The following is a 57,671-nucleotide window of genomic DNA, read 5'->3' on the forward strand; positions in this document are numbered from 1 at the left end:
AGTTATAAGCGCTGCAGCCGAAGTATGAGCGGTCCTCAATAGTTATAAGCGCTGCAGCCGAAGTATGAGCGGTCCTCAATAGTTATAAGCGCTGCAGCCGAAGTATGAGCGGTCCTCCAGAGTTATAAGCGCCGCAGCAGAAGTATGGGCGGTTCTCAATAGTTATGAGCGCTTCAGCAGAAGTATGAGCGGTCCTCAATAGTTATAAGCGCTTGAGCAAAAGTATGAGCGATTACCCGAAATTATGGTCGTTGCAGCAAAATGTGGGGGGTTCTAAGGAAAACAAAAACCGTTCCCTATTGTACAGCAACGGTAACGGTTTCAGTTTCTTCTAGTTTTCATTTTCAACAAGGGCGACGAGGGCATCTAGTGCCTGTTCCTCATCGACCCCTTCGGCAATCAAAGTAATCGTCGTATTACGGGCAATCGCAAGACTCATAATGCCCATGATACTTTTCGCATTTACCTGACGTTCCTCTTTCTTCAGGAAGATATCTGATGTATACCGGTTCGCCTCTTGGACGAATTGGGCCGCTTGCCGTGCCTGCAGCCCTGTTTTCATTTTCACTTCAACTGTCCGTTCCGCCATGACTGACCAACTCCTCTCATTTTCGGCAACTGGTTTAAACGCTGCCAATTCCCCCGCTACGGAGATTTTCCGCAATTTCTTCGATTTTTCGTAGTCGGTGATTGACACCGGATTTACTCACTTTACCACCCGAAACCAATTCACCCAATTCTTTCAGAGTAATATCTTGGTTTTCTACTCGCAACCGGGCGATCTCTTGCAAACGGTCAGGCAATTGATCCAACCCGATCGTATTTTGGATGAATTTAATATTCTCCACTTGCCGTTGCGCAGCCCCGATTGTCTTATTCAAATTGGCCGTTTCGCAATTGACCAAGCGATTGACGCTATTGCGCATATCCCTGACGATACGGACGTCTTCGAATTTCATCAAAGAGACGTGTGCGCCTACAATACTTAGGAAATCCGAGATTTTCTCGGCTTCCTTCAAATAGGCGATATATCCCTTTTTGCGTTCTATCGACTTAGCATTCAAATGGAATTTATTCATCAATTCCACGAGCGATTCACTATGCTCTTTATAAATGGATGATATTTCAAGATGGTATGATGACGTCTCAGGGTTATTGATTGAGCCACCCGCCAAAAATGCGCCACGCAGATACGCCCGCTGGCAACATTTCTTTTTGATCAACGGCTTTGGAATTTCGTTTTCAAATTGAAACGTCCCTTTGACGATTTGCAAATCTTCCAGCAGGGGTTTGGCCCCATCTCTTACTCGGCAAATATACACGTTATTTTTCTTCAACCGCATTTTTTTCCTGACGAGCAACTCTACTTTATAAGGATATAACCTTCTTAAATTCGTGTAAAGACGTCTGGCAATGGCAGCATTTTCCGTCTGCACATCCAGGCTCAGCTGTTTATTGGAAAAGGACAAGACCCCGTTCATGCGAATAAAAGCGGCCACTTCGGATTTCACACAGCAATCATCCGATTCGATTTGTGTCAATTCTTTTTTTGTTTCTGAAGCAAAAGACATGATGCTCCCCCCTTCCCGGCGATAATCACGTCTAACCCGACTCTATCCCGTTTTCTCTATATATTCCATCAGCCAGTCGGCCACTTTCTGTGCATCATGAAAGACACTTTCCCCCACGACAATTGCAATATCCTTGACCACGATTTCCGGGACTAGCTTTTGCAAAGCTTCCAGATCATTTTCAACAGGCCATGACGCTTTTCCTTTCACTTGCCTTGAAAAATCCGAGCCATTTAACAATACGGTGTCGATGAACGCTTGCCCTGTATGATCATATAATGCTTGCACATGTTCCGAAGCAGTGTAGCGGTACGTTTCGCCCGCTTGGGTGCTTAGATTGCTAATATACACCTTTTTAGCCCTAGATGACAAGACTGCATCCCGTATATCCCGGACGAGCAAGGTCGGCAAGATGCTCGTATAGAGACTGCCGGGCCCCACGACGATCAAGTCCGCCGCTTGGATCATTTCCAATGTCTTGGCCAAGGGAGCCACTTCTTGGGGTGAAACATACACTCTCCTTATTTTACGGCCATACACCGGGATTTTAGACTCTCCCGTAACAATTGTGCCATCCTCCAGCTCCGCATGCAAGGTGATCCTTTGATTGGCCGCGGGTAATACTCTTCCTTTAATGTTGAGAACCCGGCTCATTTTCTCGACAGCACTTGCAAAATCTCCCGTGATGTCGGTCAGCGCGGCTATCATCAAGTTTCCAAGCGAATGCCCCTTTAAGCCCTCCGCGGTCTGGAATCGGTACTGGAACATTTGCTCAATAAGGGGCTCTACATCTGAAAGCGCTGCCAAGACATTACGGATATCCCCGGGTGGCGGGATATCATACTGATCTAATAATCTGCCGGAGCTGCCTCCGTCATCCGCTACTGTGACAACCGCTGTCAAATCGACAGGGTGGCGTTTCAAGCCGCGGAGCAATGTCGATAATCCGGTCCCGCCTCCGAATACGACAATCCTTTTCCCGATACCGGATGGGAACATGGCGTCAATCCTTTCTCTTCTCTATATCGCGATGCGTGATAATGCTCCGGTATTCATCCTTGAAACGCTCTCCAAAATATTCAGCGAGTGTTACGGACCGATGTTGGCCACCTGTACAGCCGAACGCAATAACCACTTGCGATTTTCCTTCATTTTTATATTGCGGAATTAAAAACTTGAATAAGTCAGTTAGTTTTTCAATGAGCATCTGGGTGTCCCCCCACTTTAACACGTAGTCGGAGACCTCTTTTTGAAGGCCGGTTTTCGGCTTCAATTCTTGGATATAAAAAGGGTTTGGCAAAAAGCGTACATCAAAGACGACGTCCGCATCAATCGGCATTCCATGTTTGAACCCGAAGGAGATGAAGTTTACTGTAAATCCGGTTTCGCCTTTCTTGGAGAATTCCGCAATGATTTTTTCACGCAGCTCCCTTGGTTTCAACGTGGACGTATTGTAAATCGATCGGGCACGGCCTTTCATTTCGGACAATAATAGCCGTTCTTTCCGAATGCCTTCCAGTGGCAGACCGCCTTCGGATAGTGGATGGGATCTTCTTGTTTCCTTATAGCGTCGCACAAGCGTTTCGTCATCTGCATCCAAGAACAGAATTTGAGTAGAAACGTCTTCCATATGTAGTAGGCCATCCAATGCCCCAAGCAGCGAATCGAATAGATCCCCGCCACGTGTATCCATGACAGCGGCAATCCGGCGCATCCGATTCTCCGATTTCATCATCAAATCCAAAAATGTCACGAGTAGTTCGGGAGGCAAATTATCGATACAATAAAACCCGAGATCTTCGAAGCTTTGCATCGCTACTGTTTTACCCGCCCCTGACATTCCGGTGATGATCACCAATTCCATTTCATGCTTCGGCATTTCATTTTCCGTCATTGCTCGATACCCTCCACAGATTTCTGAATACTTTCTTTCAACAATTCAAATTGTTCGGTGTAATGGAAAGTTCCATATTGCATACCACATTCGGAAACCGCAAATAGAAGATTCGTCCGATCGCCCTCGGCCATCGGCAAAGTCTGCAGACTCTCCACCGGATGCCACTCGAGCACGCCTTCCCGATTTGTTTCATATGGAGTCCCAACCAGGTCATGTGCGATAAATGTAAAAAGCATCCATTCATCAATCGGATGGCCCGACTCATCATGTATCACCATCGTGTAGGCACCTTTCAAGTGAGGGTCGACAGGCACTGTACCCGTCTCTTCCGAAAACTCCCGTATTGCCGCCTCATAAACGGACTCGCCCGCATCCAATTTCCCGCCAGGTGCCACATACCAGTCACGGCGTGGTTTTTTCAATAATAAAACTTGATCATCTTTTAGGACAAGTAAATTGGCAATCCTCTGCATGTATACATCCCCACTTTTCTCGCGCTTAGTAATATTATACAACGGAATGAATAAAAAAGATAAAAAGAAGGCCACCTCCCGGAGAAGCCGGAAGGTAGCCTTAAAATAATTTCTATATCAAAAGGGGGGTCAATTGATACTTTTAGTATAACCTTTCCGTGTTGCATTACTGTTACAACAACATTAAGGATATATTAAATACTTCCATCGCCCGAGAAATGGTTACTTGACCTTCGAAGCGGTTTTCTCTTTCACTTCTTCAACATATTTCTGGACAGCTTGAGCAGCAATACTGCCGTCACCTGTCGCTGTCACGATTTGACGAAGCAATTTTTCTCGGACATCGCCTGCCGCGTAGATTCCCGGGACGGCTGTTTCCATAATTTCATTCGTCTCGATATACCCGTTTTCATCCAGAATTCCTAAAGCCGAGAATGGAGCTGTTAATGGGTCCATTCCAATGTAGACGAACATTCCGTCTGTTTCGAATTCCCGCTCCGACCCGTCTACTGTGGAAACGAGTGTGACGGAACCGACCTTCCCATCTTTTTCGTTCACTTTCTTGACAGTCGTATTCCAGATGAAATCGATTTTTTCATTGGCGAATGCACGGTCTTGCAGGATTTTTTGGGCACGCAATTCATCACGTCGGTGAATGATGGTCACTTTGTTTGCAAATCGAGTTAAGTAAGCGCCCTCTTCCACTGCAGAGTCACCTCCGCCGACGACGATAATATCTTTGTTCCGGAAGAAAGCCCCATCACAAACCGCACAGTAGCTTACCCCACGTCCCGTGAGTTCAGCTTCCCCTGGAATGCCCATTTTCCGATATTCCGCGCCTGTTGTAATAATAATCGCGTGGGCTTTGTATTCCGTATCCCCCACTTTGACGGTTTTGTATTCTCCTCCGTCAATGACTTCCGTCACATCGCCGTAAGCATATTCTGCTCCGAATTTCTTGGCATGTTCGAACATTTTAGTCGAAAGATCGGGTCCTAGAATATGATCAAACCCCGGATAGTTTTCAATATCTTCCGTGTTCGCCATTTGGCCGCCCGGCATGCCCCGTTCCAACATCAATGTCGAAAGGTTTGCTCGGGATGTATATACAGCTGCCGTCATTCCCGCCGGACCAGCTCCAATAATAATGACATCATACGTTTTTTCGGTTGCCATGTGAATTCCTCCCCCACATCATCTACACAAATCGTAAAGTATTCTGTCTACCTCTTCAACATTTATGCCTGATAGAAGTAGTCCGATCGGTCGACTTACGAGTCATAAATGGGGAGGAATTCCATGAGTTGGCCAACGTATTTCGTCAAGGTCGGTACGGAGATCCCGTACTTTTGCGCAAGCGCCTTCTTCGTCACGGCGGTGTACCGGGAAGATTGGAACATATAATCCGCTGCCGCTGCCAAAGCGGTCGGATTGGCAAATGGATAGGATTTAATTAAAGCCGATTCACACAAAGCGAACCACATTTGGAACAGATGCGTCCCTTGTTTATTCAAAGGCCTGTATTCTTCGTAGAGCAGGTCGGTCGTTTGAAGCGCCCGAAGAAATGACTCATCCAATTGATCTAACGGAACCAATTCATAATCGAGGCTGGTCGCCAAGAAGAGCCGTTCTATTTCGCTTAACTCAGAAACATTGATATAAGAGGGATGAGAGATGATTTCTTGCTTATGCCCCGACTTGCCAAGCAAATAAAAACCGAACATCCGCTCACTTCGATAGTTGTTCTGGATTTTGTTCAATAAAAAACCGCGGTCTTGTTCGTAGGAATCCGCCGGAATGTCACTTTGTACATCCCGCCAAGGTTCATACCCCGCTTTCGTCGGGTCGATCTCCACCAGTTTGGCATATGCTTCTTTCGCGACCGTCTCTTGACCGGAGAAATAAGCTGCATGGGAGAGCCAGAAATAATAACCGGCATCCCCGTCGAAGCCGCGTTTTTGTAAGCTTCGTAACCAGTGATAGGCCTCTTTATGCCTGCCAATCAAGGCAAAGGTGGCGCCCAATTTATATCGATGTTCTATTTGATACGGTTTGATTTTCAAGAGGAGTTCCAGCAAAGATTCCAACTCTTCCTCTTTTTTCTCATAATAGTAGAACACAGCTAAATTACAAAGTGCGTGGATATTCCCTTTATTACGCTCCAACACCTCATGCAGGAGGCTTCGGGCCATCTCCGTCTCGCCGATATAGAAATAAGCGAGCGCCAAGTTATTATAAGCCGCCCAAAACTCAGGATAATCCACAATAATGGATTCCAAGTAATGGACGGCCCCCTTGAAGTCACCGGACTCCATTAGCCGCCGCGCCTTCTCCTGAAGAAAATACACTTCCCCATCCGGCATTTCCTCGTCATCGTAAAACGCTTCCTCTTGCTCCGCGAAATCAATGATCTCCATCGCTTCATCTGCAAAAGCACCATCCGGAATGAGAGAGATATACTGTTCTGCGTATTTTTTGGCATCCCGCAACAAGCCTAAATGCGCATGGACTTCAGCCAAGTAAAAGACGACCTCTTCTTCAGATGGATCTAGGGTATGGGCTTTGATCAGCAACTCATGCGCTTCCTCAAACTGCCCTTCTTCCATCAAGAGGACGCCGTACTGCATTAAAATCAAGGGATCATTAGGGCTCAGTTCTGTCGCCCGCATTAAGTATTTGCGTGCATCGTCAAAACGGTCACGCTGCATCGCTTGAATCGCCTTATGATAATAAAATTCACCGTCTGGTATGAATGAAATGACTTTCTTGTCCTGTATCTTGCGTTTTTTATCCAATCAAGGAACCCCCGAAAAAATAAGAAGGAACGTGCAATGCGTTCCTTCTCGTACTTCTCCCCATTATATCATATCTTCCACTTGTCCATGACAAATTACTGTGCATCAGGAAAACTATCTTTTTGACGAAGCTGCATTTCTTCTTTCGTAAAAATGATTTTCACCGGATTCCCTCCAGCAAACACTCCTGGTGGAATGTCGCTGTTCACCAAGGAGGCGGCCGATACAATGGCCCCGTCGCCGATTTTAACTCCGGGAAGTATGGTTGTATTCGCCCCGATGAGGACATTATCGCCAATGATGACATCGCCAATCCGATACTCATCGATCAAATATTCATGAGCCAGAATAGTTGTATTAAAACCGATGATCGAATTATCCCCGACTTGGATGCGCTCCGGGAACATGATATCCGGCATGACCATAAGAGCAAACGACGTTTTCTGCCCGACTTTCATTTTCAAGAAGGTACGATACAAGAAATTCTTGACCGGCAAGAATGGAGTATATCTCGCCAGCTGGATGACGATAAAGTTCTTTGCCACTTTCAGGAAGGAAACCGTTTTATAAATATGCCAGAGTGAGTTTGCCCCATGTTTCGCCGGATGTCTTTCCGTTCGTCTCACGCGCCTTCTCCTTTTATGATCTCCAGCAGATCGGAGAGGTGATGCAACATATAATCAGGTTGCAATGATGCCAAAAACGGTTCCCCTTTGATGGACCAGGCGACGCCGGCAGTCCGGACCCGGGCATTTTTACCACCTTCGATATCATGGCTATTATCGCCAATCATTAGAGCTTCCTCTTTTGTCGACCCCACATTGGAGAGAGCCAATATTATGGGCTCGGGATCCGGTTTCGGATTAGTCACATCATCCAAGCCGACAACTGTATCGAAAATCTCTTCTGCCTCCAGGAGCTTGAGCCCTCTCCAAATCGTTTCATTTCGCTTCGTTGATACGATGGCCATCTTAATACCAGCAGCTTTCAGTCGTTTCAACGTCTCCGACACCCCGTCATATTCTCTGGCCAATTCGTCGTGCATTACATGATTCCACTCCCGATACTCTCGCACCATCTCTTCCGCGCTGTCCGGATCGATACTGTTAAACGAATCAATCAACGGAGGGCCAATAAACATGAGGATATCCTCTCTTGTAAATCTGCCTGGATAACGAGCATTCAACACGTGCTGGAATGACGCGATGATCAGTTCATTTGTATCCAAAAGCGTTCCGTCAAAATCAAATAATAACGTCGTAATCGGTTTAGCCATCTGTCACCGGTACCTCCTTCTTCTGTTGTTCACTCCGTCGCCAGACGGTTGCGACAATGATCGTCAGAACAAATGCCGTAATGAGCCGGATGATCAAAAGTGGCAAAACCGGAATGCCGAGCGGAACGAACAGCAGCGTATCCTCAATGACAGCATGGCACGCGACAAGGAAAATGAACACAAGCGTTGCATCTTTCTTGCTGACTCCATCTTCCTGCACCGCTTGGATCATAATGCCCGCCCCATAAGCAAGGCCGATGACCAAGCCTGCAACAAGTGTCATCGAAGCGTTCGGCTGTACGCCGATCACTCTTGTAAATGGCGCAAGCTTATCAGAGAACTTCTGCAAGTAGTTCAGATCTTTCAAATATTGGACGACAATCATTAGTGGAATGACGATCAACGCAAGTTGCAAAACTCCAAAAGATGCTTTCTGCACCCCTACCATAACTATCTCCATCCAACCGTCGGGGATCGTCTCCACTTTCGGTGCCATGCCATATTTCGCCGTTTCATTTCCACCTTGCCAGAGTAAGTTGATAATAATTCCGGATAGAGCGGCCAAGCCGTAACGCACGACCAGCACAATCCATAGCTTGACGCCAACTTTCAGGGCGACACCCGTTTCGATGAAAATATTATGGGCAAAGGAAAGCATGACCGCTATGATGAAGACTTCCTTCACAGTTAAATCCAATGACAGGATGCCCGCAATCCCCGCGTATAGATTCAGCGCATTCCCGAGTACCAGTGGAATGGCCGCTTCGCCGCTCAACCCGAAGATTCCCATCAACGGCGAAATCAAGTCAATAATCCACGGCAAGATAGGCGTATGTTGCAAAATGACGACGAGAATGGTGATCGGGAAAATAATCTTTCCTAGCGTCCACGTCGTTTTCAAACCGACTTTCAAACCATTTTTAAACGTTTCCATCCTCGATCCCCCTTATCGATCTCGATAACGAACATCGATTTTCTGAATATATCTTCTTGTGATGAATAAAATGATGGCGATCACAATGGCAATTACGGACACCAGCTGGGCAGCCCGTAGTTCACCTATCACATATAAACTATCCGTGCGCATACCCTCGATGAAAAACCGGCCGAAGGAATACCAGACGAGATAAAAGAGGAACATTTCCCCGCGCTTCAAGTTCACCCTGCGCAATAAAATTAATATGATTAGCCCGACCACATTCCACATCGATTCATACAGAAATGTCGGATGATGTGTGACTCCTTCCACGGTCATCTGCTTCATTATCCAGTCGGGGATAATTGTCGTCTCTAAGAACCTCTCCGACACGGGACCCCCATAGGCCTCCTGGTTGATAAAATTCCCCCAACGGCCGATAATCTGGCCGATGAGCAGACCGGGTGCCGCGATATCCACCACTTTCCAAAAAGAAACGCCCCGTTTTTTCGTATAGAAGTACGTCGTGAGAAAGGCACCAATCAATGCGCCATGAATGGCAATGCCGCCTTCCCAAATTTGGATGATTTGGCCGGGATGATCCTTATAGTAATCCCATGAAAAGACGACATAATAAATCCTTGCACAAAGGATGGAAATCGGAACGGCCCAAATGAGTAGATCCGTCAAAAAATCTTTATGCATACCCCGCTTCACCATTTCACGCTGCACGACAAGATAGGCAAGAACGATACCGGACACGATCAGGATGCCATACCAACGAACAGGAAAAGGGCCGAGAGAGAAAGCGACTGGATTGATTTCAAGTAAATTGAACATGAATTAATCGTTCCCCTCTTCCAAATCCGATTGATGGCCGATCGCTGCATCGAGTCGCTCCGAAAACTGCTCAGCGGCGTTGACACCGAGCCGCTTCATCCGGTGATTCATGGCAGCCACCTCAATAATGACCGATAAATTCCGACCAGGACGGACTGGCACTGTCATTTTAATCACTTCGGAATCCATGATTTTGATCTTCTCATCTTCAATGCCCAGTCGGTCGTATTTTTTCTCAGGATCCCAAATTTCCAGATCAATGACAATGAGAATCCGTTTATCGATCCGTACCGACCCCGCACCGAACAAAGTCATCATATCGATAATGCCGACACCCCGGATTTCCAGCATATGTTCCAGTAACTTAGGGGCATTGCCGATCAATACGTTTTTAGACACTTCCCGGATTTCCACTAGGTCGTCCGCTACGAGACGGTGGCCCCGCTTGACCAACTCAAGGGCGGTCTCACTTTTTCCGACTCCGCTTTTTCCGGTAATCAAAATACCGACGCCATACACATCAACGAGCACCCCGTGGACAGCAATCATCGGAGCCAATCGGCCTTCCAAATAATTCGTCAGCATGCCCGCAAATTTAGTAGTCGGCGTTTCCGTCTGTAAGACTGGAATCTTCGCCCGGCCCGCGGCAACCCTCAATTCGTCGGGCACTTCCACTCCATGTGCCACGACGAAGGCCGGCGTTTCTGGAGAACAGAGTCGATCCATCCGATCGATCCGCTCCGCTTCCGACAATTCTGCAAAAAAATACAACTCGGTTTTCCCGAGAACTTGGATCCGCTTCGCATTATAAAAATCGAAAAAACCGGCCATCTCCAAGCCCGGCCGAGAAATATCGCTAGTTGTGACCCGCTTTTGAATGTTCTCCTCCCCGACGCTTAGCGTCAAGCCAAATCGGTCTTGAACATCCTTCACTGTTATAGAAGACATGGAATCCCATTCCTCCCCCTTTTCCCTAATTTCAGATAACACCTAAAAACCATTTTACCACGTATAGATTTCGAATGAAAAGATTCGCCCGCTAATCGCTTCGCGTCAACGTTTACACAGAATGCTCCTTTCTCCGGAGAAACGATCATAACTTTCTACTACCGCTCATATTTCCGCGCAAGCGATCAAAACTCCAGAGAACCGATCATACTCCCACGCAACCGATCATAACTCTAGATAACCGCTCATACTCCCACGCAAGCGATCATAACTCCAGAGAACCGCTCATACTCCCACGCAACCGATCATAACTTCCTACAACCGCTCATACTCTCACGCAAGCGATCATAACTTTCCACAATCGCTCATACTCCCGCGCAACCGCCCATATCCCCCGAAAAGCATTCGCCACGCATGCCACCATTTCCCTTTCAACAAAAAAAAGAGCGGAATTTTGCAATTCCGCCCCCGTTATCATAAACTGACTCATTCATGCTTGGCATTGTAGCAGACGAGGACTGAACCCGTCTTCGCTTCACCCGAAATATGAAGCGGAGCCGAAGTACCAGTCCCTTCCTTCTTAAATCGAATGGATTTATGGAAAAGCTGCTCCTGTTCCACTGTCCGATCAATATCTTTCAGTTGTAAGTCCAACCGCCCCATGCTGGAACTAACTTCGCCAGTCAAACCGATATCGGAAGGAATGTAGATTTCGATCGAGCCGCTCATCGATTTCGCTTCAATTCTTTGCGCCTCGCTATCAGTTGTCGTTACTACAACGTGCCCATTGAGCGATTGGGCTTCCACCTCTTTTATCGCTCCGTCGATATAAACGCGACCGTTCAATGTTTCTGCCTCTAATTTGGTTCCGGAAACCCCATTCAAATGAATGGAGCCATTGGCGGTTTCCAAGTCGGCTTCCTGGAATGCGATACCGGACATTTCCACTTTCCCATTCCCTGTCTTAATACGGAGCGTTTTGGCATGAAGATCCTGTAATGTGAAGGATCCATTTAGTAACTTTGCGGCTATGACATCATACTCATTTGCCGGAATTTGTAAGTCGACATTTACCTGTGTCATTTTCAGATCACTCATGATCCGTAGTTTGCCATGGTCATTCAGGAATATTAACTTGTCAAGGAAATCTTGTTTTGCCGTTTCCTCGGATTCACTGTTATATGTTTTCACATGAAATTCCGCTTGAACCTCATCGGTAGTGCTACGAGTCACCGCCACTTTTCCATTGTCGATATCTAAGACAATTTCCTTAATTCCCGTAGATGGCATACTCATCGAATGGGTGAACATTACAGCATTGCCAAACGGCGTATCAAAATCAAATGATTTCACTTTGTGGACAGCGGTTTGCATGAACTGCATGAAACGGTCGCTGACATTCGTAAAATCTCGTCTTAAATCTTCCAAGAAATCGTCGACCGTATGCCCTTTGCGATACGGCCCACCCTTCTCTTCTTCAAACGGAGATGGTTCTTCAACATGTTCCGCCGATGTATAATCATCGCGAGCCGGTTTCGTCTCATTTTGAGATTGGCCTAATTTTTCTAGAAGTGTCAGTGCTTCGTCCGTTGTGATCGTTCCGTTTTCCAGCATGGCCAAAATACGTTTCCGTTCATTTTGCATGATTACGCCTCCTATTGTTCAATGCTTGGAAATAGTCCATTTCCATTATTTATATATACGAATCGATGCAAGAAAGGTTTCACTTCGCGGCTTTTTCTGCTTCTTCCATAAGGACGTTCATTCGCTCCCGTTCCCGTTCAAGAATTGGTTTCAAATAACGGCCTGTATAGGAACGTTCCACCTCTGCGACCATTTCGGGAGTGCCTGTCGCAATAATTTGACCGCCTTTGTCCCCACCTTCCGGGCCAAGGTCGATAATATGATCGACGGTTTTGATGACATCCAGATTGTGTTCGATGACGAGGACCGTGTTTCCTGAATCGACCAATCGTTGCAAGACGGTCAGAAGCTTGGCGATATCATGGACGTGGAGCCCCGTTGTCGGTTCATCCAGAATATAGAAGGATTTTCCATTGGAGCGCTTATGCAGTTCGGATGCCAATTTCACCCGCTGCGCTTCCCCTCCGGATAAAGTCGTGGCCGGCTGACCCAATTGGACATAACCAAGTCCTACATCGACAATCGTTTGGAGTTTCCGGCTGATCTTCGGAATATTTTCAAAGAATTGCAAAGCATCTTCTACTGTCATGGCTAGGACATCCGCAATATTTTTCCCTTTATACGTGACTTCCAATGTCTCGCGGTTATACCGTTTCCCATGGCATACTTCACATGGAACGTAGACGTCTGGCAGGAAGTGCATTTCAATCTTGATAATGCCGTCCCCCCGGCAAGCTTCACAGCGTCCGCCTTTCACATTGAAGCTGAACCGGCCTTTTTTATAGCCACGTACTTTTGCTTCATTGGTCGCCGCATACACATCACGGATGTCGTCAAAAACCCCTGTATACGTCGCCGGATTCGATCGCGGCGTCCTGCCGATCGGCGATTGGTCGATGTCGATAACTTTTTCCAGTTCCTCAAGGCCCGAGACCGACTTGTATTGACCGGGCTTCTGTTTGGAACGGTTCAGCTTTTGCGCCAGCACTTTATGCAGGACTTCATTGACCAATGTACTTTTACCGGAACCGGATACTCCCGTCACGGCAATGAATTGCCCGAGTGGGAACTCAGCATCTACCTCTTTCAAGTTGTTTTCGGAGGCCCCTGTTATCGTAACTTTCCGGCCATCCTTCTCTCTTCGTTCCATTGGCAGTGGAATGAACAGCTTGCCGCTCAAATATTGGCCTGTCAAGGAAGCCGGATCTTCCATGACTTCTGCAGGCGTACCGGCAGAGACGATTTGTCCTCCGGCAACGCCGGCTCCTGGTCCGATATCAATTAAATAATCGGCCGCCATCATCGTATCATCATCATGCTCCACGACAATCAATGTATTGCCGATATCGCGCATATTTTTCAAGGTGCCGATGAGCCTGTCGTTATCACGTTGATGAAGGCCGATGGATGGTTCATCCAAAATGTAGAGGACGCCGGTCAATCGGGAGCCGATCTGCGTAGCCAGACGGATCCGCTGTGCTTCTCCGCCTGATAATGTGCCGGCAGCCCGTGATAAAGTCAAATAGTCGAGTCCGACATTGATCAAGAACCCAAGTCTTTCATCAATCTCCCGTAAGATTAATTTTGCAATTTGCGCATCTTTTTCAGATAGTTGAAGACCTTTGAAAAACCGATCCGCTTCCACAATGGATAACTCCGTCACTTGCCCGATATGGACATCGTTCACCTTCACCGCCAACGTTTCTTCTTTCAGACGATAGCCATGGCACGTCGGACAAGGCCGCTGCGCCATGTACTTCTCCATCTGCTCCCGAATATAATCAGAGGATGTCTCTTTATAGCGCCGGGCGACATTGGCCAGCACTCCTTCAAAGTAAATATTATTATCCCGGGTACCCCCGAACTCATTCGTATAGCGGAATCGGATTTTTTCATCTTTTGATCCGTATAATATTTTATTGAGCTCATCTTCCGGTAACTCGCTTACCGGGTCATCCATGGAAATCCCGAAATGGTTCGCCACCGTTTTCAGCAATTCGGGATAATACTGCGAACTGGTCGGTTCCCATGGTGCAACGGCATGATCTTTCAACGAGCGGGACGGATCAGGGATGACCAGCTCCGCATCGACCTCTAGCTTCGTTCCCAATCCGTCACACTCCGGACAAGCGCCGAACGGACTGTTGAATGAAAACATCCTTGGTTCCAACTCGCCGATGGAGAACCCACAAAGAGGGCAGGCATGGTGTTCGCTGAACAAAATTTCTTCGCCATCGATCACATCTATTAGTACATTCCCTTCCGCCAGTCGGAGTGCGGACTCGAGCGAATCGCTGAGTCGGGCTTCGATATCCGCTTTGATGACGATCCGGTCAATGACGACTTCAATCGTATGCTTCTTATTTTTATTCAGCTCGATATTATCATCCAAGTCCATTGTTTCCCCATTGACCCGGATACGGACATATCCTTGCTTCTTAATGTCTTCGATCAGTTTGGCATGCGTCCCTTTACGGCCGGAGACAATGGGAGCCAACACTTGGATGCGTGTGCGCTCGGGCAATTCCATCAGGCGATCCACCATTTGCTCCACAGTTTGGGATGAAATCTCAGTTCCATGGATCGGGCAGATCGGCTTGCCGACACGTGCGTATAATAGACGCAAGTAATCATAAATCTCAGTAACGGTTCCAACAGTGGAACGCGGATTCCGGCTTGTTGTCTTCTGATCGATTGAAATCGCCGGGGACAGCCCCTCGATGGCATCCACATCCGGCTTGTCCATTTGACCGAGAAACTGACGTGCATACGCCGATAATGACTCAACGTATCGACGCTGCCCTTCCGCATAGATCGTATCGAATGCAAGTGAAGACTTGCCCGATCCGGATAGCCCCGTCACGACGACAAGTTGGTCCCGTGGGATACGTACGTCAATATTTTTGAGGTTATGTGCCCGCGCGCCCTGTATGACAATCTCTTTATTTTTCATAGTAATCTTACCTTTCCGCTTTCAATTCCAAAATCGTGTCCCGCAACTCGGCAGCACGTTCAAAATCAAGCGCTTTTGCCGCTTCTTTCATCTCGGTTTCCAGTGTGACTAAAAGGGTAGCCTTCTCTTCTTTTGTCAATTTCTTACCTTCTGTCACTTTTTCAATATAAGAAACTGTTTCATCTGCTACTTGTGTTGCACGTATGACATCCCGCACTTCTTTTTGGATCGTTTTCGGAATGATACCATGCTTGTCATTGTGCGCCATTTGGATTTCACGGCGACGTTTCGTTTCTTCGATTGCTTTCGTCATGGAATCGGTCATCCGATCTGCGTACATGATGACATGGCCATTTGCATTCCGCGCTGCGCGTCCGATGGTCTGAATCAATGACCGTTCGGAACGGAGGAAACCTTCCTTATCCGCATCCAGGATGGTGACCAATGACACTTCCGGAATATCCAATCCTTCTCTCAACAAGTTGATGCCGATGAGGACGTCATAGACGCCGAGGCGTAATTCCCGGATAATTTCGATCCGTTCCAGCGTCTTTATCTCCGAATGAAGGTAATTGACTTTAACCCCGACGTCTTTCAAGTAGTCTGTCAGATCCTCGGACATTTTCTTCGTCAACGTCGTGATCAGCACTCGCTCGTTCCTCTCCACTCGCTGTTGGATTTCGTCCAGGAGGTCATCGATCTGACCTTCGATCGGGCGCACTTCGATGACAGGATCTAATAGGCCCGTCGGACGGATGATCTGCTCAACCATTTCTGGAGTATGTTCAATTTCATATGGCCCTGGCGTGGCAGACACAAAGATGGCGCTGTGGATATACCGTTCGAATTCCTCGAACATAAGCGGCCGGTTATCCAATGCGGATGGCAATCGGAAACCATGATCGACCAGCACTTTTTTACGTGCTTGGTCCCCATTGTACATCCCTCGGATTTGCGGCAAGGTCACATGGCTTTCATCTGCTACAAGTAAAAAATCATCTGGAAAATAGTCTAGGAGGGTATAAGGTGTTGCACCAGGCGGGCGCAACGTCAAATGCCTGGAGTAGTTCTCGATCCCGGAACAGAAGCCCATCTCACGCATCATCTCAAGATCGTAGCGTGTCCGTTGCTCCAAACGCTGTGCTTCCAACAGCTTGTCCTGTCCGCGTAAAATCTTCAATTGCTCTTCCAGCTCGATTTCGATGTTTTCAATCGCTTTGACCATCTTCGCTTCACCGGTGACGAAGTGGGAGGCCGGGAAGATCGCGACATGCTCACGTTCCCCCAGGATCTCTCCAGTCAACGCATCCACTTCACGAATGCGATCAATCTCATCCCCGAAAAATTCGATACGGATGCAATGTTCATCTTGCGAAGCCGGCAATAATTCCACGACGTCCCCGCGGACACGGAATGTCCCCCGGGTGAAGTTGACGTCGTTGCGTTCATAAAGGATATCTACAAACCTGCGGAGTAACTCATTTCGTTCGATTTCCATGCCAGGACGTAAGGAAACGACATGGTTCCGGTATTCTTCCGGCGAACCGAGGCCGTAAATGCAAGAGACGGATGCGACAATTAAGACATCATTCCGTTCAAATAAAGAGGATGTCGCCGAGTGACGCAATTTATCAATTTCATCGTTGATGCTCGAGTCTTTCTCAATATAAGTGTCCGTTTGCGGGACATAGGCTTCTGGCTGATAGTAGTCATAAAAACTGACAAAATACTCAACCGCGTTATTCGGGAAGAATTCTTTGAATTCGCTATATAACTGGCCGGCCAATGTTTTATTATGTGCAATGACTAATGTCGGTTTATTAATTTCTTTTACGACGTTGGAAATGGTGAACGTCTTACCTGTACCGGTCGCTCCTAGCAAGGTCTGGTGTTTTTTCCCTTTAGCCAATCCTTCTACGAGACTTGCAATAGCAGAGGGCTGATCGCCTTGCGGTGTATAAGGAGCTTGCAATTCGAATTGACGATTCTTCATAATCTAACACTCCCAAAATAAATTACTTCTATTTTATCATATTCCCTTTTATTGTCCTAATAAAAACGAACATGTGTTTTTCGAGGAATCAATCTCCTTACCAATTCTCCAAAACAAAAACACCGCATGTCCGGCAGACACGCGGTGTTTTGTTGATTTTTATTCATTATCTTTCAATTTGGCAAGGCTTTCCGTGTAGAGACGAAATGCCTCTTCATCCCGACGGTCAAGTGCATCATCAATTAATTGTACGAGTCTTTTTTTCGTTTGCTCCCTGTGAATATGTTTGAGAAACAGATCCATGTAGATTTCATTTAATAATTTTTCCGCTTGGAGCGATGAACTGTTTTTTCCAACGGCTTTCAAGAATTCAGCATACGAATAGTTGTTTTCCATCTCGCTCACCTCTGATGCCTTTTATTTATTATATATAATCTGCACAGTAAGTTGCAAGGTTTTTTTGAATATTCCTTCTTTTGAATCATTTTGTTTAGCCGGAGAATAATTCCACTAGGAACAGGCCATTCCTCCCTATTCCCACTCTTCCTTTTCATGTGTCAATCGTATCGTCGCCTCGGAAACAATGAACATTACGGCTATGATGAGTAGCGGATTCAGTGACAACCCGAAATTTAAGCAAGCCGCCAATCCCACGAACACAATTTGTATCCATTGCACTACTCGGACCAATTTCCGGATAGCTTGCGGACGGGAATCCTCCTTCTCAGGAAACAGCCGATCCATACGGAAATCATCCCCTGCCCGCAAAGCATGAATCAATTGCACGGCAGAAGCGAAGGAAAGCGACCCTACATAAATGAACGAAACAATTGGAAACGGGATGAAGAGAACTCCCACGATGGACAATGCGGTCAGCCTGACCCATAGCCAAAAGATGTCGTCTGTCCGGATGAATGTCCGCACTAATAAGTACGATTGTGGGGCCGGATTGCGGAATCCGGTTTGTCCCATCAGGAATCCTAGCCAACTTCTCCTGCTCACGGAGCCTTTCAAATGGGGGACATCCGTAAAATAATTGGCAAAACGATAAAAGCGCATCATCCGATTTTGCTCCAATGTGATGAAATGCTCGTATGGGAAAGGTTTGGTGTTTTTCCTTTTCCTCCAATATGCCCCATACAAGCTGATGAGGGCCAAGAACCCGACTGCGACAGCAGGAGACGGACCCAGCCAGCAATACAGGTAGAGGGTTGCCAAGATGAACCGGACGAAGCGGTCCTTCCATACACCGTCACCGGCAAAGGTATGCCGGAAAAAATATTCCGTTTCAACGAAAATCCATTTTATAACGACGATGAATACGGCCAGCCATAACAAGACGGTTTTCGAACCCGTACCGGTCGCCGAGAGCAATGGCAGGGCAACAATGTATAAGATCAACGGCAGGGCCAGTTGAGAAAAAACGGTCCAACGTAAAGCCCGTCCAATATAGTTGCCCATCTTTTGCTCAAAAGGCAGGAAAAATACCATATCTGCCGGCTTCAATAGAGTCACTGACGGCGAATAGGCTAATGTAGCTGCAATGACGACCGACGTGAGAAGGACAGCAGGAAAATCGGACGGGACTTCCTTCAACCATTCACTGTACGCATAGCCGCCTGCGCCGATTGAAAACATCAGGACAAGCGCCAAATGCCCTGTAAACACGTATTTTAAGTATTTTTGAAGTTCCGTGACGTAGTGAATGAACCGGCTTGACCAAATTTCACGCAAGCTGTTCATCGTTATTGTCCTCTGTCATCGCAATATACAAATCATCCAAAGTCGCTCCAGGTTGTCCAAATGACTTCCGGAGATCATCCATTGTGCCGGCCGCCCGCACTCGTCCTTCATGCAGCAAGATGATCCGGTCACAATACTTCTCCGCAGTAGATAAGACGTGAGTGGACATGAGAACGGACGCCCCTCCCTCTTTCATCTCCGTCATCTGTTCAAGAAGCGATCGGATTCCAAGCGGATCCAGTCCGACGAAAGGCTCGTCAATTATATAGAGGGAAGGCTCCACGAGGAATGCGCACATGATCATCACTTTCTGGCGCATCCCTTTCGAAAAATGGGCCGGAAACCATTTCAACCTTTTTTCCATCCGAAACTCTTTTAACAACTTCTCCGAACGTGCTTTGAATAAATCCTCATCCAAACCGTATGCCATAGCCGTCAGCTCAAGATGTTCCTGTAACGTCAATTCTTCATATAAAATAGGCGTTTCCGGGATATAAGTGAATGATTTGCGGTACATCTCCGGATTTTCACTGAATGTCACGCCATTCACTTTGATTTCCCCATTATGCGGATTCATCAAACCGATGATATGTTTGATCGTCGTACTTTTCCCCGCGCCGTTCAATCCGATCAGGCCAACAAGCTCGCCTTCTTGTATTTCAAAATTCAAATCATGCAAAACAGGTTTTCTCGTGTAGCCGCCTGTCACATCTTTCAATTCAAGAATTGCCATTTTCATCATCCCTTCATGTTTTTATTCTAACAAAAAGCACGGTAAAATGCCTTGTCCATCGTATGTCGTTTGCATTACAGTATGCGTTTTCGAATTTAATCATGAAAGATATGACGGGAAATGGTTATTGCATTTTTTTTGAAATTGAGGTACGATGGATATAAGTTTTCGCTGTCGATCACGAGGATACGGTAGGAAAACCAAATATAAGTTGAGTTGAGGAGAGATGAGAAGTGAATACAAAAAATTTAGTGTTTATGGCATTGCTAGTTGCTGTCGGTGCTGCTCTTTACCTAGTGATACCGGGTTATAATGGCGGAATGAAGCCGGATTTCATGTTAACGATGATGTTTATCGGAATCCTATTGTTCCCGCAAGCTCGTAACGTATTTTTGCTAGGTGGGACAACGGGTGTCATTTCCGGAATCTTCTCCAGTTTCCCTGGCGGATTCGTACCGAATGTGATTGATAAAATGGTAACAGCTTTTGTCATCTTTGCAATAATTGTCGCCTTTAAGTCCATTGGAAGCAACCTGATCGGCTCTACCGTCCTCGCTGGTCTCGGGACGATTTTATCGGGTACGATCTTCCTATCGATCGCCATTTTCATTCTAGGCGTCGATCTTCCATTCAGCGCACTTTTCCTTACGGTTGTGCTACCAGCAGTGGCTATGAATGGCGTTGCTTTCTTTATCATCTATCCAATTGTGACGTCCTTATTGAAACGGACTTCCATGAAAACAGCAGCAACCAATTAATATGTTATCAAAAGCTTTCCTTTCAAAAGGGAAAGCTTTTTTTAATTGCTCGCGGCAAGGGGAAGTGTTTTAATAAAAGTATAGTAAGGAATACTTTAACTAGATAGACGTTCACTATTAGAAAAGAAGGGACGCGGGAAACGATGAAAACATCAACATTTTTGATAGGGTTGGCAACTGGTGCGGTGGGGGCCGCCATTACTGTCTTATTCTCAACACCTCAATCGGGAAGTGAAATGCGGACTTCCGTCAAGAACGCATCGACGGATATAAAAGAAAAATTTACGGATGTTAAAGAGAAGCTCGACAACTTGAAAGACTCTCTGAGACACCTAAAGAAGGAAGCGAAAGAAACCATTCCCGAAACGGTAGAGGAAATGAAAGATGCTGTTTCCGATTGGCAGCAAGCAACCCTGCCCAACAGAGCAAGGATGGAACAAGAAATCGCTGATATCCAATCGGCCATCGAAGAGCTCGAGCGCTCCATTGCCGCACAACAAAAATAAGAGGAAAAGAGACCTGCGTTAAGAGGTCTCTTTTTGGATTTCCCCCCATTTATCCGAATGCCAGTCACCTACACTATATTTATTATGCTCTAAAAAGTTATTTTTCAATTCCAACTTCTCTCTTTCTTGCTTTCCTGCTATAATAAAATAAGGTTAAGAAAAGAGAAAGAAGGTGTCCTTATGACACATCGTTCATTTCCACAAAAAGAAGCCATGATATTCAGCCAGCGCGTGGCCCAAATGTCCAAAGCGCTTTGGAAAGCGGTGGAAAAGGATTGGCAGCAATGGATCAAACCTTATGACTTGAATATTAATGAACACCATATATTATGGATAGCTTTCCATCTAGACGGTGCCACCATTTCCGACGTAGCCAAGTTTGGGGTCATGCACGTTTCCACAGCTTTTAATTTCTCCAAAAAGCTGGAACAACGGGGCTATTTACAGTTCTACAAAAAAGACGACGATCGGCGGAACACCTACGTTTCGGTGACAGATGAAGGAAAAGAACTGTTGCTGGAAATGAATAAAAATTATTATACTTCCAACCATGGTGTACTGGAAGGCTCCATGCCTATTAAGAATCTTTATGGTAAATTCCCGGAATTTCTGGAAGTGATGTCGGTCCTTCGGAATATTTACGGGGAAGATTTCATGGAAATTTTTGAACGTGGATTTAAAAATATCGAGGATACTTTCAATAAAGAAGAATGGGATGCCATCCCTGAAGAAGCAGGGACTTCTGTGGAGAAATAATTTTTTATTCGGACCGGTTCAATTACCTGCTGCTACGCATTCGGCACAGTGAGAACTTTGTACCTGCCGCTTCGCTTTCGGCACAGCAAAACATTGTACCTGCCGCTTCGCTTTCGGCACAGCAAAACATTGCTCTTTGATGTTATCCAGTTATTTTGATATCATTATCTTGTGATCCATCAGGATTGTCTTGTAGATGGAAGAGGAGGTATGGGTTTGATCCTAATAGCTACCGTGATGTTTTCATTATTTTATCTGTTTCAAATAAATAAAATGACGTATGCTCTTTGTGAGTCTCGGGAAATCCCTGAAGAGAAACAGCCTAAAATTTTCAAAACTGTCAACGTCTTGGTGACAATATTGATCTTGTCCTTTTATGTTGAGGTTTTTTTTAAAGCATGACAAATTGGAAAAGTCCATTCCCATTTCCAGGGAATGGACTTTTTCATTCCGACTCGATCATTCAGTCCGCACCGCATTCAGCAGGGACCTAGTGCTATGATTCAACTGCTGCCTTACCTGAAGGCATAGTAGCTTGTTGGATCAATACAAGTAGGCTGCACCAACAATGATCAGAAGGATGAACAACACGACAATCAACGCGAAGCCCGAAGACCCATGGTTATATCCGCTCATAGGAGCACCCCCTCTCTCTTTGTATCCTATGCACACCGTTCACTCTGTTTTAGGCAGTTCATCCGGTGGAACCTTTTTGTTTTCAAAGCGTTTTTATGGTATAGTGTCTACTGTTCCCAATCAATTACATTTCGCGTAATTGCGGCCGGATTATTAATGTAGCGGGCGATTGAACACCTGCTGAATTTGGTATATACTAACATTCATCCCGACACTTAAAGAAGAACGTGTCTCGCTGAATTTAGATAAAAGTTAGGAGAGAATTTGATATGAGAAAAAAAGTAATTGCTCTTTCGATGGCGGCTTCCGTCTTGGCCTTATCGGCTTGTAGCGGAAATAAAGCGAGTGATGACGAGATCATCGTCAAGTCAAAAGCAGGCAATGTAACGAAGGAAGAGCTTTATCAGGAAATGAAAGACGTGGCGGGACAGGAAACATTGCAACTGTTAGTCATTGAAAAAGTGCTTGACGCAAAATATGATGTCTCCGACGAACAAGTTAAATCCGAAATTGACAAAATGAAAGAACAACTTGGAGATAACTTTGAAGCCTATTTGGCTCAACAAGGCCAAACCGAAGCAAGCGTGAAAAAAATCATTAAACTGAATCTTCTTCAAGAAGCTGCCCTTTCGGAAGGCGTTGAAGTAACGGATGAAGAACTCGACCAACGGATTGAAATGATGAATACTGAACTGAAAGCGAAGCATATCTTGGTAGATGATGAAGAAACGGCCCTTAAAGTGAAAAAGAAAGTTGAAGAAGGGGCTGACTTTGCAGCAACTGCGAAAGAATTTTCAACAGAGCCAGCAGCTAAAGAATCCGGCGGTGATCTAGGTTGGTTTGGTTACGGTAAAATGGTTCCGGAATTCTGGGATGCTGCATATGGCCTTGAATTGAACAAGCTAAGCGATCCTGTTCAAACTGAACATGGCTACCATATTATCGAAGTGACAGAAAAGAGAAAAGCCGAGGATGCCAAAGAGTATTCCAAGGAAGAGAAAGAAGAGCTCCGTAAAGAGATGAAGCTTGAAAAAGCCGATCAAAGCGCAGCCATGGAAAAAATCTCTAATTTGATGAAAGAAGCAGACGTTAAAGTGGAAGATCAAGATTTGAAATCGGCTCTCGATATGTTCATCCAAGAAGAGAACGACAAAAAAGAAGAGACAAAAGAAGAGTCAAAAGAGGAAACACCAAAAGAGAAATAATAATGTAGAAAAAACTGTCCTCCCATTTGATGTGCACCCCGAAAGTTAGAGTCGAAATCTAACTTTCGGGGTGTTTTATTATGGTTAAATATGCAGATGATTTTAAGGCGATGGTGGTGCGTGAATATCTCGGAGGAACAATTGGGTATAAGAGATTGGCGGAAAAACATGGTGTAAAGTCGAAGAGACAGATCATTGATTGGGTAAACGCATACAAGAAGTTCGGTATGGAGGGATTAATTCGTAAGAAAAGGGATGCGGTTTACTCTGTTCAATTCAAGCTGGATGTATTAAGCTTTATGAAAAGGACAGGCGCTTCGCTGGCAGAGACGGCACTTCACTTCGGATTGACGAATCCTTCGCTGATCAGGGATTGGAAGAAGAAATTCCTTAAAGGCGGTGCGGAAGCCCTGGACAACCCGAAAGGACGGCCGGCCATGTCTGATAAAGCGAAAAACGTCAAGAAGAACCAGAAGCCAATACAACAGGATGAAATGACGCGTGAACAGAAATTAGAACGGGAAAATGAACTCCTCCGCTTGGAGGTAGAATACCTAAAAAAGTTGCGAGCTTTTCAGATGGATCCGGACGGCTATCTAGAAAAGCACAAGCGGCGCTATCATTCGAGCTCAAAGCAGAATTTCGACTGAAGGATGTACTTCAGATTGTCGGCATTCCTGAGTCGTCCTACCACTATCATGTAAAACAAATAAAACAGGAAAATCCGAACCAAGGATTGGAAGAAACGATTCAATCCATATTTGATGAACACAAGGAAAATTATGGGTATCGCAGAATTCAACTAGAATTGAAGAATCGTGGACTCGTAGTGAATCACAAAAAGGTGCAGCGCATTATGCGAAAGCTAGGATTGAAAGGCAATAAGTTCACCCGGAAATCACGTCGTTATAGTTCGTATAAGGGAACCATCGGTACAGTGGTGAAAAACCGGATTAACCGCCGGTTTAATACTACGATCCCATGTCAGAAACTAACCACGGATATTACAGAATTCAAGTGCTCAGATGGTCTAAAACTCTATCTTAGTCCAATGATGGATATGTATAATGGGGAGATTCTCTCGTACGGCATCAGTATGCGTCCGACGCTTGACTTTGTGATGAAACCCTTAGAGGAAGCCCTAGAAATCGTAAAGAATGCAAAATACCGGACTACGATCCACTCGGATCAGGGCTGGCACTACCAGCACGGAAAATGGGTTGCGACCTTAAAAGAACACAAAGTGTTCCAGAGCATGTCACGGAAGGGGAATTGTCTGGACAACGCCCCCATGGAAAATTTCTTTGGATTACTGAAGCAGGAGATGTATTATGGTGAACCGCTGCGGACATATGAGGAATTAAAAAGGGCTATTGAGGCTTATATTCAATACTACAACAACAAACGGATCAAACAGAAATTGGCTGGCATGAGTCCGGTTCAATACCGTCTTCACACCAGCCAACTAGCTGCGTAATCTAAAACTCTAACTTTTAGGAGTCACATCAATTCTGTAAATGGTCTGAGGACAGTTTTTTTATTCGGATGTTATTCAAATGTCGGCTTATAGAACGATCGATTATCAAGTGGAAAGATTCGTTCGGAAAACTCGCCTGGTTCCGTTTTTCCTAGCGCACGGTCTAGCATGTTCATTTTTGCATCGATATTGTCAATATAATGGAGGATTTCCGCTTCCTTGAGCATCGGGCGCTTCGGACTTCCCCATTCCTCTTTTCCATGATGACTGAGCACCATATGTTGCAGGAGCATCACTTCTTCCCCATCAATCTCCAGTTCATCCGCGGCCTTCGCGATTTCATTCACCATAATCGTGATATGGCCTAACAAATTGCCTTCAATCGTATATTGAGTGCCCACCGGTCCGGAAAGCTCCACCACTTTCCCCACGTCATGAAGGATGATGCCGGCATATAATAAGTCCTTATTAATCGAAGGATACAGATCGGCAATCGCCTTGCCGAGCTTTAACATGGAGACGACATGATCTAAAAGACCGGATACATAATCATGATGATTTTTAGTCGCTGCCGGATAGGTCATGAACTCGCTCTGATGTTTTTTCAATAAATGACGGGTAATCCGTTGGATATGCGGATTTTTCATTTCAAAAAAGTATTGTAGCAATTCCTCGAACAGCACTTCTTTTGTTTTCGAAGCAGAAGGGACGAGGTCCGATATCGAGACGCCCTCATCTTCTTTCGTCGGTCGGATGCTCTTGATACGCAATTGGTTTTTTCCGCGATATTCGTGGATTTCTCCACCGACTTTCACAATGGATGCAGCTGTATAAGTCGCTGCATGCTGATCAGTCGTATCCCATAGTTTTGCTTCGATATCCCCGCTTTTATCTTGTAAAATCAGTGTCATGAACGGGCTTCCCTGCTGAGTAATTCCGCGGGTCGCTTGTTTAATGAGCAAATACATGTCCACCGTTTCGCCCACTTTATGTTCCATAATTTTTTTCAAAAGACGACTGCCCCCTTCACGCTTCCTAATTCGGAAACGTTTAAATTAGTCGCATCTTGCCATTTATCCATCATTTCTGCTTGGCAGGTGAAGTAAATGATCTGATGCTTCTTTTGCATTTCTTCCAATACTGTAATCATACTTGATTGTCGGTCGACGTCAAAGTGGACAAATGGATCATCTAAGATGAGTGGAAATGGCGCGCTATCCTGCATGGAGTCTGCCAAAGCAAATCGCAGGGCGATGTAAGCCTGCTCTTTGGTTGCTTGGCTCAATTCCACTATCGGATAATGGGTCCCATCTGTTGCCACTGCTTGAAAATGGCCCGTTTCTGTCACATGCAGCGATTTGTAATTATCATTCGTAAATTGCTGAAATAGACCGTCCGCTATGCGCAATACCGCAGGAAGTTTCTTCTCCTTCAACTCACTCATCGTCCGCCGGATCGCTTCCGTCACTGCTTTCCGTTCGGACCATTTCTTTGCCAGGACAGCGAGCTCTGACCGTTTGATTTCAAACAGTTGATGTGTCTGTGCCAACGTATCGTCCGTCAGAAGCTGTTCGGTTTTGTGGAGGAGCGCCGCCTTTTCATCGACTAAACGATCACGCTCTTCTGTTATGGCAATTCGTTTTGATTCAATCGAAGCGATTTGTTCTTCCCATAACGCATCGGAAATCATTTCTGGCATTTTCATTTCACCATATACCGCAATTTGAGCAAGAACATCTTCAAGCTGCCTATTCAGGAGGATCGTTTCTTGGTAAGTGTCATGAGCTTTGTAAAATTGTTCTTCCGTTGTAGCCTCTGCTTCGGAAAATAACAATTCAATTTGATTTTCATACGTTTTGACCAAATTCCTATAATCCTGTAGCTTTGCTTTCTGCTCATCTGCTGACTCCACCATGGCCGTCCATTGATCCGCCTCTCTTTTTATGCGTATATACTCGCTTCTAAGCAGATCGTATAAACGTTCTGGCTGCATCGGCTTTCGGATGAGAATTTCAGCTTCTTCGATGCGCCCGGAAATTTTCCGATTCAACATCATCATATGATTTTCATTTTCCTCAAACTGCCGGGCAACTTCCTGGAATTCCCGGCTCATGCGGAATAATTCCGGAATGATCGCCAAGCTCGGCATTCCGCTAATGCCATAAGCCCGAAGGAATTTGGCCAATCCTTCGGAAACTTGGTGTTTCCGTGATTGCAATTCGGCCATCTCGGCTTCCAGCGCTTGAAGCTTCTGTTCCAACTTTTCAAGCGCTTCTTGCAACGCTTCCTTTTGGCGGTGGAAGGAGCGGACTTTCTCTTCCAACTCCTCAAAATGGCGTTCCTGACCATCATATGCAGCAACTAGGTTTTCCATTTCCTTCGTCTTTTCAACATCCGATGAGGCCCCATTTTGTAAATAAAAGAAAGCTCCCATCCCGCCTACGAGAATGCCGATTCCGATTATTATCCATTGTGACTGCATAAAACCGTACACGACGCACAGTACCGCAATGGCGAGCAAAGCGGAGAAGGCGAGTTTTTCATTTGATTTGCCTTGTCCTGTTCCCATTGAAAGGTAGGCTCTCGCTTCTGCCAAGCGCTGTCGGATAGCCGGCCATTGTGCAGCCATTTCCAAGTCGTTCACGGAAGGCGCCTGTTGCTCATGTCTATGCAGTTCGTTTTGTAGATCATGCCATTCTCTGTTTAATTGTTCGAGGCTATGGTGAACTGCATTTATCCGTTTATCATAGTCATCAAGTTGCCGGAGCCAGTCCGCCATTTCATCTTCTCTTTGCAACGATACGTCTGCCTGCAATAGGATCTGTTCTCCGACCTCGTCGATCCCTAAACGGTCGAGCAATCGCCTCTTGGCTCCTTCCAGCTGACGGTTTTCCTCGATTAGCGCCCCAAGAGCCGCCTGCCAACCATGCCATTCAGACTCCTGAGCCAAGAGTCGTTCCAGATGAGGTAATGTCCCGGCATCCATTTTCCGGGACATCTGGGACTCGATGTGGGCCAATTCCTCTTCGAGCCGTTGGGTGACCGCTTTGGATTCAGCCAACTTTCCTGCTGCCATCTCGTACCGTCTCACGCCGTCCACTGGAAAATGGAGACCTGACTTTGCAGACAGCTGCAATTCAAGAGCTTGTTTTTTCTCCACAAGCGGTTGAAGTTGCCGGACGAGCGCTAATTGCTCTTCCTCTTCTTGTAAGAGTCGATCTTGCTGTCTCCATTCAACTAATAACCTGTCAATCTCTTGGAGTCGCTCCATGGAAGGTGCATAACTCGCCGCCCGCTCCCGCTCGGCTTTCAATTCACTCTCCAAGTTTCGCAGCTCTTCAATTTTGACATTCATTTCGGGAAGCTTTCCTGCCTTTTTGAATAAATCGCCCATTTCCTTATCCAGCTTCTTCTCCACCTGCAAGAGGACATCCACTCCGGTCGTCCCGGAGGCAAGGAGTGTGCGGCTCAATTCGTCCTCATCCATCTTTTCAAATCCTTGCAATTGTAATAGCGAGAAGGAAAAAATGGATTCAAAGGAAGAACGGTCGTAGTGGCGAAGAAGTTCCTTCAACTTTTCCTCCCCACCAGCCGTACCGTCCCCGAAACGAACGGTGACGTCGCCTGCCGACTTCCCACGGATCCGTTCAACCGTACAGTTTCCATACAACTCATCCTGTAACTGTACTTGGCCACCGTATGTACTTCCGGATTTTGGTTCATACCGCAGCAACGAGCTATTTTTCGGAGGAAATCCAAACAGGATATGCAGGATGAATTGTTGGATCGTCGTTTTCCCGGCTTCATTCAACCCATAAAGCACATTCATGCTGGAACCGAAGTCGATGGTGACATTTTCATGTTTTCCAAATCCATAGATGACCAATTTCTCAATTCTCATCTCTCCACCTCAATCCGCTTCCGTCATTTCTTTCCCCAACAAGGATCCGGCGCCCGCCTTGATGTCCTGAATGTTCTCGGGTGTAAGGACATCTAGGTATCTACTGCCTCGATGTTGATATACATCTTTCAATAACAGCTTCCACTCTTCTTCCGTCCACCTGTCCATCATGTCTTGCACCGATTGGACAAGATTGCGGTTGTGGAGTGGTTGCTCCTTTTTCCATTCGAACGTCAGCTGCTGCACCCATACGAATATTTCGCTGTCCTCCAGCATTTCACGTAATGCGTCCAGCCATGCTTCTTCGGAATCCTCCTGGAATAGACTCATGCTATCCGCATCGAGATCGATCATCTTTAATTCCAACAAGCAGGGGCCAAATTTCGCTTGAAAGGTTTCGATCGCTTCCTGACAAGCCGCAAACCATTCATTCGCATGGCGCATTCCTGCACAGGACACTTCCAGACGATCGAAGACGAGAGCAGAAGCGGGTACAAAGGTGATAGTGGACTCCGCCTTGGAAAGTGTCACTTCGTAAAACCCTTTCAGACCGGACTCTTTGCGATGCCGGCCTTGCAAATTCCCTGGGTAGACGATTGGCGGGTGATGATGTAATTGCTGCCGAAGATGGATATGGCCCAGTGCCCAATAATCATATTGCTTCGACAACAATGCTTCTTTGGTGAATGGAGCGTACACCGCATGCGTTTCATCTCCGGCCACGCTTCCATGAAGCATCCCGATATGGAGTGCATCTCGATTCTCTGCGACTGGGTACCGATTGATCACCGGTTCCCGGACATGCCGCTCCTTATAGCTGAACCCATGGATGATAATATCCTGGCCTTTGATTCTTAGAGGGACTGCTGACACTTCTTCATCGAACACATACACATTCGACGGCAACTCGAACCGTGTCCACTTCCCGTCCAAATGGTCATGATTACCATGACAAATGAACACCGGAATGCCCGCCGCCTCCAATTTCGACAGACCTTCTTGGAATTTCACCTGCGCCCGTAAACTTCGATCCTCTCCATCGTACACATCCCCGACAATCAGGAGGAAATCGGGTTTCGTCTCAACCGCATGCTTCACGAGATTCTGATACGCGGAAAACGTGGACTCGCGCACGGTCTGTAGATGTTCCGCCGATAAGCCGGCAAGCCCTTTAAAAGGACTATCCAAGTGAAGATCGGCCGTATGAATAAAACGAATGTCTGGCAATCCAACCCCTCCTCCGGTGACGAATATCTGTTCTTAATTCTACCATATTTTTGAGGGGTTGGCGTATGGATTTACACAATAGCCCAGATCAAGTGATCATAACTCCAGGGGAAGCGATCATAACTCCGGAGGAACGCTCATAGTTCACGAGATGCGATCATAACTCCGGAGGACCCCCATTCTTCACTGAAAAAAAGCTGCCCGGTTTTCCGGACAGCCCCCTTCCCCTATTCTTTCCCCAGCTGGATTGCTTTCCGTATATCCTTCAAGGAGCGGGATGGGCCGTACATGAGGACCCCGCCCCGATACACGCGCGCCCCAAACCAGCCTAGGAAGAAAATCGTGATGAGCATGATCGCGATTGACAAAAGGGGTTCCCATAACGGTAGTTCTAGCATGCCGACCCGTAAAAACATGACGAGCGGTGCAAAAAACGGGAAGAACGAAACATATTTCAAATAGGTCATTTCCGGATTGCCCAGACCTGTTGCCGCAATGATGAAAGCCGCCACAATCAGCATCGTCATCGGCGTGATGACTTGTTGGACATCTTCCGTCCGGCTGACCAATGAGCCGAGAAGAGCTGCCAGCGTGGCGTACAAGAAATAGCCTAAAATGAAGAACACAATCGCATAGATGAGTGTGCCTGTATCGATTCCTGATAGACTGAAGATTCCCGAAAGCCCTCCCGGTTCGCCCGTCGCAGACGTTTTCATCGCAACAAAACCGGCCACCCCATAGAAAACGATTTGGAGAAGTCCGAGCGACCCGATACCGAGCACTTTAGCAAACATATGCTTGACGGGAGATACACTGGATATGAGGATCTCCATGACACGGGAAGATTTCTCCGTCGCCACTTCCGTCGCAATCATACTGGAATACAGGATGACAGCGAAATAAATGACAAACATTAAGACATAGACAAGCATCCGCGCTTGATCGATCTCTTCTTCCGACTTGGCGGACGGTGAAATATTTTGCTGCTCGAATTGGATTGGGGCAAACAACATTTGGACTTGTTCGCCTGTCAGCGACAAGTCTTCCGCTTTCATTTGCGTCTGAATGGACTGCAACGCATCTTGCATCGTCCGTGGCAGACTAAAATCAAGTGCACTCATCGTTGTATATTTCGCTTGGATGGTGTTCGAATCATCCAAGGAAAGCACCAAGAATGAATCCAACTCACCGGCCTTCACTTTCGCCTGGAGTGTTTCTTCCGTCTCAGTGGACGGTTCCACTGTAACCCCCGTGTCGTTTTCGCTTAATTGCAATTGCAATGGCTCCACGAGTATGCCGCTTGTATCAATCACTTGGAGAGTATTCTGCGAATCTTCGCCAGTGATATCCTGGACCGTATCGATGATTTTTGACAAGTTCGCCAGCAGGAAGATGGCAGCAATCATGATGGCCGTCGTGATGATGAAGGACTTGGTCTTCGCTTTCGTAACAAATGCTTGCTTGAAAATGATCCAAAATTCACGCATGCTCGTTCCCCACCTTTTCGATGAAAATATCTTGTAATGATGGTTCCTCGATGGCGAAATGCCGGATTGGTCCCGATTGCATGGCGGCTGTCAATAGCTTCTCGGCGATCGCCTCTGATTCTACTTGGTAGACGGCCCCTTCAATCGACTTGTGGACGGATGTCACGCCGGGGACAGCATCCAGGGCGGATAAGTCAAAGTCTGATTTAATGCGGACATTCTGTTTGCCGAAGGAACGTTTCACATCGCGCAATGTACCACTGACGATTTGATTGCCATGGTGAATAATGCTCAATTGTTCGCAAAGCTCTTCGACATGATCCATCCGGTGACTCGAAAACAAAATGGTCGCACCTTGATTGCGGAAATCGAGGATGGCACTTTTCAACATCTCGACATTTACCGGGTCAAGACCTGAAAACGGTTCATCCAGTATCAATAATTTCGGTTGATGGATGAGCGAAGCGATTACCTGAATCTTCTGCTGGTTCCCTTTGGACAGCTCTTCCACCCGTTTTTTGGCATAATGGTTAATTTCCATCCGGTCCAGCCATTTTTTCATCTCGGCTTTTGCTGCCGTTTTGGACATGCCGCGCAATTGGGCCAAGAATAGCAGCTGATCTTCCACCTTCATCTTCGGATATAACCCGCGCTCCTCGGGAAGATAGCCAATTTCCGCGCTCGTTGCATAGCTGATCCGCCCTCCATTCCAAGTGATCTTGCCCTCATTCGGATTCAATAAACCGAGGATCATCCGGAATGTCGTTGTTTTCCCTGCCCCATTTGCCCCCAGAAAGCCATACATCGTCCCTTGTTCCACCGATAAATTCAAATTATGGACAGCAGTGAAATTGCCAAACCGCTTCGTTACGTTTTGGAGTTGTAATGTCATCGTGTTGCTCCTTTCTCTAACAGCCTATTACTCTATACGGGCCTGAATAGTTGAAGTTTCAAATAATTAATTCTTTCGGCCGGCAAGTGCCGCTCCGATCGCATAAGACAACATATGAACGACCCAAAGCCCGCTCATCAAGAAAAATGCAAGCCGCGGCCCCTCGACAGCGATAATAATTCCCCAAACAATGAGAATGGTCACAGTCGTCACTCGCCACGAAAAGGACCGTGCCTGTTCGTGAATTCGCGTATACCTCTCGTCGAACCGCCGTTCCTTCTTCCCTTTTCTCCAGCTGATGAACATGACAATGGAAGCGATCAACAAACCTAGTGGCAAGCCTGCCATGAACGACCAAATGTCAAAACTTTCGTTCATCCTTACCCCTCCCCCGGAATAAAAATATCTTCTATTGAACTCTGAAACACTTTGGCAATCTTGAATGCGAGCGTCAATGATGGGTTATATCTCCCTTTTTCCAATGAAATGATCGTCTGCCTGGAAACGTTCAACTTTTCGGCAAGCTCGTCTTGCGTCCACCCTTTCTCCATCCGTTTATCTTTAATTAAATTATTCAGTTTGATCTTCCCCCCTCAACACGTAAAGGTTCCTTTACGTAAAGGATACTTTACTTTTACAGCGAATGTCAAGCTTGCTTTACTTTTAATTTTCCAAGATCTAGTGCTTTGGAAAACTGTTTGTCCGACAATTTATGGAACTGTAAAGACGCCGCTGCAACTGTCAGGCCAATTTCCTAAACTGTAAGGACAATCCCCCGAACTGTCAGGGCTCCGGCATAAACTGTCAGGGCCCGGCAATTCTGTCTGGGCAATTCCTCAAACTGTAAGGACAATCCCCCGAACTGTCATGGCTCCGGTAGAAACTGTCAGGGCCCGGCAATTCTGTCAAGGTAATTCCTCAAACTGTAAGGACAATCTCCCGAACTGTCATGGCTCCAGCATAAACTGTCAGGGTCCGGCAATTCTGTCAGGGCAATAATCACTCAATATGAAATAGCAAGATCCCTTTAACAGAGGTCTTTCGCATTCCTAATAAAATCGATTGCTTTATAATGACTATGTCAAAATAAATGAATTTTCGATTTCCTCCCATGAATCGCTATTCACTTTCCAGTTTTAATAGTATAATGAAGGCACATGATTAAAGGGGTGAGTATTGTGAGAACCTATAAACTAACGGCTTATGAGCAAACAGGGAAGCTTATCACAGAAGAAACATTCACAGCAGCGACCGATGAGGAAGCAAAGGAAAAGGGGAGCGCCATGCTGGAGGAGAAAAATTTGACAGAGGTCACACATCGTTTGGCGTCTCCTGCAGGTAAATTGCTATTGTTTCATTCCTAACATCGCGCGAGGGAGTACTCATTCGGAGGGATGAAAGTGGAGATTGCTTTAATCGCCCATGATCAGAAAAAAGATGAGATGGTCAATTTTGTCATTGCCTATGAACACATTTTTTCGCAACATACGTTGTACGCGACAGGAACGACGGGAAAAAGGATCATCGCTGAAACGAATCTCCCCGTCCATCGGCTCCAGTCAGGTCCTCTCGGGGGCGACCAACAAATCGGTGCAATGGTGGCAACCGGCGAATTGGATTTAATCCTATTTTTCCGCGACCCATTGACCGCCCAGCCTCATGAACCAGATGTGAGTGCGTTGTTGCGGCTTTGTGATGTGTATGGGATTCCACTTGCGACCAATTTGGCAACTGCTGAACTCTTGGTCCGCGCTGTGGAAGAAGGTTATTTTGCATGGCGGGATATGGTCGATAAATACAAAACAAAAGAACCCACTTCGTCTGAGACGGAGTGAGTTCTTTTCATTATAAATTCAAATATTGTTTGAGCGCTTGCTGTAAGGTGCCCAATGTCTTCGTATGTTCATCGAATGTCACACCCATCCCCACAATCCTTCGCACGAGGTCGCCTCGCAAACCGGTGATGACGGTGCGGCATCCCATGAGAGAAGTTCCTGAAATAATCCGCATCAAATGGTCGATCACATAATCTTCCATATCGACAATTCCTGATAAATCGATAATTAATGTTTGGATATGGAGCCGTCCGATCTCCGCTAGCACCTTCTCTTCCAAGATGTCAGTCCGGAACGAGTCGACCGTCCCAATAAGGGGCAGGATACAGATGCTCGGTGTAATCGGTATAATCGGAACCGACAACGCCTCCACAAGTTGCCGCTGCGCTAAAATCAGTTCGTCTTTATACATCGAATAATTGATGAAGAACGCATTCAAAAACTGATCGATGCCGTTATTGATCTGCTTTTCAGCCTCGAAGAATTCACACATTTCATTCGACTTGGAATAGCGTTCGACAAAGTACCAGAGCGTTCTTCGGATGGCCTGCACCCATTCCAGCTTAAAGGATAGCGGGATGGAATGAGTGGCCCAAGCAATCCCCTCCTGCTTGGCAAACATTCGGAGCTCTTGTTCCTTACCATCAATTACATAGAAGGAGAGCAGATGGGCATTATTAATTAAATCAATATTCCCGACCTCTAGTATATGGTTGAGACTATCCCGGACATTGCTCGCTTCTTCTCGCAGTACTTTTTCGAATTCTTGTTTATGCTCCTGCAGATAGGACTTGAAATTAACATCGATACAAATACTTCCCATCGGAAGTCCCCCTTTTTAAAAATAGACCCTCATCTTTAGTACCCATTTCAATTGCTGTTAAAACATTTGAAATAGTCTGAAGTTCATTCTTATAAAACTAGGCTTTCCGATAGAATACTAATGATTTCGCTTATGTTCCAATCATTTGACCTTTGTAAAATTTGGCAGTCGCTTTTCCAGGAAGGCTCGTATGCCTTCTTGATGCTCCTCCGTCTGTCTCATTTTCATTTGCGTCTCACTTTCCATTTCCAATACGCAGTCGAGCTCTTCCACTTTCTGTGAATGCAGAATATGCTTCGAAGCGATCATTGCTCTGATTGGCTTGGTTAGGAGTTGATGGGCAATTTTATCGGCCGCGTCTCTTGCTTGGCCAGCCGGCACAACTTCATCGACCAAGCCTTTTTCCAAGGCAGTTTCCGCATTCAGCACTTCCCCCGACCAAATCAGTTGTTTAGCTTTGGAGACTCCGAGCCTTTCCTTCAAGAAGAAATGCCCTGCCCCATCCGGAACGAGCCCGATTCCGATAAAATTCATAGCCAGCTTGCTTGAGTCCTCCGCAACGATGCGGTCACAGCCTAACACCAGACTGAAACCCAATCCCGCGGCAGCTCCTCCGACCGCGGCGATTGTAATCTGTGGCAATGTGTAAAGGGCCTTTGCCAATCGGGATAAGTCGTTCATGACATCTTTCATATCAATGCCTTCCGGTTTCAGCATCGCTTGAATATCCCCTCCGGCTGAAAACATCCGGCCCGCTCCATAAATCACAACCACTTGGACAGTCATATCGTTCTTCAGCGATTCAAAGGCCTCCGCCAATTCCTTCATCATCACCTGATTGATGGCATTCATTTGATCCGGCCGATTCAACGTCAGGTAAGCCAGTTGTCCGTTTTTTAACAACTCAATTGTTTTATACACCTAAACCACTCCCCTATTGTGAATGAATACTCATTCAATAATATATTCTATAACTCTTTCGATAACGAGTGGAAAAACCCTTTATTTCAAATCCGTTTTCGCCGTGAGACTTATCTGTATATGAGCAAAATCCTGACCCCATTTTGGGATCAGGATTTATTCACCGCTTCTGGAAATATGGCATCCAAATGGGCCAGCTTTTTGTCGATTGACTCTGCGTATGCCAAGCTATATGCCGCAGGATCTTTCGGGTTATAAAATTGCGTGATCTTCCCAGTTTCCCGGTCGATGAACTTGCTGGAAGCGCCGCAACCGATACCGATGATCGTCTGGACCTCTTCCATGATGATGATATTGTACAGACTTTCTTCTCCCGGCTTTGCATATCCGACATTTTCCAAGTTGCCTAAAATATTTTTCTGCCGATATAAATAATATGGGACATAACCATTTTCCGCGGTCCATTGTTCACCCAAGTGCATCATCTGTTCCACTGTTGTCCGATCTGCCACTTGATATTTCTCTTTATTGCGCGTCATCTCGGAAGCCCGCTTGAAGGACAGCGTGTGGATGGTCAATGATTCAGGCTGCATTTTCGCCGTCTCATCCAGCGAATGGCGGAATTCTTCGATCCCTTCATTCGGCAAACCGATGATGAGATCCATATTGATATTTTTCATTCCCATGTTGCGGGACAGCCAAAACTTGTCGATCGTTTCTTGGACGGTGTGGTGGCGTCCGATCGCCTTCAATGTTTCATCCGTGTAGGACTGTGGATTGACACTGATCCGGTCGATCCCCCATTTTTTCAGCACTTCGATCTTCTCTGGAGTGATCGTATCCGGTCTTCCCGCTTCCACCGTAATTTCACGGACCTTTTCCATATTAGGAAATGAATCATACATCGTTTGATACAAAGCATCCATCTCATCTGCTTCGATACTCGTTGGCGTGCCGCCTCCGAAATAGATCGTTGTGATATCCATATTACGGGCAGTCAGCCATTTCCCCATCTCCTGGATTTCTTCATGCAGCGCATCGAGAAAACTCTCGACCCGCCCATTTTTCCGGCGGATGGCATACGCGGGAAACGTACAGTACGCACATTTCGTCGGGCAAAAAGGGATGCCGATATAAATGCTCACTCCGTCTTTTAATTCGTACAGGTCGGGGATGGATTTTAATTGCACATCAGCAATGATGGCGAGGAGTTCGCTCTTTTCCTCTGAAATCCGGTGGCGTTCCAGCAATAATCGTCGGGCCTCTTCGGAAGACATGCCTTGCCTACGATATTTATGATACAGCTTCGTCGGGCGGATTCCGGTCAAGATGCCCCAAGCTTGCTGCATGCCGGTTGCCTGTTCCAAAGCTTCTAAAAGTAGATGCGAATAGATTCGCTTTAATTGACGGCTTTTATTCTTCGAATCCCCTGCATCTTCTCTCTCGGAGAAAGAGGACGAATACTCGTTTCCATTCCATGAAAGATGCGCTTTTCCGACATACACCCCATCTTGAAGATCCAAGGAGAACGCCACGCGGATCGCCTCTTCACTTTCTTCCTCAATAATGGTGGACTGTTCAAAAAACAGATTGGCCAAATGGATGAACATCCGGACCCAATCTTGTGGAAATGTCTCGGTTAACATGATTTTCTGCATGGTCTTGTACCAACTTTCTATGATGATTCCCATGATTGTTCATTGTATCAGGAAAACCATTCGAAAAAAACCGGCCGGGGCCGGTTTAGCTAATGGATTCGTATAAACTTTGCACAGGTTTCATCAGAACGCGATTGATTTCTTCAATAAGTCCACTCAATTTCATTTCCGCTTCGAGCATCGCCATGATTTTCGGATTTTGCTGGGCGAGCTGCGCTGTTTTTTGCGCGTATTCCAATTCTTCTTGGACAATCTCTACTCCTTGCATCTGCTTTTCCTGCAACGTCATCTGGATTTTCCGGAAACTTTTAAACAGTTCCAACGCGGTGTTGTCCGCCTTCACTGCCTCAATCGCATATTTCACTTCTTGGAATTCCGTTGTTTGTCGAAGTGTCGCTTCTAACCTGTTTACATCATCATAAATATTCACTGCCATGTTTTCATATCCCCTCTATAATTGATTACGCCTCGGCGTAATTGAGTCCGGATTTTGAATTGCGCTTGAGGCCGACAGGATGCCGGTCATGCAACCGTTGCCGCACGATGCGGCGCTCCTAGGTTGCCTTCCTTAACTCCCCTCAAAATCCGTGACATCCGCCGGAGGCTTAACTTAAATCAGTAAAAAAGACGATTAACCCTTGGACGATTCCGATTACACCGCCGAGCAATGCCCCAAGAACTGTGATCATTTTAAATTCTCTCCGCGAAATGCCAAGAACTAAATCTTCCAGTACGGAGACTGGGAATGTATCTACTTGCTCTTTTACAATCTCATCGAGTTTTAATTTGCCTAGCGAAATTTCCAATTGGGCTTCCGCTTGTGTAAAAGCAAAGTCGACAAGTTGCGGTGTGATATGCTCAGCTATCCAAGCCGCACCATTCGACCAATAGTCGTGAATGGTTTTATCCAGCCGTGCCTCCAAATCCAGTTCCTTTATAATATATGCTTTGATGGAGGCAAACAATCCATCCCAATCGAACCCACCAACCAGTTCCTCGACAGGACGCTTTTGTATTTGGGTCCATTCTTTGTGGATCAAGTTAGATAATAAATCGTACGTCCCAGGGGCCGCGACAAATTTCAAAGCCTCCCGCTGAACCTTCACGACCAGCTTGTCCGAATCGCCGAAGAACATGTTCACCATACTGCCGATCGTTCCCTTCGTAGCCAGGAAATCATCGATCAATTGCTGAAATACCTGCTTGCCTTCCGGCGAATCAATGAAATGGCCGGCACGATCTAAAATATGGGTTGTCACGGGGTCAATTTTTTGTTCCACTTGCTTCTGCCATTCCACAGGCATTACTTCCTCTAGGGAGCCCGAAGTCAATTTGGTCCGAACCGCTGTTAATTGCTCATCAACAACCGTCAGCACTTTTTGCTCAGTTTCCCCGACAAGCCCTTCCGCTCCCGCTAACCGTAGCCAATCGTGGATCGTCCGGTCCGAATGAAGAACATGCTCCTCCAATTTTCGTTGGAGAAACTGCTCCGTTTTCCGCTCCATCTCCGGGGTCAATAATTTCTTTCGGAATGTATCCGGTGTTAATAAATAATTCGTCACCGTTTTCCCCAGCTGCCTCGCCAATTCATCCCGACGTTTTGGAATAAGGCCAGGCGTGAACGGCAAGCGCCACTGTCCGATATACTTTGCCTCATGCGGTCGGAATAACATTTTAATGGCCAGGTGATTTGTAAAGCCGCCGATCAGTGCCCCAATAAAAGCCATGAATACTAATGTCCATATAAAATTCATTCGCTTCACCTTTTTTCATTCATATCGTTCCAATTATAGCAGAACCTGTCCAAACGGAAAAAGATTAGGTGCCTCGACCGGGTTTTCATTATTAGTGAGAGCGGGGATTGGCGGATCTAAGCGGAAATTTGATTTGTGCCATCGGAGTTTTTGAGTGAAACTATTACAGTTGGATCAGTTGCTGTGACAGTTATCCGGCGACATGACAGTTTTAGGTCGAGCCCTGACAGTTCTTCAGATTGCCATGAGAGTTCGGGAGTTTGCCATTAGAGTTACACGGCCCCCTGACAGTTTTCGTTCGGGACATGACAGTTTACCCGATTGCCCTTACAGTTCGGGCATTTGCCATGACAGTAACACGGCTTGAAAAAAAGTGTCCGGTTCCAAAAACAAATGTTTCGGAACCGGACACCTTAATTTACGGCTGTTCAGGAGGAAAAACACTCAATCCAAAAGGTTGGACAGTGTCCGTAAACACATTTCCCACATCCTTCGTCGGGAAAAAACCAATACATTTAGCCGTGCTTCCTCCCATGTTTCGAACTTTATGGGGAACCATTGCCGGGATGACAATTATTGTCCCTTTGGGAGCTTGTGCGGTTTCTTCTGCTATTGTCACTTCTATATCCCCATCCAATACAAGCAGTAACTCTTCTACGCTGTCGGAATGTTCGCCTAACTGATTGCCTGCTTCTATTTCGAAATACACGATTGATGAATTTTTAGTTTCAATTCCTGACCATGTTGGAAACATCGGGGTAAATGGTAAACAACTCGCCCATTTCGCCTCCGGCCTCCCCTCATGCCATGAAGGAACCAGTGCAATCTCATTTACATTGATCGACTCCATCTTTCCACATCTCCCTATTCGTTGTAATTTTTCATTCCCAACGTGCTGTTAAAAGATCCAATACCCCTTTCCACGTTCATTGTTCATACACTCCTACTATATTCATTGGCAAGAATCCCTATCTACAGTTTCCATGGTGAATTTATTCTCGCTTTCCCCCGACTATTCCTCGATGCCTGTTCCCCAGCCTTTCCATTTCAAGTTTCCAAAAGTAGGAGGGAATGGTACGCTCAATGGACTACCAGTAATTATAGGGAGGAATGAAGTTGGAGAGAGAATTTATCGATCATCTCAATCGAAGAATGACATTGAAATTTCCGCCGCAACGGATTATTTCCTTATGTCCGGGCATTACGGAAACATTATTCGCCTTCCAATTAGGCGATCGGATAGTAGGTAGGACACGATATTGCATCTTTCCTGAAAATGAAGTGAAACAAGTTCCAATCGTAGGTGGAACGAAAGAAATGGACATTGAGAAAATCCATGCTCTCCAACCGGATTTGATCATCGTCGAGAAAGAGGAAAACACTGCCGACATGGTGGCCGCCTTGGAACCGCACTACCCGGTCTACGTCGCGGAAGTCCAGTCGATTCCGGATGCTTATCGCATGATCCAGTCGATGGGAGAGTTGACAGAACGTGAAACCGAAGCGGGTCTTCTCATTCGGGAAATTCAAACCTCTTTCCAATCAATGCCGACTGTGTCTGGTCAGCGAGTGGCTTATGTCATATGGAAAAAACCTTACATGACAGTGGGCAAAGACACATACATTGAATCCGTCCTGAGCCATCTCGGCTTCTCGGTTCCGTTCACCGTAAAGGAAGGCAGATATCCAGCAGTGACCGAAGAGGATTTCCGGGAGGCGGATCTCGATTTCATCTTCCTCGCTTCGGAACCTTATCCGTTCCGGGACAAGCATCTCGCCGAGTTCCAACAAATTTGCCCCGGATCGAAAGTGATCTGTGTTGATGGAGAAATGTTCTGGTATGGCGCACGTATGAAAATCGCAGCGGATTATTTTAAAAACCTGTTAGCGATAGAGCTCAATAGTAACTAAACAAAAAAAACGAGAAATTCAGGATTGTTCCGAAATTCTCGTTTTTATTACCTATCAAATTTGGACTTCTTGGGGCGGCTCTCCTTTTTTATTCATCACCCGAATCGCTTGCGGAGTGATTTTCAAGATGACCAGGTCCGGATCGTCCGGCCCTTTAAACCACGGCTTCATATATTTGTTCCATACTTTATCAATCATGTTATCGTCTTGCGAAACTTCCGCCGTGCCCATGATTTCCAGGAAAGCATCACCAAACCCCTTTCCCTCATACCCGATTAAAATATGAGTATGTGGGTTTTGCTCCAGTTCCTCCACTTTTTCCGTCCGCTTGGAGGTGGCGGTGTACAAGGTGAATCCGTCATTGAAAAATGTCATATACCGGCTATGCGGCTTGTTCTGTTGTACGGTCGCCATTGTGCCGATATGGCTTTCATCAAGTATTTTCAGGGCCGTTTCGTTTGCAGTTTTCATGTGAATTTCCTCCTTTGTATGTCACTCATTCTTTAGTCTTCCTATCCCATTCGTCTGGTAAACATTTTGAGGCATCAAAAAAAGAACCGTTCTGAAAATCCATTACTGATTTTCAGGACGGTTCCCGCCATTTACCCATTTAAAAGACCGAACAAGAACAAACGAATCGCTCCCGGACAATTAAAACCCCTTTAAACGACCAAACCAGCGCAAATCGACCTCTTTCCGGCAATTAAAGATCCTCTAAACGACCAAACAAGTACAAACCGACCGATTCCGGGCAATTAACAGCCCTTTAAATGACCGAACCAGCACAAACCGACCTCTCCCCGGCAATTAAAGATCCTCTAAACGACCGAACAAGTACAAACCGACCTCTCCCCGGCAATTAAAACCCCTTTAAACGACCAAAACAGCACAAACCGACCGCTCCCGGGCAATTAAAGACCCTCTAAACGACCAAACCAGAACAAACGAACCGCTCCCGGGCAATTAAACCCCTTTAAACGACCAAACAAGCACAAACCGACCGCTCTCCGGCAATTAAAACCCCTCTAATCGACCGAACCAGCGCATTTGGATCGCTCTCGGGCGATTGCAAAATAACATCCCCGCCAAATTAGAACAAAAGCGCCAGGGCACCTGCTCAGAGGCGACAGGCATAAGACGAAGATGCGGCGTGGCGCTTCTTGCCAATCGAGCAGCGAGGGCTCGATTTGCCTTAATTTCTGCGTCTTTTGCAGAAATTAAGGCACGGTTCTTGAGCAGCTGTGACTTATGTCCCCGAGTCTCTGGCGCCCGGAGCCTAGACGTAATTATGCTGGCTGATGGTTATCCACACGCCAGGACTTTAAAACTCCCGCTCGCATTTGAACGGGAGAGAAACTACTTATTGTCCTGCTGTCACAGCCGCTTTCATTTTCGCTTTCGCTTCCAAACGGCGTTGATGCAAGATCGGTTCTGTGTAGCCATTCGGTTGCTCGATTCCTTTGAACACTAGATCACAAGCTGCTGCAAACGCGACGGAATCATCATAATTCGGAGCCATCGGTCGATATAACTCGTCATCGGCATTTTGTTTATCCACGACAATCGCCATGCGTTTCATCGTTTCCATCACTTGCTCCTCCGACACGATGCCGTGGTGCAGCCAGTTCGCAATATGCTGACTGGAAATCCGCAAAGTGGCACGGTCTTCCATCAAACCGATGTCATTGATGTCCGGAACTTTCGAACATCCGACACCTTGGTCAATCCAGCGGACGACATACCCAAGAATCCCTTGTGCGTTATTATCCAGCTCTTGCTGAATTTCTTCCGACGACCAGTTCGTCTCCGGAGCCACCGGAATTTCCAAGATAGCATCCCGATAGTCGATCGTGCTATCGATCCCTTCCTGTACGGCTTTCACCTCGATTTGGTGATAATGAAGGGCGTGCAACGTCGCTGCCGTCGGGGAGGGAACCCAAGCCGTATTCGCACCGGCTTTCGGATGTGCAATTTTCTGTTCGAGCATGGCTGCCATCATATCCGGCATCGCCCACATCCCTTTTCCGATCTGTGCATGACCTGGAAGACCTGCATCAAGACCGACAGCCACGTTCGACGCTTCGTAAGCTCTGAGCCAGTTCGTCGATTTCATATCGTTTTTGCGGATCATGACGCCCGCTTCCATTGACGTATGAATTTCATCACCCGTCCGGTCGAGGAATCCGGTGTTGATAAACGCAATCCGTTCTTTCACTTCATTGATACATGCTTTCAGATTGAGCGACGTACGACGCTCTTCATCCATCAAGCCGATTTTTAAAGTATGACGCTCAAGTTCAAGAATATCCTCAATTCGATTGAATAGTCGATTCGCAAACGCCGCCTCTTTCGGTCCGTGCATTTTCGGTTTAACGATGTAAACGGAGCCGTGCCTGGAGTTTTTGAATTCCACGTCGTCTTTGAGATTATGTTTGGCAATTAATGTCGTAAGGACACCATCCAGAATTCCTTCGGGCACTTCATTCCCATCCTGATCCAGAATGGCATTGTTCGTCATCAAGTGACCGACATTCCGCACGAACATCAGGGAACGGCCAGGCAATGTCAGTTCTTCTCCATTGGCTGACGTGTACGTCCGGTCCGGATTCATTCGACGGGTAATGGTGTTACTTCCCCGGGCAAAGCTTGCTTCCAAATCCCCTTTCATGAGACCAAGCCAATTGCGGTATACTCCCACTTTATCCTCCGCATCGACTGCAGCAATCGAATCCTCACAGTCCATGAGCGTAGACAAGGCGGCTTCCAACACAACATCTTTCACGCCGGCGGAATCGTCTTTGCCGATCGAGTGATTCCGGTCAATTTGGATTTCCAAATGCAGTCCGTTGTTTACAAGCAAAACGACAGACGGTGCTACAGGAGTCCCTTGGTAACCGACGAACTGATCCGTTTTTTGCAGACCGACAACCTTCCCGTTTGATAGGGTTGCAGATAATTCACCATCGGAAATCGCATAATTGGTTACATCCGAATGAGAAGCCTCTTCCAACGGGACGGACTCATCAAGGAAGTTTTTTGCAAAATTAATGACTTTCGCGCCGCGGATCGGATTGTATTGGACTCCCGCTTCCGCCCCCTCTTCATCGCTAATTACATCTGTTCCATACAATGCGTCATACAGGCTTCCCCAGCGGGCATTTGCTGCGTTCAATGCGTAGCGGGCATTGTCGACAGGGACGACTAGTTGGGCGCCTGCTTGCATAGCAATTTCATCATCCACTTTAGACGTGGACACTTTGAAGTCAACCGGCTTGGGCTCCAAATAGCCGATCTCTTCAAGAAACGCTTTATATTTTGGTAGATCCTTCGATCCTTTGTTTTCCTTATGCCAAGCGCTGATCGCTTGCTGCAGACGCGTACGCTCTTCCAATAGCTGTTTGTTCTCCGGAGCGTACTCATGAATCAATTCATCAAAATCAGACCAAAACTTCTCTCCATCCAAATCGATGCCTGGAAGCACTTCATCATTCACAAAATCATACAGTTCTTGGGAAACTCGGATTTTACCTTTTTCTACATAGTTTTGCATAATATCCACCCCTCAACGTATTTACTTGCCACCCTAACTGTTTTATAACAGATTCATCTATTACACTATATACTATAATACATTTGAAAATCAACAGTATTATGAATTTTTTGTTCTTCTCTCTTTAACGGATTAAATTCATTCTTAAGATTAATTCAAGAATCTGATTACCAAATAAAAAATGAGATGCGTGTTTACTACGCGTCTCACTTTTTTTATTCAGAGGGCATTATAAATGGTGGAAAGTCGGATGGCATGTTCCATTTCGTCATGCATGGCAATGAACAGCGGGTTGTACGCCTGCTGGAAAGGGATTGTCAGGAGCATTTCCTTATACATTTCGACTGCATCCAGTTCATCGGCTAATGCCCGTTTTGCGCAGTCTTTCAAATCATAGCACGGTAGCATTTTCTTTGGATTTTGAACAAAGGTCCCTGTCATCATATAATAGAGTTGCTGGAACATTTCGTAATGGCTTTTTTCATCTTCATATATGTGCTTAATGAAATCCTGCCACAGCGGATCGTCCGTCTTGCCATACATCGATCGATAAAAATGATATGATCGATATTCGTCTTCAATGGCCTGCTTCAATTTATCGACAAACAATTCAGCACCCTCTCGCATCGTTTATTCTCAATTTATGCGTCCAGGCTGCGTCTTATGAAAGGGGTTCCCTATGCTACAACATTTCAGCTTCAAATCGATGTATGAAAATTCGCAATTACCCGGCTGGACTATAGCTTTTTATTTTAATAACAAGAGATACACCGCAGATTACATGCCGGATGGAACGATTCACTGGAACGGCGACACGCCGCCGGAGTTAGACAACGTCACGAAAATGGTTCATGAACTAATGACTTTCCATGTCTATGAGTGAAGCGGTGTAATTCGGGAAATACTATGCTTTCATGAAGTTTGAAGGAGGCATTGTATGGAAAAGGAAAAATCACCGGAAAAACAGCATCACGAAAAAAATCAGTTGAGGATGCAAGATCAAAAGACGGAAAATGTCTTCGAAGACAAAAGCCGCGTCCCGAACGAACAAAACGCTTGGAAGGAAACCCAATACAAGCGGGGGGAATAATATGAAAGGCGTACCTTGAAAGAGGTGCGCTTTTTCTCATGCTTCGGACGGAGCAAAAAACCGAACATATTAAGGCTCGTGAACTATCGGGGTTTGGCTGGAGACTTAGAGGACGCACCGGAACTCTCATGGCAATCTGATGAACCGTAAGGGCTCGACCCGAAACTGTCATGGCCCCGGAAAACTGTCAGGGCAATCCCCGAACTCTCATGGCTATCCTTAGAACTGTAAGGGCCCGTGCAAAAACTGTCATGGCCACGGAAAACTGTCGGGGCAATTCTCAAAACTCTCATGGCAATCCTTAGAACTGTAAGGGCCCGCCCGAAAACTGTCATGGCCACGGAAAACTGTCAGGGCAATTCCTCTAACTCTCATGGCAATCTTTAGAACTGTAAAGGCCCGCCCGAAAACTGTCATGGCCCCGGAAAACTGTCAGGGCAATTCTCAAAACTCTCATGGCTATCCTTAGAACTGTAAGGGCCCGAGCCGAAACTGTCATGGCCACGGAAAACCGTCAGGGCAATTCCCAAAACTCTCATGACTATCCTTAGAACTGGAAGGGCCCGAGCCGAAAATGTCATGGCCCCCCAAAAAACTGTCAGGGCAATTCCCGTCTCGCCACGCTCCTTTTCCACCCTACCTGCCGAATTTATTTTTCAGCTTGTCCATCCAAACTACTGCACCCCTTCGCACAAATCCAACCATTTCCTTAGGTGACCACCCGGAATAGGGAGTTAGACACCATGACTGAAAGCGAAACCATTTGTTTTTTTCTTGTAAATAAATTATTATTATCTTAACTCACTACTTTACCATTACAGGAGGTGTACACTTTGTTCAACCCCTCATTCGGGTGCGGGACAAAGTAAACTTATTTGGAAATTGCCATACGATTGGCAGCATTTGCTGCCTTGATCGCCCTCACCGCGTTTTTTGTCGCGAGTGAATTTGCAATCGTAAAAGTACGGACAACACGGATCGATCAGCTCATCGGAGAAGGGAATCGCAAAGCGATCAATGCGAAAAAAGTGATCAGTAATTTGGATGAATACTTATCCGCCTGTCAATTAGGAATTACCATTACGGCACTCGGTCTAGGGATGCTTGGTGAGCCTACTGTCAAACTGATTTTATCTCCCATTTTCGCCTATCTCGATTTGACTCCGAATATGGCTACTATACTTTCTTTCGTCATTGCCTTTACCTTTGTGACGTTTCTGCATGTCGTGGTTGGCGAATTGGCACCGAAGACGATTGCGATTCAGAAAGCGGAGGAGATTACATTATCCTTTTCGAAACCGCTCATTTTGTTTTACCGGATCATGTATCCGATCATTAAAGGGATGAACGGTTCCGCCCGTTCCTTCATCGGGCTGTTCGGTTACAAATCGCTTTCCGAATCCGACGTCGCGCATACGGAAGAAGAGCTTCGTATGATTTTGTCAGATAGTTTAAAAAGTGGTGAAATCAATCAGGCTGAATATAAATACGTCAATAAAATCTTTGAATTTGATGATCGGATCGCCAAGGAAATCATGGTGCCGCGAACCGAAATGATGACCATCGAAAAGGATTTGACATTAAAAGACGTCTTTGATGTAATTGGCGTGGAACAATATACGCGTTATCCAGTCACGGATGGCGATAAAGACCATGTGATCGGGCTCGTCAATATGAAAAACTTGCTGACTGCGTATATTAAAGATCCGGCGACAGGCAATCAGCCGGTTATCGAGTATATGCAGCCGATTATCCGCGTTATCGAAACCATTCCAATCGGCGACCTGCTTCTGAAAATCCAACGCGAACGGATTCATATGGCTGTATTGATGGATGAGTACGGCGGGACATCCGGACTTGTAACCATTGAGGACATCCTGGAAGAAATCGTTGGTGAAATCCAAGACGAATTTGATACGGATGAAGTGCCGGAAGTCCAGTTCATTGGCGATGATCATTATATCCTCGATGCTAAAATGCTCATTGAAAATGTCAACGACGTCCTAGGTATTGATATCGATGAGGAAGATATTGATACGATCGGCGGCTGGTTCATGACGCAACGTTTCGAAGCGATCCAAGGAGAGAGGATCGTTGAGCAAGGATACGAGTTTACAGTCAAAGATGTGGAAGGTCACCACATCCTTTATTTAGAAGTGATGAAATATGTTGAGGAGGAAACCGGAGAACTTCCAGATTTATCGGTGGAATCCTGAAAAGAGGGCGACTCTCCATAATTGGGGGTCGCTCTTTCAATCGAAAGGCGGTACCTATTAGATGGATCTTTATTCAAACCTGCGGGAAGGCGAAAGAGGGGCATGGCTTAGTATTTGGACGTATTTATTATTAAGTGCGGTCAAACTCGTGGCGGGCTATATTGGCTCATCGGAAGCCTTGAAAGCAGATGGCTTGAACAATACCACGGATATTATCGCCTCTATTGCTATTCTGATCGGTTTGCGGATTTCCCAGAAGCCGCCGGATGAGAATCATCATTATGGCCATCTTCGGGCAGAGACAGTCGCCTCTTTGATCGCGGCTTTCATCATGGCATTCATCGGGATTGAAGTATTGATCAACGCAGGGAAGTCCATAGCTCAGCCGGTCGTCGCCCCCCCTTCTCTACTCACTGCTGGTATCGCGCTACTCAGTGCGTTCGTCATGTTCGGGGTCTATCGCTTCAACTTGCAATTATCGGAACGGATCGGCAGTGAAGCCATTCGCGCGGCTGCGTTCGATAACCGTTCAGACGCACTCGTCAGTGCTGGAACGGCCATCGGGATTGGCGGCGCCATTATCGGATTCCCGATTATCGATGCCATTACCGCGTTCATTATCGGAATCATGATTCTCTACACGGCTATTCAGATTTTTATTACGAGTGTGTATACGTTAACGGATGGCTTTGATGAACAAGAAGTGGAAAAGATGTCGGAGCTGATCCGCCACGTACGCGGAGTAATCGAGTTGAAAGAATTCAAAGGTCGCATGCACGGCAATTTGATGTTCGTGGATTTGACAGTCACCGTAAATCCGATGCTAAATGTCATCGAGAGCCACCGGATTACAGAAGATATCGAACGGAAAATCCTCAAGGAAAAACCGTTCTGCGTAATCATGGTTCATATCGAGCCCGAAGGCGTTGAGCTTAGCAACCCATCAGAAAAGCAGTCCCCATGAAGGAGGCTGCTTTTTTGGTTAGAATAGGAATCACTGTTTTTTATACTCAATATGATACACGTCATGACGCCGGTCTTTGAGCTGTTTTACAGTTCCGTCTTGACGTTGGCGTCGCAAAATTTCAAGGTCCACATCACCGATCAGCACCATTTCCAGATTGGCGTTAGTCTCTCCGACGATGCCGTCCCGGGCGAATTCGAAATCGGATGGAGCGAAAATAGCAGATTGAGCGTATTGGATATCCATGTTTTCCGTTTGCGGCAAGTTCCCGACTGTCCCAGATATAACGGTGTAGATTTGATTTTCCACCGCCCGTGCTTGGGCGCAGTAGCGGACCCGTAAATACCCTTGTCGGTCTTCCGTACAGAACGGAGTGAAGATGATATTCGCCCCCATGTCGGTCGCGATGCGCGCCAGTTCCGGAAATTCGATATCATAGCAAATCTGGATAGCGATTTTCCCACAGTCGGTATCGAACACACGGACCGAATCCCCTGCGCTGATCCCCCACCATTTCCGTTCGTTCGGCGTAATATGGATTTTATATTGCTTTTCAATTGAACCGTCTCTTCTGAATAAATACGCGATGTTGTAAATCTCTTCATCCTCTTCTTCGACAAAATGGGAACCACCGATAATATTCACATTGTAACGGACCGCGAGACTAGTGAAGAGTTCGATATACTGTGGAGTGAACTCTGTCATTTTCCGGACCGCCTGGCTCGGAGATGGCTCATCCAAAAAGGACATAAGCTGGGTTGTGAAAATTTCCGGGAAGACGACGAAATCCGAATTGGCATCCGAAGCCACGTCTACGAAATACTCGCATTGATGAGCCATTTCATCAAACGAAGAGATCTTCCTCATCAAATATTGAACGACACAAATCCGCACCGGATAACTTGTCTTAAAATGGCGCTTCGTCAACGGTTTATAATCGACGTTATTCCATTCCATCAACGTGGCATACTTTTTCGAGGCTTTATCATCCGGTAAATAGTTTGGATTCACCCGCATGAGCGTGAAATCGTTCATCAATTGGAACGTCAGGACAGGGTCGTATATCTTATGGCGGGAGACCGCATCCACATATTCGCGTGGCGACATCTCAGCAGCATATTTGTGGTAGTTCGGTATCCGGCCGCCGATAATGATAGATTTGAGATTCAGCTGACGCGCGAGTTCTTTCCTCGCCTCGTACAACCGTTGACCCACTTTCATCCGACGGTAGGCTGGGTGGACCATCACTTCGATGCCATACAGATTGTAGCCGTCCGGATTATGGTTTGTAATGTATCCCTCGTCCGTCACATCATCCCACGTATGACGGTCGTCATACTCGTCGAAGTTGATGATCAAACTGGAGCAGGAACCGATGATTTCCCCGTCGAGTTCCGCGACGAACTGCCCTTCCGGAAACATCGCCAAATGGCTCTTCAAATGACCCTCTTCCCACGGGTCCATCCCTGGGAAGCATTCTTCCTGCATCGCCAATATCTTTTCAATATCATCCGCTTCCATTTGGCGGATGACCATGCTGACTTCAAATGATGATAAATCGAATTCCTCACTCATCTGGATCACCTCTTTTATCTGTTCTCATTTCATTATATAGTACAGGACGGGCGGTTAATAATATTTTACTTGTCTCCATGCACGACATATAATTTAAATGTAATCTTAGAATTGGAGTGGAACCTATGCAGAAACGGCTGGAAAATGGCCTGATATTAATTTGTATAACCGCCTTGACGGCAACCCTCGGCTCATTATACTTCTCTGAAGTTCGTGGGTATGAACCTTGTGAACTATGCTGGTATCAACGGATTCTCATGTATCCGATCGTTTTGATCGCCGGCATCGCGCTCTATCAGAAAAATGCGCGGATTGCGTTGACTACCGCCGTCTTTGCATTGGTTGGCGGAAGTATTTCTTTGTATCACTACGGTATCCAGAAATTGACCTTCTTGCGGGATAGCGCCCCGACATGTGGGAATGTACCGTGTACTGGTCAATATATTAACTACTTCGGCTTTATTACCATCCCATTCCTGGCACTGATCGCATTTCTCATTATTTTAATTACCAGCCTTTTCCTCTTGAAATGGCAGAAGGAGTCCAAGTGAAGTGAAAAAATTACTATTGATTGGTGGCGTCGTCATTGCCATCTTTATACTCATCGTTGTTCTTTCAAACAAGTCGAACGAAGTGAAGTTGAAAGACAATCCATATGGCACGGATCAGTTGGATAAATCGACGATCGCCTTGATTGGCAATGAGAATTACAAAAATATCATCATGCCGGAAGATCTTTTTGAAAAAGTGGATTCCGGTGAACCCGTGACTGCCTATTTCTTTAGCCCGGAATGCCAATACTGCATGGAAATGACACCGAGAATGATGCCGATCGCGGATGAGATGGATGTACATGTCTATCAATACAATATGCTGGAGTTTTATGACGCTGCCAAAGAAAGATATGGCATCGAAAGCTGGCCGACACTCGTCCATTTCCGTGACGGGAAAGAGGTCGGCCGGATGAGCGGTGCACAACCCGATGAGAACATCCGAATGTTCTTCAACGAATTTGAAGGTAAATAAGGAGTTAATGGAGTGTCCATTTTTCATTACACAACGAAAGAAAATGATATGACGGTGGAGCAATTATTGCGGGAACGCTGGCAGGCCGGGAAAAAGACGGTACATGAGTTGCGGATGGAAAAAGGCGTGAAGGATGTCGAGGGGGAGCCGCTTGATTGGCGCTCCCCTCTGCCGACCGGAACCCGGCTGACGTTCGAGTTTCCCCATGCGCCGTCCACATATGAGTCAGACCATGCGGACCATTTGGACGTCATCTATGAAGATGAACACATCCTCGCTGCCGTAAAGCCCGCAGGCATCGCAACCCACCCGGCAACGCCCGGGGAGAAGGGCACTTTCATGAATCAAGTGATCGCTTATGTTCGTGAGCAAGGAGGCGATTACGCAGAGCATGTTCATCGGCTCGACAAAGGGACGTCTGGGCTCATTCTCGTTGCCAAGCATCCGATCGCCAAGGCGCTGTTTGATCGCTTGCTGGAGCAAGGCCAGATCACACGTATGTATGTAGCAGAGGTAGATGGTGAGATGAGAAGGCCGAGAGGATCCATCCATTACCCGATCGGACGGGATCGCCATCATCCATCGAAGCGCCGGGTGTCCCCGTCCGGCCAATCCGCCACGACCCATTTCCGTGTCATTCGGCGCACCGCCGATTCCACTTTCGTCGAAGCGGAACTGGAAACGGGAAGAACCCATCAAATCCGTGTCCATCTGTCCCATATCGGGCATCCGGTCAAAGGGGACACATTGTATGACGGTAGTGAAACGCCGGATGGGAATTATCGACTCACGGCAACGAAGCTATCTTTTGTCCATCCTTTTACCGGCGAATTAACGACGGTGGAGTTGGACTGAATATGAGTAGTTGTGAACACAACAGAAAAAGCATGGGCCCCAATTGATGGGAGCCCATGCTTTTTCGTTAAGTATTCAACGTTTCAATTGGCGGATGCCGCTTTCCAAACGCTCATCCACTTCTTTTGCGTCCTCAATATGCTGCATGATCAATTCATGCGCCTGTGCAAATAATTCATTGGCTCCCAGGAGTTCCTGTTTCACTTTTTCGGAGAGCTGTTTTTGGTCTTCGATCATTTCCTGAATGGAGCCGATATCCCCTTGACTTTCTTCAATCGTGCTGAGGATTGTCTCAATTTTGGAGGCTGTTGCCAAACTGACGGCGACTCCTTTTTCCACAAGTTCTGCACTTTTCCGGGTAGCCTCCAAAGCTTGTTCAATTTCGTTGCGCAAGGATGTTGTCAATGTTTGGATGTTGGCAGTACTATCGGATGTGCTTTCCGCAAGTTTCCTCACTTCTTGGGCGACGACCGCAAACCCTTTTCCATATTCCCCTGCCCGGGCTGCTTCGATGGATGCGTTCAAGGCCAACAGGTTGGTCTGGGCCGCAATGTCTTCAATCACTCCGACAATTGATTGGATTTCAACTGAGCGCTCGCTAAGATTTTCCATATTCGTCTCGGATGCTTGTATCTGATTCCCCAATTCTTTGATCACATCTGCTGTCGCATGGACTTCTTTCGTCCCTTCCGTAGCTTCGGCAACCATTACATAGGATTTCTCCTTGAGGGAATTTCCACGGTCGTTCAACTCTAGCGATTTTTCAGATGATTGTTCACTTAATTCTCCAACATTCGTAAATTTCTTCTCTATTTGCCCCACTGCCTGTTCTAAAATGTTGTGCTGGGCATTCACTTTCTCATGTTGGTCGACTGCAGCAGCCAATTCATTCTTAATTTCAGTCAGACGTCCTAGATCTTCTGCTTCTCTCTCGGAATAAGCCATCTTAAGTTGCTCAAGTTCTTGCTTTAAACTTTCGTCTTGGCCGACATTCTTTCTGCTTCTAAACAATTCCCATTCCCCCTGTTGGCTTTTTTTCATCATACCACAATTTATACTCCTTATGAAAAATAACCCAATTCGAAAGTCTTATATATTTTTACTATAAAATTATATGAAAGTAATGATTGCATTTCTCATTAAAAACGAATATTATTTAAAATGTGTTCAATAAAGTTCGTGTTTAAGGAGGATACCCTTTTGTTTCATTTAAATAAAGCCGGTACGAATGCCAAAACAGAGATTCTGGCGGGAATGACGACTTTTTTAACGATGGTGTATATCGTCATTGTCAACCCGATCATTTTGGCGGATGCCGGAGTGCCTTTCGATCAAGTTTTTCTGGCTACCATCATTGCCACTGTCATCGGGACATTATGGATGGCCTTATTCGCCAATTATCCGATCGCCATTGCACCTGGTATGGGATTGAACGCATATTTTACATCAGTTGTCATTGCATCGGATGGCCAACTTGATTACTTGACTGCTTTTTCCGCTGTATTTATAGCGGGTTTGTTATTCATTATCCTATCCATGACTCCGTTCCGTGAGAAGCTGATTGAATCCATACCGGAAAATTTGAAGCATGGCATCACTGCAGGAATCGGGTTATTCATCGCATTCTTAGGACTGCGATTGTCCGGACTTGTCGCTCCGCATGAGGCCACTTTGGTGAGGCTCGGTGACTTGACATCGCCTCCCGTGTTACTGACACTTTTCGGATTGCTCGTCACCATCATTCTCATGACGTTGAACGTCTACGGATCCATTTTCATCGGGATGATCGCTACCGGCATCGTGGCTTTTGCTACGAAACAACTCCATTTCGAGGGCGCGCCTTGGAAGCTCCCTCACTTGCCTGAAGGCCTCTTGGTCTGGAATCCGGTCCAAGCGGCCGGGGATGTCGTTTCGCACGGACTGTACGGTGTCGTATTCGCTTTTTTGATTGTTACCTTATTTGATACGACGGGTACGATGATCGGCGTTGCCAAACAAGCCGGGCTCATGAAAGGGAAATCGCTCCCACGGGCACGCCATGCGCTATTGGCCGATTCCGTTGCCGCTACTGTCGGTTCCATGTTTGGAACAAGTCCGACGTCCGCTTATATAGAGTCTTCTTCCGGCGTCGCTGTCGGAGGGCGTACGGGGCTTACAACGCTAACCGTAGCAGTTCTCTTTATCGGAGCAGCCTTTTTCAGCCCGGTCGTCTCGGCGCTCTCCGGCGTTTCAGCCATCACGGCGCCGGCACTCATTATCGTCGGAAGTTTGATGATCGGGGCAGTGAAGCAAATCGATTGGGATTCATTCGATGAAGCGTTTCCGGCATTTCTTGTCATTTTAACCATGCCGTTGACGTCCAGCATCGCGACAGGGATCGCCCTTGGCTTCATCACTTATCCTTTACTGAAGGTGGTTAAAGGTAGGGGCAAGCAAGTTCCGCTCCTACTGTATATTTTCGCTGTCCTGTTCACCTATCAATTGCTCTTTTTGCCACATTGAAAAACTGCCCTTCCGCTTTCTATTGCGGAAGGGCAGTTTTAATATTCCTATCAAATACGATTACGGGTTGACATGATAGCGGAAACGAATAAAGCCCCTGCTGTGATCAAATGCAAAAACCAGCCAATCACCGGGATGACGCTAGCGACACTGGTGAATAATCCTAAAATCGAAGCAGCTTTCCCCTGTCCCTCACGAATGGACAGCAACAGTGTAATCGCATGCAGAATAAACATGATAAACAAAGCATTATAGCCTGTCCCGATAACAATCGCGCCTCCGATAATTGGGATGGCCAAGAATGCCTCCGCAATACCTGTAATCCATTTCAAGCCAGTTGAATAGTTCATATGCAGTCCCTCCACAATCAATTGCATTATCTTTTCTACGCATCAAAACGTCAAAAGTTTCATATCTTCCCCTCTTTGTCACAAATTTATCGCCCCGCTATACCAATTCCATATAATTTGGGGTATAATACTTACAGAACAATTGACTTAACGGGAGGCACACACAATGACACTTATTCTAATCATAGCCGTTTGCTTCTCATTCCTGTCAGCTATTTTCACTGGCGGGTATGAAGACAAGCCGGGCAAAGTTAAAAAATAATGATTGCAGAAAACGGGACGAGCCATTAGGCTGTCCCGTTTTTTTATGTCAATTCCGGAAAACCTCGCTGCCGTAACGCCTCGTAAATCAGAATGGAAGCTGTGTTTGATAAATTCAACGAGCGGATATTCCCATTCATCGGAATTCGCAAACATTGCTCCGGGCGGCTCTCGATGATCTCATCGGGGAGTCCGGTCGTCTCCTTTCCGAAAACGAAGAAAATGTCCTTGGATTCATCCGAAAAATTGAAAGAGCTATAAGGTTCCATTCCAAACTTCGTAATGAAGTAAAACTCGGCATCCGGGAAAGATGCAAATAATTCATCAATCCCATCATGATAGGTGATATCGACAAATTCCCAATAATCAAGCCCCGCCCGTTTCAGCATTTTGTCGTCTGTCGAAAAGCCGAGCGGTTTGATCAAATGGAGTTTCGCCCCCGTTCCCGCGCAAGTACGGGCAATGTTCCCTGTATTAGCCGGAATCAGTGGTTCAAATAATGCAACATGGATAGTCATCTCTACACTTCCTCTAAGGTCTCAATGGCTGCCTCCAATTCCTTTCGGACAGACTCATCTTCTTCTGTTTGTAATGCTTTTTCTATTGCGCCATAGCCCATCGCCGAACCGATTTCTCCGAGCGCCCATGCGGCTGTTCCTCGGATGACAGGGCGCGGATCCTCTAGTAAGATGCCGATCAAATCCGGTACAGCCGCTTCTTCTTTAAAGTGCGCCAAAGCGATGATAGCATTCCGCTGAATCGGGTTTTTCCCGCGCCATGAGCCGGAGACATGGCCGAAGCGCTCCTTGAATTCCCGGTTCGATAGTTTCAGCAACGGTTGCAGCAATGGCTTTGCCAGTTCCGGATCGGGTTGAAAAGCTGGTTGATGCAGGTTGTATTTCCGTTTATTCTTCGGGCAGACAGTTTGGCATGTATCACATCCGTACAAACGGTTGCCGATTTCTCGCCGGAATTCCTCGGGAATCGGTGTTTTCGTTTGCGTCAAAAATGCGATACAGCGTTGCGCATTCAATTGGCCCCCTTGTATTAAGGCTCCTGTAGGGCAGGCATCCAGGCAAAGGGTGCAGTCGCCGCACTCCTCTTCCATCGGCGTGTCAGGCTCAAATGGGATGTTCGTAATCATTTCTCCTAGATACACATAGGAACCGAATTCCGGCGTAATAATGGAGCAATTTTTCCCGGACCAGCCGATACCCGCGCGTTCTGCCACCGCCCGATCGACGAGTTCGCCCGTATCGACCATGGAACGCAACTGGGCTGCAGGCACATATTCCTTTATAAATTGCTCCAAAAGCTGAAGTTTCTCCCGGAGTACTGTATGGTAATCCATCCCCCAAGACGCACGGCAAAAGAGCCCCCGTCGCTCCCCTTTTTTCCCTCTCGGTGAATCCTGCATTTTGGAAGGATACGCGATGGCAATGGATATGATGCTCTCCGCCTCATCTAGGAGCAACGCCGGTTCCGTCCGCTTGTCCAAGTCTTTTTCCTCGAATCCCGACTGATAGCCTAATTCCTGTTGCCGTTTCAACCGGTTTTTTAATTCCCGGAACGGGGCTGCGGTCGTAAAACCGATTTTGTCAATGCCGATGGAAGCCGCGTAAGTCCGGATTGCTTGTTGCAGTTGAACAGCGTTCACCCTAAATCGCCTCCTTTATGCTAAGATTATTGGTAAACTAGGTAAAGGGTGATGTCATTGATAATTAAATTGGATCAAAAATTACTGACCGACATG

59 protein-coding genes (1 of these 59 running past the window's edge) are annotated in these 57,671 nt (G+C 46.4%); 19 read left to right on the top strand and 40 right to left on the bottom strand.

The genetic code is table 11. From position 1 onward, the window contains the following. Positions 1-331: 331 nt before the first annotated feature. The 18 genes from AB1K83_RS16330 to AB1K83_RS16415 all read right to left on the bottom strand — a co-directional run bounded on the left by AB1K83_RS16330 (position 332) and on the right by AB1K83_RS16415 (position 19,782). Positions 332-589: an HPr family phosphocarrier protein gene (locus AB1K83_RS16330; RefSeq protein ID WP_413059285.1), complete on the bottom strand. Its 258-nt coding sequence runs from the start codon at positions 587-589 to the stop codon at positions 332-334. 34 nt (positions 590-623) lie between these two features. Continuing rightward, positions 624-1,571, bottom strand: coding sequence for a DNA-binding protein WhiA (whiA, locus tag AB1K83_RS16335; RefSeq protein WP_413059286.1), 948 nt, complete (start codon positions 1,569-1,571; stop codon positions 624-626). 42 nt (positions 1,572-1,613) lie between these two features. Next, positions 1,614-2,570, bottom strand: a complete 957-nt coding sequence (locus AB1K83_RS16340) for a gluconeogenesis factor YvcK family protein (protein WP_413059287.1) — start codon at positions 2,568-2,570, stop codon at positions 1,614-1,616. A gap of 4 nt (positions 2,571-2,574) precedes the next feature. Then, the gene (rapZ, locus tag AB1K83_RS16345) at positions 2,575-3,465 is read right to left on the bottom strand and encodes an RNase adapter RapZ (protein ID WP_413059288.1); all 891 of its coding nucleotides are present in this window, start codon (positions 3,463-3,465) and stop codon (positions 2,575-2,577) included. After that, entirely contained in the window at positions 3,462-3,941 is a 480-nt protein-coding gene (locus AB1K83_RS16350) for an NUDIX hydrolase (protein ID WP_413059289.1), read from the bottom strand. The genes rapZ and AB1K83_RS16350 overlap by 4 nt, the downstream gene beginning before the upstream one ends. Before the next feature lie 222 nt (positions 3,942-4,163). After that, on the bottom strand, positions 4,164-5,117 hold the full coding sequence (gene trxB / locus AB1K83_RS16355; protein ID WP_413059290.1) for a thioredoxin-disulfide reductase: 954 nt from the start codon (positions 5,115-5,117) through the stop codon (positions 4,164-4,166). Between the two features lie 95 nt (positions 5,118-5,212). Continuing rightward, on the bottom strand, positions 5,213-6,736 hold the full coding sequence (locus tag AB1K83_RS16360) for a tetratricopeptide repeat protein (protein ID WP_413059291.1): 1,524 nt from the start codon (positions 6,734-6,736) through the stop codon (positions 5,213-5,215). Positions 6,737-6,831: 95 nt separating this feature from the next. Further along, on the bottom strand, positions 6,832-7,362 hold the full coding sequence (locus AB1K83_RS16365) for an acyltransferase (RefSeq protein ID WP_413059292.1): 531 nt from the start codon (positions 7,360-7,362) through the stop codon (positions 6,832-6,834). Beyond that, positions 7,359-8,012 (bottom strand): pyrophosphatase PpaX, encoded by a 654-nt coding sequence (gene ppaX, locus AB1K83_RS16370; RefSeq protein ID WP_413059293.1) that lies wholly within the window; start codon positions 8,010-8,012, stop codon positions 7,359-7,361. Before ppaX ends, AB1K83_RS16365 begins: the two co-directional genes overlap by 4 nt. Continuing rightward, positions 8,005-8,946, bottom strand: a complete 942-nt coding sequence (locus AB1K83_RS16375) for a nucleoside recognition domain-containing protein (RefSeq protein ID WP_413059294.1) — start codon at positions 8,944-8,946, stop codon at positions 8,005-8,007. Before AB1K83_RS16375 ends, ppaX begins: the two co-directional genes overlap by 8 nt. Before the next feature lie 12 nt (positions 8,947-8,958). Then, on the bottom strand, positions 8,959-9,768 hold the full coding sequence (gene lgt, locus AB1K83_RS16380; RefSeq protein WP_413059295.1) for a prolipoprotein diacylglyceryl transferase: 810 nt from the start codon (positions 9,766-9,768) through the stop codon (positions 8,959-8,961). 3 nt (positions 9,769-9,771) lie between these two features. Beyond that, positions 9,772-10,716, bottom strand: a complete 945-nt coding sequence (gene hprK / locus AB1K83_RS16385) for an HPr(Ser) kinase/phosphatase (RefSeq protein WP_413059296.1) — start codon at positions 10,714-10,716, stop codon at positions 9,772-9,774. A gap of 486 nt (positions 10,717-11,202) precedes the next feature. Continuing rightward, a complete protein-coding gene (locus tag AB1K83_RS16390; protein ID WP_413059297.1) occupies positions 11,203-12,360 on the bottom strand; it encodes a DUF4097 family beta strand repeat-containing protein in 1,158 nt (385 codons plus the stop codon). 79 nt (positions 12,361-12,439) lie between these two features. After that, positions 12,440-15,313 carry an excinuclease ABC subunit UvrA gene (uvrA, locus tag AB1K83_RS16395; protein WP_413059298.1) on the bottom strand — a complete coding sequence of 958 codons (2,874 nt, stop codon included), beginning with the start codon at positions 15,311-15,313 and terminating at the stop codon, positions 12,440-12,442. Positions 15,314-15,320: 7 nt separating this feature from the next. Then, positions 15,321-17,306 (bottom strand): excinuclease ABC subunit UvrB, encoded by a 1,986-nt coding sequence (uvrB, locus tag AB1K83_RS16400; RefSeq protein WP_413059299.1) that lies wholly within the window; start codon positions 17,304-17,306, stop codon positions 15,321-15,323. Between the two features lie 159 nt (positions 17,307-17,465). Beyond that, entirely contained in the window at positions 17,466-17,702 is a 237-nt protein-coding gene (locus AB1K83_RS16405; RefSeq protein WP_413059300.1) for an IDEAL domain-containing protein, read from the bottom strand. A 135-nt stretch (positions 17,703-17,837) separates the two neighbouring features. After that, entirely contained in the window at positions 17,838-19,049 is a 1,212-nt protein-coding gene (locus tag AB1K83_RS16410) for an ABC transporter permease (protein ID WP_413059301.1), read from the bottom strand. Continuing rightward, the gene (locus AB1K83_RS16415) at positions 19,033-19,782 is read right to left on the bottom strand and encodes an ABC transporter ATP-binding protein (RefSeq protein ID WP_413059302.1); all 750 of its coding nucleotides are present in this window, start codon (positions 19,780-19,782) and stop codon (positions 19,033-19,035) included. Before AB1K83_RS16415 ends, AB1K83_RS16410 begins: the two co-directional genes overlap by 17 nt. 233 nt (positions 19,783-20,015) lie before the next feature. Here AB1K83_RS16415 and AB1K83_RS16420 point away from each other — a divergent pair, with 233 nt between their 5' ends. The 4 genes from AB1K83_RS16420 (at position 20,016) to AB1K83_RS16435 (ending at position 22,204) form a co-directional block, all read left to right on the top strand. Further along, positions 20,016-20,540: a tryptophan transporter gene (locus AB1K83_RS16420; RefSeq protein WP_413059303.1), complete on the top strand. Its 525-nt coding sequence runs from the start codon at positions 20,016-20,018 to the stop codon at positions 20,538-20,540. 143 nt (positions 20,541-20,683) lie between these two features. Then, a complete protein-coding gene (locus tag AB1K83_RS16425) occupies positions 20,684-21,046 on the top strand; it encodes a YtxH domain-containing protein (protein ID WP_413059304.1) in 363 nt (120 codons plus the stop codon). Between the two features lie 180 nt (positions 21,047-21,226). Then, positions 21,227-21,802 (top strand): HTH-type transcriptional regulator Hpr, encoded by a 576-nt coding sequence (locus AB1K83_RS16430; RefSeq protein ID WP_413059305.1) that lies wholly within the window; start codon positions 21,227-21,229, stop codon positions 21,800-21,802. Between the two features lie 210 nt (positions 21,803-22,012). Further along, complete coding sequence (locus AB1K83_RS16435; RefSeq protein ID WP_413059306.1) at positions 22,013-22,204, top strand: hypothetical protein; 192 nt, start codon at positions 22,013-22,015, stop codon at positions 22,202-22,204. A 141-nt stretch (positions 22,205-22,345) separates the two neighbouring features. On the opposite strand, the gene AB1K83_RS16440 is transcribed toward AB1K83_RS16435, so the two are convergent. Further along, positions 22,346-22,438, bottom strand: a complete 93-nt coding sequence (locus tag AB1K83_RS16440) for a YjcZ family sporulation protein (RefSeq protein WP_413059307.1) — start codon at positions 22,436-22,438, stop codon at positions 22,346-22,348. A 269-nt stretch (positions 22,439-22,707) separates the two neighbouring features. Between AB1K83_RS16440 and AB1K83_RS16445 the strand changes: the two genes are divergently transcribed. From AB1K83_RS16445 to AB1K83_RS16455, 3 genes are all read left to right on the top strand, one after another. Further along, positions 22,708-23,643: a peptidylprolyl isomerase gene (locus AB1K83_RS16445; RefSeq protein ID WP_413059308.1), complete on the top strand. Its 936-nt coding sequence runs from the start codon at positions 22,708-22,710 to the stop codon at positions 23,641-23,643. A gap of 80 nt (positions 23,644-23,723) precedes the next feature. Continuing rightward, the gene (locus AB1K83_RS16450; protein ID WP_413059309.1) at positions 23,724-24,293 is read left to right on the top strand and encodes a helix-turn-helix domain-containing protein; all 570 of its coding nucleotides are present in this window, start codon (positions 23,724-23,726) and stop codon (positions 24,291-24,293) included. Then, positions 24,194-25,120: an IS3 family transposase gene (locus AB1K83_RS16455; protein ID WP_413059343.1), complete on the top strand. Its 927-nt coding sequence runs from the start codon at positions 24,194-24,196 to the stop codon at positions 25,118-25,120. Before AB1K83_RS16450 ends, AB1K83_RS16455 begins: the two co-directional genes overlap by 100 nt. Before the next feature lie 71 nt (positions 25,121-25,191). Here AB1K83_RS16455 and yhaM read toward each other — a convergent pair whose 3' ends face one another. The 7 genes from yhaM to AB1K83_RS16490 all read right to left on the bottom strand — a co-directional run bounded on the left by yhaM (position 25,192) and on the right by AB1K83_RS16490 (position 33,205). Continuing rightward, entirely contained in the window at positions 25,192-26,118 is a 927-nt protein-coding gene (gene yhaM / locus AB1K83_RS16460) for a 3'-5' exoribonuclease YhaM (RefSeq protein ID WP_413059344.1), read from the bottom strand. 8 nt (positions 26,119-26,126) lie between these two features. After that, the gene (locus tag AB1K83_RS16465; RefSeq protein WP_413059310.1) at positions 26,127-29,021 is read right to left on the bottom strand and encodes an AAA family ATPase; all 2,895 of its coding nucleotides are present in this window, start codon (positions 29,019-29,021) and stop codon (positions 26,127-26,129) included. 9 nt (positions 29,022-29,030) lie between these two features. After that, complete coding sequence (locus AB1K83_RS16470; protein ID WP_413059311.1) at positions 29,031-30,248, bottom strand: metallophosphoesterase family protein; 1,218 nt, start codon at positions 30,246-30,248, stop codon at positions 29,031-29,033. A 227-nt stretch (positions 30,249-30,475) separates the two neighbouring features. Next, a complete protein-coding gene (locus tag AB1K83_RS16475) occupies positions 30,476-31,735 on the bottom strand; it encodes an ABC transporter permease (RefSeq protein ID WP_413059312.1) in 1,260 nt (419 codons plus the stop codon). Continuing rightward, positions 31,728-32,627, bottom strand: coding sequence for an ABC transporter ATP-binding protein (locus AB1K83_RS16480; protein ID WP_413059313.1), 900 nt, complete (start codon positions 32,625-32,627; stop codon positions 31,728-31,730). The genes AB1K83_RS16475 and AB1K83_RS16480 overlap by 8 nt, the downstream gene beginning before the upstream one ends. 66 nt (positions 32,628-32,693) lie before the next feature. Then, the gene (locus AB1K83_RS16485) at positions 32,694-33,005 is read right to left on the bottom strand and encodes a hypothetical protein (RefSeq protein WP_413059314.1); all 312 of its coding nucleotides are present in this window, start codon (positions 33,003-33,005) and stop codon (positions 32,694-32,696) included. Positions 33,006-33,007: 2 nt separating this feature from the next. Next, the gene (locus tag AB1K83_RS16490; RefSeq protein ID WP_413059345.1) at positions 33,008-33,205 is read right to left on the bottom strand and encodes a helix-turn-helix transcriptional regulator; all 198 of its coding nucleotides are present in this window, start codon (positions 33,203-33,205) and stop codon (positions 33,008-33,010) included. A gap of 600 nt (positions 33,206-33,805) precedes the next feature. Here AB1K83_RS16490 and AB1K83_RS16495 point away from each other — a divergent pair. Further along, positions 33,806-33,991: a YhzD family protein gene (locus AB1K83_RS16495; protein ID WP_413059315.1), complete on the top strand. Its 186-nt coding sequence runs from the start codon at positions 33,806-33,808 to the stop codon at positions 33,989-33,991. Between the two features lie 30 nt (positions 33,992-34,021). Next, on the top strand, positions 34,022-34,462 hold the full coding sequence (mgsA, locus tag AB1K83_RS16500; protein WP_413059316.1) for a methylglyoxal synthase: 441 nt from the start codon (positions 34,022-34,024) through the stop codon (positions 34,460-34,462). Positions 34,463-34,472: 10 nt separating this feature from the next. Here the strand turns inward: mgsA and AB1K83_RS16505 are convergent, their stop codons facing one another. From AB1K83_RS16505 to AB1K83_RS16530, 6 genes are all read right to left on the bottom strand, one after another. Continuing rightward, positions 34,473-35,285 carry an STAS domain-containing protein gene (locus tag AB1K83_RS16505; RefSeq protein ID WP_413059317.1) on the bottom strand — a complete coding sequence of 271 codons (813 nt, stop codon included), beginning with the start codon at positions 35,283-35,285 and terminating at the stop codon, positions 34,473-34,475. Between the two features lie 141 nt (positions 35,286-35,426). After that, a complete protein-coding gene (locus AB1K83_RS16510) occupies positions 35,427-36,206 on the bottom strand; it encodes an enoyl-CoA hydratase (protein ID WP_413059318.1) in 780 nt (259 codons plus the stop codon). 149 nt (positions 36,207-36,355) lie between these two features. After that, positions 36,356-37,864: a coproporphyrinogen III oxidase gene (locus AB1K83_RS16515; protein ID WP_413059319.1), complete on the bottom strand. Its 1,509-nt coding sequence runs from the start codon at positions 37,862-37,864 to the stop codon at positions 36,356-36,358. Between the two features lie 85 nt (positions 37,865-37,949). Continuing rightward, positions 37,950-38,300, bottom strand: a complete 351-nt coding sequence (locus AB1K83_RS16520; RefSeq protein WP_413059320.1) for a YlbF family regulator — start codon at positions 38,298-38,300, stop codon at positions 37,950-37,952. Positions 38,301-38,469: 169 nt separating this feature from the next. After that, a complete protein-coding gene (locus tag AB1K83_RS16525) occupies positions 38,470-39,618 on the bottom strand; it encodes a DUF445 domain-containing protein (protein WP_413059321.1) in 1,149 nt (382 codons plus the stop codon). 418 nt (positions 39,619-40,036) lie between these two features. Next, on the bottom strand, positions 40,037-40,468 hold the full coding sequence (locus AB1K83_RS16530) for a cupin domain-containing protein (RefSeq protein ID WP_413059322.1): 432 nt from the start codon (positions 40,466-40,468) through the stop codon (positions 40,037-40,039). 266 nt (positions 40,469-40,734) lie between these two features. Between AB1K83_RS16530 and AB1K83_RS16535 the strand changes: the two genes are divergently transcribed. Next, positions 40,735-41,529: an ABC transporter substrate-binding protein gene (locus AB1K83_RS16535; protein ID WP_413059323.1), complete on the top strand. Its 795-nt coding sequence runs from the start codon at positions 40,735-40,737 to the stop codon at positions 41,527-41,529. A 54-nt stretch (positions 41,530-41,583) separates the two neighbouring features. Here AB1K83_RS16535 and AB1K83_RS16540 read toward each other — a convergent pair whose 3' ends face one another. From AB1K83_RS16540 to AB1K83_RS16550, 3 genes are all read right to left on the bottom strand, one after another. Further along, positions 41,584-42,000, bottom strand: a complete 417-nt coding sequence (locus AB1K83_RS16540; RefSeq protein ID WP_413059324.1) for a pyridoxamine 5'-phosphate oxidase family protein — start codon at positions 41,998-42,000, stop codon at positions 41,584-41,586. A gap of 889 nt (positions 42,001-42,889) precedes the next feature. Beyond that, the gene (locus AB1K83_RS16545) at positions 42,890-45,079 is read right to left on the bottom strand and encodes a malate synthase G (protein ID WP_413059325.1); all 2,190 of its coding nucleotides are present in this window, start codon (positions 45,077-45,079) and stop codon (positions 42,890-42,892) included. A 219-nt stretch (positions 45,080-45,298) separates the two neighbouring features. Continuing rightward, positions 45,299-45,688 carry a ferritin family protein gene (locus tag AB1K83_RS16550; protein ID WP_413059326.1) on the bottom strand — a complete coding sequence of 130 codons (390 nt, stop codon included), beginning with the start codon at positions 45,686-45,688 and terminating at the stop codon, positions 45,299-45,301. Positions 45,689-45,758: 70 nt separating this feature from the next. Here AB1K83_RS16550 and AB1K83_RS16555 point away from each other — a divergent pair, with 70 nt between their 5' ends. The 4 genes from AB1K83_RS16555 to AB1K83_RS16570 all read left to right on the top strand — a co-directional run bounded on the left by AB1K83_RS16555 (position 45,759) and on the right by AB1K83_RS16570 (position 49,349). After that, positions 45,759-45,962: a YheE family protein gene (locus tag AB1K83_RS16555; protein WP_413059327.1), complete on the top strand. Its 204-nt coding sequence runs from the start codon at positions 45,759-45,761 to the stop codon at positions 45,960-45,962. Positions 45,963-46,016: 54 nt separating this feature from the next. Then, positions 46,017-46,169, top strand: coding sequence for a hypothetical protein (locus AB1K83_RS16560; protein ID WP_413059328.1), 153 nt, complete (start codon positions 46,017-46,019; stop codon positions 46,167-46,169). Positions 46,170-47,044: 875 nt separating this feature from the next. Next, positions 47,045-48,385, top strand: a complete 1,341-nt coding sequence (locus tag AB1K83_RS16565; RefSeq protein WP_413059329.1) for a hemolysin family protein — start codon at positions 47,045-47,047, stop codon at positions 48,383-48,385. A gap of 61 nt (positions 48,386-48,446) precedes the next feature. Next, on the top strand, positions 48,447-49,349 hold the full coding sequence (locus tag AB1K83_RS16570; protein ID WP_413059330.1) for a cation diffusion facilitator family transporter: 903 nt from the start codon (positions 48,447-48,449) through the stop codon (positions 49,347-49,349). Positions 49,350-49,379: 30 nt separating this feature from the next. Here AB1K83_RS16570 and AB1K83_RS16575 read toward each other — a convergent pair whose 3' ends face one another. Continuing rightward, positions 49,380-50,924, bottom strand: a complete 1,545-nt coding sequence (locus tag AB1K83_RS16575) for a GNAT family N-acetyltransferase (RefSeq protein ID WP_413059331.1) — start codon at positions 50,922-50,924, stop codon at positions 49,380-49,382. A 125-nt stretch (positions 50,925-51,049) separates the two neighbouring features. On the opposite strand from AB1K83_RS16575, the gene AB1K83_RS16580 reads away from it, so the two are divergent. From AB1K83_RS16580 to AB1K83_RS16590, 3 genes are read left to right on the top strand one after another with little or no spacing between them, the layout of a single operon-like run. Continuing rightward, on the top strand, positions 51,050-51,475 hold the full coding sequence (locus tag AB1K83_RS16580) for a disulfide oxidoreductase (RefSeq protein WP_413059332.1): 426 nt from the start codon (positions 51,050-51,052) through the stop codon (positions 51,473-51,475). Position 51,476: 1 nt separating this feature from the next. After that, positions 51,477-51,950, top strand: coding sequence for a thioredoxin family protein (locus tag AB1K83_RS16585; RefSeq protein WP_413059333.1), 474 nt, complete (start codon positions 51,477-51,479; stop codon positions 51,948-51,950). 18 nt (positions 51,951-51,968) lie between these two features. Beyond that, the gene (locus AB1K83_RS16590) at positions 51,969-52,805 is read left to right on the top strand and encodes an RluA family pseudouridine synthase (RefSeq protein WP_413059346.1); all 837 of its coding nucleotides are present in this window, start codon (positions 51,969-51,971) and stop codon (positions 52,803-52,805) included. Between the two features lie 75 nt (positions 52,806-52,880). Here the strand turns inward: AB1K83_RS16590 and AB1K83_RS16595 are convergent, their stop codons facing one another. Next, positions 52,881-53,816, bottom strand: coding sequence for a methyl-accepting chemotaxis protein (locus AB1K83_RS16595; RefSeq protein ID WP_413059334.1), 936 nt, complete (start codon positions 53,814-53,816; stop codon positions 52,881-52,883). A gap of 189 nt (positions 53,817-54,005) precedes the next feature. Between AB1K83_RS16595 and AB1K83_RS16600 the strand changes: the two genes are divergently transcribed. Continuing rightward, on the top strand, positions 54,006-55,307 hold the full coding sequence (locus tag AB1K83_RS16600) for an NCS2 family permease (RefSeq protein WP_413059335.1): 1,302 nt from the start codon (positions 54,006-54,008) through the stop codon (positions 55,305-55,307). Positions 55,308-55,357: 50 nt separating this feature from the next. Here the strand turns inward: AB1K83_RS16600 and AB1K83_RS16605 are convergent, their stop codons facing one another. From AB1K83_RS16605 to queG, 3 genes are all read right to left on the bottom strand, one after another. Continuing rightward, on the bottom strand, positions 55,358-55,657 hold the full coding sequence (locus tag AB1K83_RS16605; protein ID WP_413059336.1) for a hypothetical protein: 300 nt from the start codon (positions 55,655-55,657) through the stop codon (positions 55,358-55,360). Positions 55,658-55,962: 305 nt separating this feature from the next. Continuing rightward, positions 55,963-56,436 (bottom strand): tRNA (uridine(34)/cytosine(34)/5-carboxymethylaminomethyluridine(34)-2'-O)-methyltransferase TrmL, encoded by a 474-nt coding sequence (gene trmL / locus AB1K83_RS16610; RefSeq protein WP_413059337.1) that lies wholly within the window; start codon positions 56,434-56,436, stop codon positions 55,963-55,965. Between the two features lie 2 nt (positions 56,437-56,438). After that, positions 56,439-57,575 (bottom strand): tRNA epoxyqueuosine(34) reductase QueG, encoded by a 1,137-nt coding sequence (gene queG, locus AB1K83_RS16615; RefSeq protein WP_413059338.1) that lies wholly within the window; start codon positions 57,573-57,575, stop codon positions 56,439-56,441. A 57-nt stretch (positions 57,576-57,632) separates the two neighbouring features. On the opposite strand from queG, the gene AB1K83_RS16620 reads away from it, so the two are divergent. After that, positions 57,633-57,671 carry the 5' portion of a B3/4 domain-containing protein gene (locus AB1K83_RS16620; protein WP_413059339.1) on the top strand. It continues 657 nt past the right edge of the window, so the window shows 39 of its 696 coding nt (coding positions 1-39); its start codon is at positions 57,633-57,635; its stop codon lies off the right edge, out of view.

This window comes from Sporosarcina sp. 179-K 3D1 HS (assembly GCF_047228905.1).
GTDB lineage: Bacteria > Bacillota > Bacilli > Bacillales_A > Planococcaceae > Sporosarcina.

Excerpts from the sequence above, each read along its gene's own strand:
- AB1K83_RS16435 (WP_413059306.1), top strand. The coding sequence starts at position 22,013 with ATGGGTTTGATCCTAATAGCTACCGTGATGTTTTCATTATTTTATCTG.
- trmL (WP_413059337.1), bottom strand. The coding sequence starts at position 56,436 with ATGACTATCCATGTTGCATTATTTGAACCACTGATTCCGGCTAATACA.
- AB1K83_RS16540 (WP_413059324.1), bottom strand. The coding sequence starts at position 42,000 with ATGAAAACTGCAAACGAAACGGCCCTGAAAATACTTGATGAAAGCCAT.
- uvrB (WP_413059299.1), bottom strand. The coding sequence starts at position 17,306 with ATGAAGAATCGTCAATTCGAATTGCAAGCTCCTTATACACCGCAAGGC.
- AB1K83_RS16350 (WP_413059289.1), bottom strand. The coding sequence starts at position 3,941 with ATGCAGAGGATTGCCAATTTACTTGTCCTAAAAGATGATCAAGTTTTA.
- AB1K83_RS16575 (WP_413059331.1), bottom strand. The coding sequence starts at position 50,924 with ATGAGTGAGGAATTCGATTTATCATCATTTGAAGTCAGCATGGTCATC.
- ppaX (WP_413059293.1), bottom strand. The coding sequence starts at position 8,012 with ATGGCTAAACCGATTACGACGTTATTATTTGATTTTGACGGAACGCTT.
- AB1K83_RS16505 (WP_413059317.1), bottom strand. The coding sequence starts at position 35,285 with ATGGGAAGTATTTGTATCGATGTTAATTTCAAGTCCTATCTGCAGGAG.
- AB1K83_RS16440 (WP_413059307.1), bottom strand. The coding sequence starts at position 22,438 with ATGAGCGGATATAACCATGGGTCTTCGGGCTTCGCGTTGATTGTCGTG.
- mgsA (WP_413059316.1), top strand. The coding sequence starts at position 34,022 with ATGAAAGTGGAGATTGCTTTAATCGCCCATGATCAGAAAAAAGATGAG.
- uvrA (WP_413059298.1), bottom strand. The coding sequence starts at position 15,313 with ATGAAAAATAAAGAGATTGTCATACAGGGCGCGCGGGCACATAACCTC.
- AB1K83_RS16405 (WP_413059300.1), bottom strand. The coding sequence starts at position 17,702 with ATGGAAAACAACTATTCGTATGCTGAATTCTTGAAAGCCGTTGGAAAA.
- rapZ (WP_413059288.1), bottom strand. The coding sequence starts at position 3,465 with ATGACGGAAAATGAAATGCCGAAGCATGAAATGGAATTGGTGATCATC.
- hprK (WP_413059296.1), bottom strand. The coding sequence starts at position 10,716 with ATGTCTTCTATAACAGTGAAGGATGTTCAAGACCGATTTGGCTTGACG.
- AB1K83_RS16485 (WP_413059314.1), bottom strand. The coding sequence starts at position 33,005 with ATGAACGAAAGTTTTGACATTTGGTCGTTCATGGCAGGCTTGCCACTA.
- AB1K83_RS16480 (WP_413059313.1), bottom strand. The coding sequence starts at position 32,627 with ATGACATTACAACTCCAAAACGTAACGAAGCGGTTTGGCAATTTCACT.
- AB1K83_RS16465 (WP_413059310.1), bottom strand. The coding sequence starts at position 29,021 with ATGAGAATTGAGAAATTGGTCATCTATGGATTTGGAAAACATGAAAAT.
- whiA (WP_413059286.1), bottom strand. The coding sequence starts at position 1,571 with ATGTCTTTTGCTTCAGAAACAAAAAAAGAATTGACACAAATCGAATCG.
- lgt (WP_413059295.1), bottom strand. The coding sequence starts at position 9,768 with ATGTTCAATTTACTTGAAATCAATCCAGTCGCTTTCTCTCTCGGCCCT.
- AB1K83_RS16580 (WP_413059332.1), top strand. The coding sequence starts at position 51,050 with ATGCAGAAACGGCTGGAAAATGGCCTGATATTAATTTGTATAACCGCC.
- yhaM (WP_413059344.1), bottom strand. The coding sequence starts at position 26,118 with ATGGAACATAAAGTGGGCGAAACGGTGGACATGTATTTGCTCATTAAA.
- AB1K83_RS16520 (WP_413059320.1), bottom strand. The coding sequence starts at position 38,300 with ATGGCAGTGAATATTTATGATGATGTAAACAGGTTAGAAGCGACACTT.
- trxB (WP_413059290.1), bottom strand. The coding sequence starts at position 5,117 with ATGGCAACCGAAAAAACGTATGATGTCATTATTATTGGAGCTGGTCCG.
- AB1K83_RS16425 (WP_413059304.1), top strand. The coding sequence starts at position 20,684 with ATGAAAACATCAACATTTTTGATAGGGTTGGCAACTGGTGCGGTGGGG.
- AB1K83_RS16450 (WP_413059309.1), top strand. The coding sequence starts at position 23,724 with ATGGTTAAATATGCAGATGATTTTAAGGCGATGGTGGTGCGTGAATAT.
- AB1K83_RS16375 (WP_413059294.1), bottom strand. The coding sequence starts at position 8,946 with ATGGAAACGTTTAAAAATGGTTTGAAAGTCGGTTTGAAAACGACGTGG.
- AB1K83_RS16560 (WP_413059328.1), top strand. The coding sequence starts at position 46,017 with ATGGAAAAGGAAAAATCACCGGAAAAACAGCATCACGAAAAAAATCAG.
- AB1K83_RS16475 (WP_413059312.1), bottom strand. The coding sequence starts at position 31,735 with ATGCGTGAATTTTGGATCATTTTCAAGCAAGCATTTGTTACGAAAGCG.
- AB1K83_RS16330 (WP_413059285.1), bottom strand. The coding sequence starts at position 589 with ATGGCGGAACGGACAGTTGAAGTGAAAATGAAAACAGGGCTGCAGGCA.
- AB1K83_RS16570 (WP_413059330.1), top strand. The coding sequence starts at position 48,447 with ATGGATCTTTATTCAAACCTGCGGGAAGGCGAAAGAGGGGCATGGCTT.
- AB1K83_RS16410 (WP_413059301.1), bottom strand. The coding sequence starts at position 19,049 with ATGAACAGCTTGCGTGAAATTTGGTCAAGCCGGTTCATTCACTACGTC.
- AB1K83_RS16390 (WP_413059297.1), bottom strand. The coding sequence starts at position 12,360 with ATGCAAAATGAACGGAAACGTATTTTGGCCATGCTGGAAAACGGAACG.
- AB1K83_RS16555 (WP_413059327.1), top strand. The coding sequence starts at position 45,759 with ATGCTACAACATTTCAGCTTCAAATCGATGTATGAAAATTCGCAATTA.
- AB1K83_RS16445 (WP_413059308.1), top strand. The coding sequence starts at position 22,708 with ATGAGAAAAAAAGTAATTGCTCTTTCGATGGCGGCTTCCGTCTTGGCC.
- AB1K83_RS16605 (WP_413059336.1), bottom strand. The coding sequence starts at position 55,657 with ATGAACTATTCAACTGGCTTGAAATGGATTACAGGTATTGCGGAGGCA.
- AB1K83_RS16430 (WP_413059305.1), top strand. The coding sequence starts at position 21,227 with ATGACACATCGTTCATTTCCACAAAAAGAAGCCATGATATTCAGCCAG.
- AB1K83_RS16545 (WP_413059325.1), bottom strand. The coding sequence starts at position 45,079 with ATGCAAAACTATGTAGAAAAAGGTAAAATCCGAGTTTCCCAAGAACTG.
- AB1K83_RS16530 (WP_413059322.1), bottom strand. The coding sequence starts at position 40,468 with ATGGAGTCGATCAATGTAAATGAGATTGCACTGGTTCCTTCATGGCAT.
- AB1K83_RS16515 (WP_413059319.1), bottom strand. The coding sequence starts at position 37,864 with ATGCAGAAAATCATGTTAACCGAGACATTTCCACAAGATTGGGTCCGG.
- AB1K83_RS16340 (WP_413059287.1), bottom strand. The coding sequence starts at position 2,570 with ATGTTCCCATCCGGTATCGGGAAAAGGATTGTCGTATTCGGAGGCGGG.
- AB1K83_RS16525 (WP_413059321.1), bottom strand. The coding sequence starts at position 39,618 with ATGAATTTTATATGGACATTAGTATTCATGGCTTTTATTGGGGCACTG.
- AB1K83_RS16415 (WP_413059302.1), bottom strand. The coding sequence starts at position 19,782 with ATGGCAATTCTTGAATTGAAAGATGTGACAGGCGGCTACACGAGAAAA.